Origin of the sequence: [Scytonema hofmanni] UTEX 2349 (assembly GCF_000582685.1) — a bacterium.
GTDB lineage: Bacteria > Cyanobacteriota > Cyanobacteriia > Cyanobacteriales > Nostocaceae > Hassallia > Hassallia hofmanni.
Genome location: NZ_KK073768.1, coordinates 2,306,483 through 2,364,153, shown reverse-complemented (window position 1 = coordinate 2,364,153; position 57,671 = coordinate 2,306,483). Strand labels below are relative to the sequence as shown.

Sequence of the window (57,671 nt, the reverse complement as noted above, 5' to 3'; positions counted from 1 at the left end):
ACGCGATTAATCGCGTCTGTATTAGTAGAGACGCGAAATTTCGCATCTCTATTCACATCGACCTTATGCAAATTCTCCAACGTCTGGTCTACAGCTTGCAGATTCTTCTGAACGACTTCTGCACCTTTTTTGCCGTAGGTTTTTTCAATTGCTTGCTTGATTTTGATTATCGCTTCTTCTTGTGGCAAGACACCCGCTAAAGCAAAGAAGCACACTTGCATAATAGTGTTAATTCTACCGCCCATGCCGCTGTTACGGGCAACTTCGGTAGCATTGATGACGTATAATTTAAGTTGCTTGGCGATAATTTGTTGCTGTACTTTTTCCGGGAGATGTTCCCAGACAATATCAGCATCATAAGGACTGTTGAGTAATAAAGTTGCCCCAAACGCAGCCGTTTTCAGTACATCTACCCGCTCTAAAAATTCCCAGTGATGGCAGCCAATAAAGTTGGCTTTATCAATTAGGTAGGTTGAGCGAATAAGTTGTTGACCAAAGCGCAAATGGGAAACGGTCATTGAGCCAGATTTTTTGGAATCGTAGACAAAATAGCCTTGAGCGTTGTTGTCTGTTTGTTCACCAATAATCTTGATTGAGTTTTTATTAGCACCAACTGTGCCATCAGAACCTAATCCGTAGAACATTGCCCGGACGACGCTATCCGGTTCGGTGGAGAAGTTAGCGTCAAAGTTTAGGGAAGTGTGGCTTACGTCGTCGTTGATACCGATGGTAAAGTGATTTTTCGGTTGTGGTTGGGCAAGGTTGTCGAAAACACCTTTAACCATCGCTGGGGTAAATTCTTTAGAAGAAAGACCGTAACGACCACCGATGATTTTGGGCATAGGTGTAGAGACGTTCCGGTGGAACGTCTCTACGGGTTGCCATTCTTCATAAATAGCAGTTACTACATCAAGATACAACGGTTCACCGGCGCTACCTGGTTCTTTGGTGCGGTCGAGAACTGCGATCGCTTTCACACTCTTGGGCAAAGCTGATACAAACCGTGTAGCATCAAAGGGGCGATATAATCTGACTTTGAGGACACCAACTTTTTCCCCACGGTTGTTCAGATAATCTACGGTTTCGTGGACTGTCTCGCAGCCGGAACCCATAAGTATAATGACACGTTCGGCATCAACTGCACCGTGATATTCAAAGATTTGGTAATGTCGTCCAGTGCGATCGCCTAATTTGTCCATGATTCGCTGAACAATATCTGGACAAGCGTTGTAATATAAGTTAGCGGCTTCGCGGGATTGAAAGTAGACATCGGGGTTTTGAGCCGTTCCTCGCAATACTGGACGGTCTGGGGTGAGAGAGCGATCGCGGTGAGCGAATATAAGATCGTCGTTAATAAGCGATCGCAAATCCTCCTCTTCCAGCAATTCGACTTTTTGCACTTCATGAGAGGTGCGGAAGCCGTCGAAGAAGTGCATAAAGGGTACTCGCGCTTCTAAGGTGGCAGCGTGAGCAATCAGGGCAAAATCTTGACTTTCCTGTACTGAGGCAGAACACAGCATCGCAAAGCCTGTAGCACGCGCTGCCATGACATCACTTTGGTCGCCAAAAATTGATAAAGCGTGGGTAGCCAAAGAACGTGCAGCGACGTGAATTACAGCACTAGTAAGTTCCCCAGCGATTTTGTAGAGGTTAGGAATCATCAACAATAATCCCTGAGATGCCGTGAAAGTGGTAGTCAGGGAACCTGTTTGTAATGCTCCATGTACGGCAGCAGCAGCTCCACCTTCACTTTGCATCTGAATTACACTCGGCACAGTACCCCACAAATTACGGCGGCTTTCAGAAGACCATGCATCTGCCCATTCACCCATTGCTGAAGAGGGGGTGATGGGATAAATAGCAATTACTTCATTTAATCGATAAGCAACACGGGCAACAGCCTCATTGCCGTCGATGGTTGCAAAGTTTTTCTTCATCATTTTCTCCTGCTAGATTGCCCGGATGCGAAGATATTTATATTACTTATTGTTAAATTTGACGATCTGACCTCTCTCCAAACCTCTCTCCTGTGAGGAGAGAGGCTTTGATATTCTCCCCTTCCCTCTCTTCTCCTATCGGAGACGCTGCGCGAACGAGACGCTTCTCTTCGAGAGGCTTCGCCAACGCGAACGTAGGGAAGGGGCTGGGGGTTAGGTCTGTATTTAAATCAACTGCAAATCGCTATATTTAGTGTTTCAATTCAAATAAGCAAATAATAAGTCTTTCAAAATATTATTTGAAAGTACTTATATAAATGTGTGATAAGTTTGACAATCAAAATAATTGAATTTGTGACACTGGCTACAAAAAACAAGCGATCGCCTGATTAACATGTACAGGCGATCGCTATGAAAGTTAGGTAGTGCACCCTAAAGCTATTTAGGAATGAAGAAATTGATTATTTTTTAGGTGCTGAAGTATTAGGGTTCGCATTTTGCTGACGCAAACGTGTTAGTTCTGCCTTTTGGTCAGAGGTCAAAACTGCTTCCATTTGTTGTTGCGACGATAGCATGATTTGCTGCAATTGAGTCTGCTGTTTTTGACTAAACGTTAGCCCTTGAAAAGCTTCACGTCCAGACTTACCTGACTGCATAGCGGTTTGAATTTGCGTCCGTTGCTCTTTTGTTAGCACTTGTTCAATTTGCTTACGAACATTACCACGAATTTGCTCAATTTGGGTTTGTTGTTGTGGTGTGAGTTGTATACCACCGCTTTGTTGAGCAGGTTTTGTTGGTTGTGTTTGTGTTTGTGCCAGTCTTACTGGTGCATTAGAAGTGGTTTCTGCCTTGACCGAGAAGGGAACTGCCGTTAAACTTAGGGCGAACGCTCCTGCTATGAGTGATAAGTTTTTGAAGTTCATTTATTGCCTCGTGGATTTCTCCAGTTTTTCTTCACTATTATAGAATCCCAAATTAATCATCACGTCCGGGAGAATGACAAATACTAGTATTTATAACTAAAGTTATACTTTTTTTGAGCGCTTGTCATCTAAATTTTTCTGTGTGGCGGATGAGACTTTCCGCCACAATCTAGTTAGGATCAGGGTTTGAGGTTAATGACTCTAAGAATTGGGTCTCTGACGACGCGATCGCATATTATCTTGAAATTCCTTGAGTTGTTGCTGCTGTTGGGGAGTCAGGATTGCTTGGATCTGATTTTTCTCTGATTCCTTAATTTCACGCATCTTGGTTTTCTGTTCTTCAGTTAGATTTAAAGAAGCCCAACCCTTCTTAGGACGATCACCTTGACCTCTTGCTTGCCGGGGCTGACCCTGACGTTCTTGTTTTGCAGCTTGTAGCTGTTGTTTTTGTTCTGGGGTGAGAATCGCATCCATTTGAGCGCGGCTATTGCGACGAATCTCTTTAATTTGGGTTTTTTGTGAATCCGTTAGTCCCAAGCGTTCAAATGGACCATTGCGGGCTGGTTTAACTTGAGTTGGTGTTTGCGCTATTTGTTGCGCGTTGACGATGAAAGGAGTTGCACTTAAACTCAGGGCGATCGCACCAGCTATCAGGTATAAATTTTTAAGTTTCATTTATTAGTTTTTGGCTTTCCTTGTCTGCTCCCACCATCATATGAATCTATCTGTTACAAGACATGCGGAAAAAGTCACGAATAAACCCATGACTAAAGTCATGATTAAAATTTGATAAATTTGACTCGTAATTTGTGTAAGTTAAAAATTAGATAGAGACTTTCATTTTTCGGAACGTCTCTACGGAGAGTTAGGAGCAATTTATTTCTCTTGACTCAAGACTATTGACTCTTAACTAATTACCAAAGTGTTTGGGTGAAAAGGGAAAGGAAAAAATGGGTGCATGTGAAGAAGTTATTTAAAAAAGCTTTAAACTTTTTATATGATTCTTTCACTCTTTGTAAGGGTTTGAAGCCCCTCCTTGTAGTCCGGTCACGCATAGCTCCGGGGTTACAATCCTATAGGAAAATTTCTTCCCCCCCTTTCCCCTTTCACCTTTCCCCTTTACCCCTCTTCATGAACAAGGTGTAGCAACTTATGAGCCGCCCAATTGAATTTAAAAATCATCCTTTTCGGTTTTTGCTTTATTTAGAGTGGATATTACTCGCATTTTCTGCTGTCAGCGCAGTTTTACCATTTCGCTCTGAGAAATTTCAGACCAACTTTCCGGAACTGACAATTGCTTGTCTGATTATTTTTGGTTTAATGGGCTTAAGATTGCCTACAAGTAATCAAAGAAATAAATTACTTTATACAGCTTTGGAAATAATCTTAATTTTAATAACTGCTTTTTTGGGGGGTGGACCAGCTAGATTATTTCCCTTTCTTAACATGATTATAGTAACTCGCAGTTGCTTAATTTTTCAGTTAAATGGTCGTTTAGTGGTTGCTAGTTTATCATTTTTCTTAATGTTAATCACACTTACACAGCGGTTTTCCAGATTTCCATTACCACCAAAAGCACAGGAACGATTTTGGTTTTTGACATTCAGCTTTATGATTTCGTTTGGATTAGCTTTAGTATTTGTGTTATTATTAATGAATGCGATATTATCTGAACGGCAAAGTCGAGAAAAACTAGCGATCGCTAACGAAAAGTTGCGAGAATATGCCCTGAAAATTGAAAATCAAGCTACTCTCGAAGAACGTAACCGCATCGCACGAGAAATTCATGATTCTTTAGGACATTCTTTAACTGCTTTGAATCTACAACTAGAAACTGCTTTAAAATTATGGCAATCTAATCCTAGCAAAGCTCAAAATTTCTTAGCTAGAGCAAAAGAATTAGGTTCAAAAGCATTGCAAGATGTGCGACAATCAGTTTCGACAATGCGCTCTCACCCTTTGCATTCAGAATCTTTAGAACAAGCGATCGCTATACTTGCAGAAGATTTTTTTCGCTCAACTGGTGTTGTGCCAATTTGTCAAATTAACCTCGCTTATCCCCTACCACCAGAAATTAGCACCGCTGTTTACAGGATTATTCAAGAATCATTAACAAACATTTCTAAATATGCAAATGCCACAGAAATTAAAATACAATTAACTACGACAACAAATATAAATTTAAGAGTTGAGGATAATGGTAGAGGATTTGATGTAGAGCAAAACACAACAGGTTTTGGATTGCAAAGTATGCGCGATCGCACTTTAGCACGAGGAGGTGAATTTCAGATTAACAGCGCTCCCGGTTTAGGTTGTAAGATTATAGTTGATATTCCTTTGCCCTCGTTATTAATATAGTAATCATATTTTAGTTAGATTTATGAACGAACCACCAAGTACGCCAAGATAAAGAAAAAGCAATTAGAGATAATATCAGGTTTCTCATGTAATCAGTAATATATAAAATTGATATGATTAAAGTTTTAATTGTAGATGACCAAAATTTAATTCGCCAAGGATTAAAAGCATTATTAGAATTAGAAGCAGATTTAGAAATTATTGGGGAAGCCGAAAACGGTGAACAAGCAATTAATTTTGTTGCCCAATTACAGCCAGATGTGGTATTAATGGATGTAAGAATGCCGATTATGGATGGAGTTGCAGCTACGCGAGAAATTAACAAGCGTTTTACCAAAGTCAAAGTTTTAGTGCTGACAACCTTTGATAATGATGAATATGTGTCAGCGGCATTGCAGAATGGAGCAATGGGTTATTTACTTAAAGATACACCTTCCGAAGAATTAGCTGTAGCGATTCGCGCCGTCCACAAAGGGTATACTCAACTAGGACCAGGAATAGTAAAAAAACTTTTGACTCAGTTTCCCGCAGTAACAGCATCTGAGTTACCAGCACTACCAGCTAGTTTAGCTGAACTTACCCCTAGAGAAAAAGACGTTTTGCAGTTAATTGCAACAGGTGCAAATAATAAAGAAATTGCTCAAAAATTATACATTTCTGAGGGAACGGTGAAAAATCACGTCACAAATATTTTGAATAGATTAAATTTACGCGATCGCACTCAAGCAGCGATTTTTGCCAACACATTTTCGGCTTATTTAAATAATTAAAAACTTGCTTACTCTGCGTCTAGTGCATAGGAGTGCGTGAATTATCATTAGATATCTCCAGAGTCATACGTAGAGACGTAGCAGTGCTACGTCTCTACAAGGGTTTCGGGCAACGCATAATTAATTTCTACACCTATGTCTATTTAAACTAATATCTTCCACTATTCTCAATTAGCGTCCAGAGTTAAAACTCTATCTCTAATAGCTCAAGTCTACTTAAGTAGACTAAAACTTTTATTTAGTCGTCTTTAGACGAGTGAGCGCTATTAGCCTTAGAATTAATTCTAAGGCGGTTGTTGGGATTGGTGCAAGATGTCTATTTAAACAAACTCAGAGATTTTCTAGCGCTAGGCACATAAAATCTTCAGGTTTCATCAATAATTAAAAATGGGACAGCTTTATATTTTTAAGTTAACGTAGAGTTGGCAATGCCTATTATTCGTAAAGTTATTTACAAGTAGTTTGTCAAAAATGTTACTTTTGCGAAAACAAACAGCATTCTACCTAACAGACTTAGAAACACCTCTAGGTAAAGCAATTAATCTCACAATCGCTGGATTAGTTCTACTGTCTTCAGTAATATTTGTAGCGGACACTTATACTATTCCCAATGCAGTTCGAGTTCAATTAAATATAGTAGATACCGTAATATCGATAATTTTTGCCGTGGAATATGCACTCCGATTGTGGAGTACAGACAACAAAATTAAGTATATCTTTAGTTTTTACTCGATTGTTGATTTAATGGCGATTTTGCCATTTTTTATGGGAATGGCTGATATCAGGTTTATTCGGTTGCTGCGATGGTTTAGAATTTTACGGTTAATCAGATTTCTCGATAAAAAATCTTTTTTTGGTAAAATTAACACCGAAGATGGTCTAATTTTGGGACGGATATTATTTACATTATTTACAATAATATTTGTTTATTCCGGTTTGATTTATCAAGTTGAGCATCCAGTTAACCCGAAAGTTTTTAGGACTTTTTTGGATGCCTTTTACTTTTCGATTGTCACCATGACAACTGTGGGATTTGGTGATGTTACACCAATTTCTGAATTAGGTCGTTTGCTGACAGTCTCGATGATTTTAACAGGTATTGCCTTGATTCCTTGGCAAGTGGGTGATTTAATTAAGCGATTGGTAAAAACTGTTAATCAAGTAGAAACGGTTTGTTCGGGTTGTGGTTTAGCTTTTCACGATGCAGATGCTCAATTTTGTAAAGCTTGTGGTACAAAGTTATCTGGTATAGAATGTGAAGTTTCAACTTATTCACTTGATAAATAAGACATCTCCAAAAAGTAATTATGCGTTGCCCGAAACCCTTGATGAGACGTAGCACTGCTACGTCTCTACGTCTTTTTGGGAGATGTCTAATAGAATTCGCGTTTATGTAAACTTTAGATAAACCTCATTTCAATACGGTTCGCTCGTCTGATTTTTCGTGGTATTTAGGGTATGTAGAGACGCGATATATCGCGTCTTTACAAAGTTTTTGGTTTATCGATTATTATTTTGACGAATGTCTGCAATCTACCACGACTGAGCGATCGCCCAGAAGCTTACTTAAGGGAAATCTCCTATAGACATCTCCAGAATTTAATTATGCGTTGCCTAACCCGCAAGCTGTTGGTACTGAGTTTCAATTGAGTGATGATGAAGCGCAACAACTCGCACAATCGGCACAGCAAAGCAATATATTCGCCAATTACCTTAAGTGGAAACGCTTAGGGGAATTACGGGAATTATTACCCCGCACGGCGAAAGTGTTGGGTAAAGATTTCACTGCTTTGTTTTGGCAATATGCAGAAACGTATTTACCACAGGGTATCAAGAAACATCGAGAAGATGCGATCGCTTTCGCTAATTTCCTCGAAAAAACAACTTCTGATTTAGTTGCCGATTTAGTGCGCTATGAAAAAACCTGGCTTTTAACTTATGAACGTGATCGCTGTTTCCAGATATCCTGGTTTCGTTATGCTGTTCATGGCGATTGTAAACCACAAATAGCGATCGCTATTTGGTATCGCTTCCCCCAAGGACAATTACAGCATATCGTGCGATCGCTATTTTGAGAATAGAAACCCAACAGACGTAGCACTGCTACGTCTCTACATTCTTTTTAACCACATCATTAACTTCCAACAAACCAGGCGGCGGTGTAATTTCAATCCGACGATTTTCTAAGTCTACCACCGGGGCGATCGCTTTCACAAAGGGAATTAAAACAGACTTCGGATGTTTAATCCCCCCCTTTTTAAGGGGGGATAAGGGGGGATCGGATTTGGGATTTGGGATTGAAGTTTCTTCTTCTCCCCCTTTCTCCTCTTCCTGATGCAACTCCACATCAAGCAAATCGTTCCCAGCAGGAATAATATCAACCACCGTTCCCACAAGTTTCCCTGATTCTTGCATAAAAACAGACAAACCAATCAAATCGATCACATGATATTCATCTTCTCCTAATTCTGGGCGATCGCTTTCAGGAACCAACAATTTACAATTGCGTAACTCTTCCGCAGACTCGCAATTATCCACACCAGCTAACTTGAGGACATACAAATTCTTCCCCTGAATATAACGTCCCGTCAACAATTCTATCGGTTGCGGTTCCGCTTCACCAGGACGTAATAACCAGCGTTTTCCAGGAACTTCAAAACGTTCTGGAAAATCCGACTCCGGATAAACCCGCACTTCTCCAGATAAACCTTGAGGTGCGACAATTTTACCAATTTCTAGCCAACCATCGGGGGTGGGAGAGGGGGAGGATGAGGGAGATGAGGAGGATGAGGGAGATAAGGGAGAATTAATTCCCTGCTTTCCCTTTTTCTCTGGCTTTCTCTTCGTGTCTTTGCCTTTCATTTAAGCACTCACCGCTGCACGCTGATAAACTTGTTGCGTAACATGAGCTAAACGCTGCATTCCGATCGCAATTTCTTCATCGCTACCAGTGAGACTGATTCGCAAACATTGGTGCTTGTGTAACCAATCTTCTCGCAAACCTGGGAAAAAGCTACTACCAGGAACAACAATTACACCAACTTGTTTGAGTTCCTGATAAAATTCCCAATCAGTAATCGGTAATTCATCTAACCACAACCAAGCAAAAATTGCACCCTCACCACGATGGAGGAACCAAGGTAAATCCTTGGGCATGGCAGCAAATAAACTATCTTCTAAAACAGTGAATTTATTTTGATAAAATGAGCGAATTACTTGTTCAGAGATTTCTGCAAGTTTACCAGAATTTATGGCACGAGCAGCGATCGCTTGTCCATACCGAGAAGGATGAATACACATATTTGTTTGGAAGCACTCCAGCACATGAATCCACTCTTCATCCCCAATCGCAATTCCGATGCGCTCTCCAGGTAATCCAGCTTTTGATAAACTCATGCAGTGTAAGATATTATCTCCAAACACTGGTGTCATTTCGGTAAAATTCAAAGCTGGGAAAGGAGGTGCATAAGCGGAGTCAATCAACACTGGTACATTAAAAGGTGCAGCCAAAGCAGCAATTTTTTTGACTTCATCATCGGTGAGAACATTACCGGTGGGGTTACAAGGACGAGAGAAGATGACGCAGCCGGTATTTTCTGTAATTTCTAATTGGCTGAAATCTGGACGATATTTGAATTTGTGTGCTGAGAAGTCAATATCCAAAGTTGGTTTGTAGGCGATTAAAGCTTCCGCACATAAAGTAACGCCACCATAACCTGTATAATCAGGACTGAGGGGCAAGATAATTTCTTTTAAATTGCCACTGCTAGTGTAACCACCGAAGACATTGGCAGCGTAGAAATAAAGGCTTTGACTGCCTGGAGTTAAAAGGATATTACGTTCAGTTAAGTTTAAACCATAGCGTTTGTTGAAGTCGTTAGCGATCGCTTCCACTAACGGTGCATAACCCTGACTCGAACCGTAGCGACAAACTACTTCACCATATTCGGAACTAGCCAGCAAGGAAGCCGTACAATCGCGCCACAACTGCTCAACCTCTGGTAAAATCAAGGGATTTCCAGCACTTAAATTAATAAATTGCTGCCCCGTACCGGCTCGTAATGTTTCGTTAATGTCCTTCATAATCGCTCTGACACCAGTCAGGTTGGACATTTGCTCGCCAATTTTACTAAGGGCAGGTTTCATAAGCAGTGCAATAAGATAAAATCAGGGGTTGACAAATTATATAGCGGTTGGATGCTGGCAGGTCGATATTACCTGGAAGCTTTACCGCCTGTAACTAATGTAGCAGGCGTTGAATTATTAGAAATTTATCTCCCCATAGTGCATTTTAGCGGCGATACTCCGAAGGAGTCGCTCCGCGATCGCCTGCTTCAATAAATCGCTCTGTGCGATCGCTTTTTATACTTTCTCTTTTGTCTTTAACATCCATTCTGCAACGCTGATATACTTGCAATGATTTGTCCTGCTCTCCGGAAATTGTGTGTACTTTGTCCGCCTATAACTGTTAAACTAGAAATATGGGAACTCAATACAGGAGAAAAAGTTATGTCAGAAACCTCACCAGCTAAAGATAGCCGTATTGACTTGAGAGTAACCCAAGAACAAAAGGAACTCCTCGAAAAAGCTGCCTCTCTCAGAGGAATTTCCTTAAGTGCCTATACTCTCTTTTACCTCTTACCAGTTGCCAAACAAGAGATAGAGAATCAGGAAAGACTGGTTCTTTCAGATTGCGATCGCGACTTATTTATGTCCATTATGGAAAATCCCCCAGAACTTCAAGGAAACCTGAAAACAGCCATCAAAAAATATCGAGATAAATATGGACAATGAGCCTGAAAGAAGATGGAATTTTGTCCCTATTCATAAAAAGTATCAACGAGAGCATTTTGACTGTGGTTATCCCGTCTTAAATGATTATCTCAAAAAATACGCTCGGCAAAATCATGAAAAAGGAATTGCTAAAACCTTTGTTGCTATTTCTCAATCTAATGCTTTAAAAATAGATGGTTTTTATACAGTCAGTGCTAGTGTCATTGAGTTTGCATCTCTACCAGAATCTTATCAAAAAGGAATGCCGACCTATCCAATTCCAGCAATACTAATTGGCAAGTTAGCTGTAGATAAGTCAGTCAAAGGACAAGGATTAGGAGGAGAATTACTAGTAGATGCAATTTTTAGAGCCGTAAAAGCTGCTCAGGAAATTGGCATTTTTGCAGTTAGAGTTGATGCTATAGATTTGCAGGCAAAAGAATTTTATCTTAAATATGAATTTATTCCTTTTCAAGATAAAGCCCTTTCACTCTTTTTACCAATGAAAACTATCCTCCAAGAATTTATCTAATTTTTATCGTAAAATATAGGTTAAAATCATCAGATTAAGTACCTGTGCAAAATTAGTTTCCCATTCCTGTTCTATGTTTCATTGTCAACACCTGTAAAAAGTAAAAAGATAATCCCCCATCCGAATAGATGAACGGACTAATAACCTGTTTATCTTAGCGGGACATCAGGAAAACATCGAAATTGAAATTGCGCTCGATGGAGAGATATTCTAATAAATAATGTTGACTACACCAAAATGAGCGATCAAGAACTGAAGCAATATTTTCTCAATCACAAGGATGATCGAGACGCATTTTATGCTTACCTAAATCGAAAACATCAACATCCCAAGCAAACGATCTTAAGTGTCAATGAACTAGAAACCCTTACCAGTGAGGAACAAATTGAATTAATTACGCAACGTCTCCAAGCAAAATTTAGCACTTAGTTGATTTCATTAGCATTTTGTGCAACACAATCCACTGTGTCAGCACTCCCCAGGCTGTAAAAACTTCTCTACATTGTTGATCTACACTCAAATTAGCTGATTCACAAAATCTACATAGGAAGGCACAGGAGTGGAAGTTAAAGCAGCGATCGCTTACGGTGCAGGAAAGCCATTAAGTATTGAAACCGTGCAACTTGAGTCACCACGCGAGTTAGAAGTTTTGGTTGAAATTAAAGCCAGTGGGGTTTGTCATACCGATGCTTACACCCTTTCGGGAAAAGACGCTGAAGGCTTATTTCCGGCAATTTTGGGACATGAAGGTGCTGGGGTTGTGGTGGAAATTGGTAAAGGTGTCACCAGTTTAAAGCCGGGGGATCATGTAATTCCTTTATACATTCCCGAATGTCGTCAGTGTGAATATTGCCTAAGCTTAAAAACCAATCTTTGTCAAGCTATTCGCACTACTCAAGGACGCGGTGTCATGCCTAATGGTAGTAGTCGTTTTTCTATCGACGGGCGGATGATTCATCATTATATGGGTACATCTACCTTTGCTAATTATACAGTATTGCCAGAAATTGCTCTAGCTAAAATTCGCCCTGACGCACCTTTTGATAAAGTTTGTTACATCGGCTGCGGCGTCACTACGGGTATCGGTGCAGTTATCAATACAGCGAAAGTTGAACCGGGTGCGAATGTCGTAGTTTTCGGTTTGGGTGGTATTGGTTTGAATGTCATCCAAGCAGCGCGGATGGTAGGAGCTAATATGATTGTCGGGGTGGATATTAATCCCAATAAACGCGCTTTGGCAGAAAAGTTTGGAATGACGCACTTTGTGAATCCGGAGGAAGTTGAAGGTGATTTGGTTGCGTATTTGGTGGATTTAACTAAAGGTGGTGCTGATTATTCTTTTGAGTGTATTGGTAATGTAAATATTATGCGCCAAGCTTTAGAATGCTGTCATAAAGGTTGGGGTGTCAGCGTGATTCTTGGTGTTGCGGCTGCGGGTGAAGTAATTAAAACTCGTCCTTTTCAATTAGTAACTGGACGTGTTTGGAAAGGTTCGGCTTTTGGTGGTGCGAGGGGACGTACAGATGTCCCGAAAATTGTTGATTGGTATATGGATGGGAAGATTAATATTGATGATTTGATTACTCATGTTATGCCGATTGAAAAGATTAATTATGCTTTTGATTTGATGCATAAGGGTGAGTCGATTCGCAGTGTGGTGACGTTTGATTGAACGAACCGCAGAGGCACAGAGAACGCAGAGGAAGAGTTTGAGAGAGTTCCAAAAAAGACGTAGAGACGTTCCAGTGGAACGTCTTTACAAGGGTTTCGGGCAACGCATAATTAATTTCTACCAGATGTCTTTTGAGAGAGTAATGACTAATATCAATCTGATTTCTGAATATAAATCTTTCGGTGGTAAAGTCGGCTTTTACTCGCACCTTTCTTCTAGCTGTAATGGGGAAATGCGCTTTGCTGTGTATCAACCACCGCAAGCAAAAATGCAAGCTGTTCCGGTTCTTTATTTCCTCTCCGGTTTGACTAGCACGGAAGAGAATTTTATGGTGAAGGCGGGGGCGCAACGCTTTGCCGCAGAGTATGGTTTAATGTTAGTTACACCAGATACTAGCCCGCGCAATACGGGAATTGCGGGTGAGGATGATGAGTGGGATTTTGGTACGGGTGCTGGATTTTATGTTGATGCTACTTCTCAACCGTGGCGATCGCACTATCAAATGTACACCTATGTCGTCTCTGAATTACCCGCTTTAATTAACAAACATTTCCCCGCACAACCAGATAAACAAAGCATTTTCGGTCATTCGATGGGGGGACACGGTGCGCTTATTTGTGCGTTGAGAAACCCGAATTTATATAAATCGGTATCCGCTTTCGCTCCCATTGTCGCACCTATGCGTAGTCCTTGGGGAGAAAAGGTTCTCAGCCGCTATTTGGGTGATAATAAGGAAAGTTGGGCTGCTTACGATGCTAGCGAATTGGTGCAAAAGGAAAGATATCACAGTTTGATTTTAATTGACCAAGGTACTGACGATCAATATTTAACTGAACAATTAAAGCCGGAGTTATTTGAACAAGCTTGCGCTACCGTGAAACAACCTTTAAACTTGCGTTATCAAGAAGGCTACGATCACGGTTATTATTTTATCGCTACTTTTATTGAAGACCACATTCGTCATCATGCGATCGCTCTTTCAAAGTCTTGAATCATGAGGTGATTATGGTAGATTCTTACCTAGATCGTTTACCAACGAGTTTGGAACTTCCTTTGGAAGTTTATAAATTAGTAGATGGCTTTTATCAGTTACAAATTGGTGAACCATTTTGGATGCAAGAAGTCGGTTTAGGAATTGGTAGAGGCATCAATTCAGATGGAGGTTTAGAGCGTGAGGTTTTGTATTGGTATAATCAACAGAGTTCTCGCTATCAAACTGCTGAACAATTATTGAGTGAATATCGTCAGCAATTTGGTGAATTATCTGGATTATAAATATTAATTGTAGAACCTTGATCTATAACTCTTGGAAACACAAGGGTTTCGTTTTATTGTAATTGATCGCCCTGCGATCGCTTACAATGAGGTGAATACACCCTGATGCATATCTATTGATAGGGAGATAACGGGTATTTACTATCTACAGATTTAGTTTTTAGTGTGGTTATCGATTATCTTGGCTAAACCTGGTATTGCGTCTTCGACGTGTTTCTTCGCTGAGTTGCGGAGTTTACTATACGCTCCTCGCACAATCGTGTTATTGCTTTTCTCGATCTTAGCGTCGGTGATGGCTAGTAATGCGTTTGCCGCGCGATCGCGGTTTTGAGTTAGGTGTCCGACTGGATCGCCGATTTGTATCCCCTCACTCCAAATAGGATCGAGTGCATTCAAAGATTGTGGCAAAAGCCCCTCGATCGCATCGTTGCAATAAGTGGGTCTAATTCCCTTGACAACAGAGTAGGCTGCTTTCAAACCCAGACCCGAAACCCCTCCCATGTTAGCAACTTGTGTATCGAGTAACTTTGTGCAGTCATCTACAATTATATTCTTTTTATTTGGGTTTAAGAGATTATCGCTAAGTGCCATTTTAATTCTCCTTAATGCAAATGTGCTTAATCGATTTCTATTATAGGACAAAGTTTTGGTTTGTCAGTATTAGTTCTTTCCAGTAAGTGGTTAGGCAAAAATATTTATGTCCGAAGCGTTCCGTTATGAAGCTCGCACCCTACGTAAAGTTTATATTTATCCATATAAGTTTAATTATTCTCACCGACTTCTATCAAATCCGGGTAAATTGCCCATACTTTAAAAATACCGAAAGCATTGTGGATTAAAAGTAAGAGTGTGTGAGAACTGGGTGCAATCAACCGGTTTTGATATTACTTAGTCAGGGTTTTAATGATGAGCGGTAAACCGCTCACTACGAAAATAAATATTATGACTCGTCGTTTAATGTTTCAATTAATAAGTTTACCTGCTGCTGTCGCTGTTGGAGGAAAGTTTCACACTGACGTAGATATTCTACTGCTGCGGCAAATTGTTCAAAGACTTCTTCTAACTGCAATTCACCTGCTTCTATGCGAATGATAATTCTTTCGATTTCAGCAACTTTCGCTTCATAATTTCCCCCATCCATTTCGGAAGTAGAAGTAGTTTTACGTTTAACCATTAACTTCGGTAATTTTCACTTTAACTTTTCCTTGCGCTAACTGAATCGATAATTCTTGTCCTACTTCTAACTCAGTTGCAGAACGACTTATCGCACCATTTTCTTTTTTTACCACAGCGTAACCACGCTGTAAAACTGCCTGGGGGTCGAGAGTTGTTAACTTTTGTCGCAACAATTCTGCGTGTTGGGTTGCTTGCTGCAATCTGCCTGTAGTAACTTGGATTAATTGCCGACGCTTCCAACTAAGCTTGTCTCCCTCTTGCTGCACTTGTCGATCTAAGCGCAAATGATGCAAGCGATCGCGCATTCCTTGCAATTTATTTCCCGCAGTTTGCATTCTAATTCGCATCGTGTCGTGTAAAACAGCAATTCGCTCTTGATGTTCAGCATACAACTGGGCGAGTGCCGGCACAACCAATTCTGCCGCTGCTGTGGGAGTATGTACGCAAGCATCCGCTGTTAAATCTACCAAAGATTCATCTCTTTGATGACCAATCCCAGTAATTACCGGAATTGGACAATCAGCAACTGCACGCACTACCCTTTCATCATTAAAGCAGGCTAATTCCTCAACTGCGCCACCTCCTCGCGATAAAATTAACACTTGGGCGCGATTATCTCGCTCTACGCGGGCGATCGCCTTTACAATAGATGCTGGTGCTTGTTCACCTTGCACTGTTGCCGGCGAAAATAAAACGTGTAAACCGGGATATCGTTGTTTGAGTGTTTTTTGAATATCACCCCAAGCAGCAGCAGTGGGGGAAGTGACGACGGCAATAATTTGGGGATGAATTGGAAGCGATCGCTTTCTTTCTAAATCAAACAAACCTTCTTCTTGTAAGCGATTTTTTAATTGTTGATAGCGCAACGCTTGTAAACCTAAACCAGCAGGCAAAATTTGCCAAACTGTAAGTTGATATTCTCCTCTTTGCGGATAAACTCGAATATTACCCAAAATAATTATCTGTTCACCACGAATCGGTATCTGAGCCAATTTTGTTAATTGACTATTCCACACCACACATTTAATTGCTGCGCTGCCATCTGGATCTTGTAAAGTGAAAAATAACCCACTCCGATGTTGATTTGCGCTGGAAACTTCACCAGTTACCCAAACTTGCCGCAGTTGATTATCTTGTTCTAACAATAGCTGAATATAATTAGTTAACCCAGCTATTGAAAGTGCTGTATCCGGAATTAAAGAACTCATGCTCAGTAAATGAAACGTAAAATGCTCTCCTGATTCATAATAAGCGCTGAAGCCTCTCTTACCCTTCGTAAACAATAAAATGAGTTGGTTTATAAGTGCGAATAAAGTTCGTCATCGTGTCTCTTTCCTCAACGGTTGGTGTGGCAAAACAGCCTGCTGTACCACTGTTAGCATTTTGTAGTAAAGCTGAGGGGTCGTAGTGAATACCTATTTCCGAGCGTCCTGTGTTAAAAGCAGGTGTCACTGGAGACCAGACACCACCAAATTCTCCTCCTTTAAATTCTACTGTTCCAGGATAGTTGAAAGTGTAAATTCCAAAAGGCAGAGGTGTTTGAGAATTAGCAATATGAGATGGAGTTTGGTTGTTTGCTCGACCAGAAACACCTCGCACTGTCTTAACAACCTTACCAGTACCATCAATTAGTCGAGTCTCATACACTCTCAAACCCCCACTGATGGTTTTTGAGGAGCGACTAGCAACCACCCTCGCTGCTTTAATGACTGTAAGAAACTCCTTCGCTACCCAACGATTAGCTCCAATTTGTACCCAATTCCTGTTTCCTGCATATACAGGTTCGCTGTTTACGGAAACTTCAGTACCATTGGTAAGAAAACCTATTTTTTCCCCATTAGGTGTAGAACGAACCGCAAGGGAATCACCGTCTTTTGTTGAAATGTAAGCAATGTAATTCATTAATGTATACCTCAGACTTATGAGTTGTTTTTGCTCTCCTCTTAAACTTCAACCCGTCCCAACAAGATTACGGATAACCTCAAATTTAAATATATATACAGCAGATTTCACTCCTTAGGAAGTACATCTATAAAACCCCTCTTCTTGTAGAGACGTAGCAGTGCTACGTCTTTGTGTGTATTCGATTAGATCGATAGGCTGCTGTATGTGACACTTGCGTAAGTCCTATTAATCCAATTATTATTCCACATTAAATATTCTACAATCCACCAGATACGGCGAATTAAATGCAGTCATTTCTCCAGCATTTTTCCCAGGAATCGGAAACAACCTTGCGGAAAGTGGTTTATCTAATTTTATCGCCAAAGTCGCCATATCAATTAATATTGCCGTAATCTTTTCTATTGTTATATTACCAGGAATTGGAACTGTATCAAGTCCGCAACCACACACGGCAGAATAAGCTAATAAATTTGTGATATTGTAAGTTTGTTCGTTAGCTCTTGCTGCTAAACCGACATCTTCACAAACCGGAAGCATTAACCCAGAATAGCCACAAGTTTTTACAGATACGCTTTTCAAAACACGAGTCAGCATTCCTGATATTGCCAATGTTCCTTGATTGCCAAACTTCCCATCCAGGATTTTTTCATAAGCAAAAGCGATACTTTCTTTTTTGCCTAATGATGGTGCAAGAGAAGTGTCAATTCCTTGATATTTGATAGCATATTTAGCGGATATTTTTTGAGCGATCGCCTCAATTTTACTTAATTCTTTATCTAAAATCAACTTCAGCTTTTCTTCCGCATCAAGAAGATCATCAGCATCAGAAAAAGCTTGCATTACCAAGTCACATAATTCTAATCCGATAGCGAAACACGTTTCACCTTCATGATACGAAGCTGGAAAAAACGGGATTCCTGATTGACAATTTGCCCAAGCGCAAAAATGAAAGTTACCAAAACCATCTTGAGTTTCTTGAGAAATTCGCTGAATAACTTTTGCCGATTCTCTCGCATTTTCAAAGTTTATCCCAGAAATGCGATCGCCGATTTTACTAGAAGTATATAAAATCGATGTATTTTTGATAATATCTGGAATTAATGCGATGGTTGACCGTTGACTTGCGTAACCAAGACTGAAAAAGCTGATATTTAAGTTTTGGCAAATTTCTTCAATTACTTTAACTTGATTGATAATTTCACTTTTTGATAACCCATCTAGATATTCTTCCCAGGAATTAGTTGCTATTCTCGTTGTTTGGACTTCATATCCCTGCTCTTCAATTATCAGCTTTGCTTGCTGATTAAACTCAGTCGCTTGTTTAATTTTTTCTATTTCTTTAAGAGAATCAAGCGATATACCAGTTGTGATAGTTCTAATTTTCATTTTGATAAAATATTGAAAAAAATCGTAGTGAGCACTTCAGTGCTCAAAATAAGCACTATCCCAATACGGTTCGGTTAAGATGCACAGTCCTTAAAGATCCCCCATTATCCCCCTTAAAAAGGCAGGGCTGTTTCATTCCACAAGGGCAAGAAGTTTGTCAATATCATTAGAGATAAATCTTTGAGCAGTTGTGATGGAAGCATGACCATTTCGGCGGAGTATATTGAGTGCGATCGTTCGCATCACCGACAGATTCGCAGGAGCATTACCCATACGTATGGTGGAATGGTCTTCATCAAAAATGACATCCTTTACCCAATGAAGACAATTCTCAATCCCCCAATGTCCGCGAATCCCTTTAGCAAAATCAGTTGCTGAACGAACTAGACTACTAATGTAGTAAGCAACTTGGTGATATGGTTTGCCTGCACGAGTACCCATTCTTTCAACCTTAATTAAGGACTCCAACCCAGCCCATTCTGGACTGATGTCAGTTAAATCATGAAAAACTTCTATAGTACGTGTTGTAACTCGGTTTCGAGTTTTTTCGGCTGTGATGTACCGACTTGTGGGCTTGGAATTCTCCGTATTGTGTCGAATTTGATGATACAAGTTTTTTTGATTTGCCTTGACTGCGATCGCATAGTCATTGCCACCATCAATAATTAACTTGCAAGTTTTTTTTGGCAATGTAGAGCATCTAAGCTGAAAACAACACCCTCGATATCCAATACCGCAATTAAATTTTGAACCGTGCTAATTTCACTACCTTTCTTGTTCTCCAATTTGGTCAGACCTAAAACAAGCCCTCTTTTTTCAGCAAATACGGACACGATACTGACAAAATTTTGATACTCACTTTCGTAGTTTTGCACAGTTCCTTTGATACTTTTACCATCAATTCCAAACCAGTCTGATGTATCCACATGAACATAGTTTTGTGCCCACTGATTAAACGTTGCAGCAAGATTGTCAAAATCTACTCCCATCAGTATTCGTCGAATAGTCGAGTACGATGGAACACCATGTTTTTCGATTCTAAATTTCTCAATTAATACAAGACGATGCCGTTTGACAAAGTCCCCCCATGCACGATACCCTACGTACCCGCTCATTGTCCCCATAATGACAAACAGTAATACCAACCACAGTTGATGTCTTTGTCCATCTTTGACTCGAAAATCTTTAACTTCCCGCAGTTGTTCAATCAGATTTGCACTCATTGTTTTCATCCCCAGGACGCTTGTCATTTTACACCTTTTAGGGAATGAAACAGCCCTGCTTTTTAAGGGGGGTTGGGGGGATCGAGTCTTATCCGAACCGTATTGAGCGCTATGCACGCTTACTACAATTAAATAAGTGAGTAAAGTAAATAAACGCCATGAATAATGAATTTTACAATAAAGGATTAGAACTAGCTCGGCAAAAAGACTACACGAAAGCAATTGAGGAATTTACCCGTGCTTTGCAAGAAGATCCTTACTTTGCCGAAGCTTACAGACAACGGGGATTAGCATATTATGACTCAGGAGCAATTCTCCAAGCTGTCTCAGATTATACTGAAACTTTGAAACACGATCCTGAAAATGTAGAAGCATATTATTATCGGGCATTAGCACGGTTGACGCTAAAAAATTTACCTGGTGCCCTTGCGGATGTCGATAAAGCGATCGCACTGGAAGTAAATTATGCCGCAGCTTATGATTTAAGGGGAATTGTGCGGCGCAAAGAAGGGTATATTCATGATGCGATCGCTAACTTCAAAAAAGCCGCAGAATTATATCTCAAGAAAAACGACAAAGAAAAATGTCGTCAATGCTTAGAAAGCATTAAACAGCTACAACCCAAAGAATATCCTGCTGAAAAGCCATCAATTTCTACCCCCGCACCGATAATTTCCCAAAAGGAATATTTTCGCACCTTATTAGAAAAGGCAGAAAAAGGAGACACACAGCAAGCCATTGATGATTTAAACTGGGTATTGCAAGTCGATCCCCAAGATGGTATCGCTTATTGCTGTCGGGGGGTAGTGCGTTGCAAACAAGGAAATTATCGCGATGCTATTTCTGATTTTAACTCAGCACTGCGCCTAAATTTCAAATCTGGCATTGTCTATCGCAATCGAGGAAAAGCACGTTCACAATTAGGAGATCATCAAGGTGCGATCGCTGACTATAATTCGGCGCTGGAAATGCAGCCAGAAGACGCTTTAATATATATTGCCAGAGGAAATACTCATCGAGCAATGGGCAATTATTACGCTGCAATTAAAGATTACACCCAAGCCTTACAAATTAATTCATCGGATGCCCAAGCGTATTATAATCGTGGTATCGCCTATACTCATTTAGAAGAAATGCAACACGCCATTGAAGATTATCAGCGTGCGGCAAGTATATTTTGTGAAAAAGAAGATTGGCACAATTATCAACAAGTTTTAAATAGCTTGAAAAAAATTCAATCCTCTACCCCGGAAGTAAAAAACGCCAAAGACGATTTACTACGTCAACGTTTGTTGAGAATGGTAGGGGGATATTGGGAAATTGCCCAACGACTAATTGAGCAGAAAAAGGATTATTATCCAGGGATGTCAGAAGAGTGGTATTTGCAAACAGTTATTGATGATTTGGAAAGCGATCGCGGAAAATAAAACTAAAAGTTACTTTTTATGAAACGCACAAACCGCTTTTTCATAATATTATACAATCCTGTGTGACCCTTTGTATCCTCTTATTTTTCTTCCTATCCCCTATTTCTTGAGCGGATACTGAATTTATGAACTTATAAACTCTATTTCATCCGGCAATTCGCTTTCTAGTTTTCTTAACGGTTCATATTGGTATGCTATTAAATTGGAAAACAATGTAAGTAATCCTATTAAAATGAACAAAAGAGCAATTCCTCGACCAGGACCTGAGCCGATAATTTGACCAATTCCTTGAGACCAAGGTCCATTAAAGTCCATTAAAGGTTCTAAAATTTTATCTGCAATAGGTCCAATGGCAATTGCTACCAATGGTGGAAAGAGCATAGAGATTGTATGATTAAGTGAGAAAATTCTACCTTGAATGTGAGGGGCAACTTTTTTTTGCAATATGATTTGAACACATCCGTTAACCAAGGGAATGCCTAAAGCAAAAAAGAAACCAGAAATGGTAAATAATATCAAAGAAGGACGCAAACCCCCTGTAACTAAAGCAGTAGAACTTAAGAGGATCGATATAAATATCACTCTTACTAAATTTTCTTCTTGGCGATCGCCTACAATACCTAAATAGATAATTCCTATAAGCATACCACTTCCTGCCAGGGAAAGAAGAAAACCTAAACTTCCCGGTGTGGTTAAGATCAATAAAAGTGGTGTGGCTAGAATTAGTGCTGCCCCTATAGCTGCATTATAAATGGTTCGGATAAGTATCAACGTTAGTATTCCTGGTCTATTGATTAAATAATCCCATCCCTGTTTTATTCCTGAAAGAATAGATGTATTCTGGGCATCAATTAGCAAATTATCCTTGTGTGAAAGTTCCGGGATATCTACAAGAACAAGAGGAATAATAGCCAGGATAAAAGTAATAAAATCCAGTAAAACTACACCTTTCAATTTGAAAATTCCTAAGATAATACCCCCTAAAGCTGGACACACTAAGCGGGCTATTGAATCTGTAGCTTGAGTGAATCCACTAGCACGCCCTAGTTTGTTTGTAGGAACCATTAACACAATAGATGCACGAAAAGCTGTTGAGCTAAATGTTGAGAAAATTGACTTTCCAGCGACTGCAAGATAAATATGCCAAACTTCTAGATGTCCCAGTATCAATAGAATACCAACAGTTAGAATACATAAGCTAGAACAGATTGTACTAATCAACATTATCCAGCGACGATTCCAACGATCAACAACACTACCAGCAATCGGAAAAATGCAAAAACCGGGAAGAGTAATAGCAAGGGTTAGGAAAGCAAATTGAGTGATAGAATTAGTATGCTGGTAAACCCAGACATCAAAAGCAAAGCTAGTCATACCAGAACCTATCCTAGATATGATTTGACCTAGCCAAATCATAATAAAAACTTTCATTTCACTCAAAGCAGGAGTTTGTGTAACACTTGAGGGTTGGTTAGTCATAAATATTAAAGCATAATTGCAGGGTTAGCGCGTCTCAAAGCCTATTGACGAATGGCACTAAGATAAGCCCAAACATTTATCGCATAAGAGTTTGAACGATTTACATGTCTTGGATAGGGGAGTGAAAATTAAAATGGCTAATTCGCGGATTTACAAGGTTTTGGATTTACTTTCATCCCTAACATCAGCAACGCCCACTTTTTATTGTTTGTTTAGCTGATTTAGTCCTACTCTTGTGCGTTCCGATACAAAAATACGCTGTTCTGATGGCAATTTACTGATAAGTTCACTGGACTTTTCCAGGTAAGACAAAATTTCTTCTAAATTAGAAAATAGCTTATTCTCTACATTGGCACGTAATGATATACTTACCTCTAGTGCTTCGATTTCATGCCACCAGTTTGAGGGGATAAAGAGCATATCCCCTGGTTCAAGTATGGTTTCCATAGCCTCTAATTCTACTACTCTAGGATGAGCATTCAAATCTGGAGAGCGAAGATTAACCAAAGAACGTCGGTCCTCACCTGTAGCTAAGTCATGGACTGGGTAAATTTGTTGGAAGTATTTGGGTGATAAAATTAAAGCGTGTTTTCTCCCATATATATGCATTAAAAAGCCTGCGTGTCTATCATAATGTGCCTTTGTTAGCACGCCAGTAGCAGTAATGTACATGGATCTATCCTTTGTCATGGCTTCATTTGGCCAACGGACTTGATCTATCAGTTTTGCGGGTGCGAGGTTGCCAAAAATGTAATATCGCTCACCTTCTCCTAATATAAATTTGTGATTTCCAATTCCTGATATCCGTTCAAAAATTTCCGTGAGGCTCATTTCTACAATTAAATTGTTTCCAGCCTTTCCAGCACGAGCAGTTACAACCGGATTATCTGGGGAAATAACTGTTACCTGTCCGGTTATTCCATTCCAAATTTCCTCATGAGGTGCCAACTTTTCTACATTATCAACATAGTTGCGAAGAACTACAGGTTGGGTCTGCTCAAAAAAATTGACAGCTAAAGCTTCTTCTCCTCTTAATTCTGGAACATCGGAAACCGGGAAAATCCAATTTTTCATGATTGTTATTTTTTCTGACTACAGGTGATAACTAAAATTTTTGATCATAATTTTTGTATCTTGGGTAAACAACTAAATTTTTTAGGCAATAGTATCCATCAAAATTTCTTTGTAGCCAAACAATTGCTCTGCAAAAATTCCCTGACTGTTACATTCATCAATTAATTTATTCGACTCTGCCATCGGACCTTCATAGTCAGGAACCATCATATAACTGAGCCAAGGTTCATACCCCATTGCATAAACGTACACAGATTTAGGTTGTAATTGTTCAACCATACTCTTAGCAATATCAAAGTTAGCTCCTCCTACTTGTCTATCGTGGTCTATTTTGCGGCTCAAAGGTTTACATAACAATGAACCGTAAGCCCAACTTAAGGGAGCTCCATCAGATTGCAATCCTAAAAATAAAGCATCAATCTTATTGACTGAATGGTGAATATTTTTACAAATGTGAGGATCACAAATTCTAGAATCTGCTGAAACCATCACCGAGCGACCTAACAAGGTGATCAAGTAAGCAATTTTGCTTCTAATGTTTAAATCTCCATGTTCACCTAAGAATGGCAACCCAGTAATGCTACCTCCTGGAATCTCTATCTGTTCCATCTCATCAATTTCTCGAACCTCCTTAAATCCAATACTTTGTAAAACCAGTTTCATCCCAGGGTCAGCAAGACTTCCGCCGTTGTTTTTGGGAACAATCACGGTTTTAACTCGATGCCTTAGCTGTAACAATGTTTCGATCACACAATGGTCATGGTGATGATGTGTAATAACAATATAGTCAATAATGGCAGGTAAATCAGCATAAGTGTAGCGATCGCTTGCACTTGGATAATCATAACTGATGAGTGGATCGCAAAGAATATTCACGTCTTTTGATTCTATCAGCAGACAAGCATGACCAAAATAACGTATTCTCACCCCATCTTGATCATACTGAATAGGTTGCTTGTGGGGAGCATCTTGAGTAAAGAAGCTGGAGAAGAGTCCTTCATCTTGAGCATCAATATTTAATTTCTCTTTTATTTCCTGTACATCACCCGGAACATATTTCATTTTTGCCAGTTGGTCTAAAATCTTGTCTTTAAAGGGAATTTGCAGGTGTAAATTATCAGCTTGCTTGAGTCTAGGAGTGCTAAAAATAAAAGATCGTTGGTCTTGGTCAACAACGTACATCGCCACACTTTGAGCGACTTCATTGCCATAAATACTATGATATAGTAGCCCCTCCATAAAACGTATTGCCGGGTGATTATTTAAATCATAATTGAGCTCCACAAATCCTTGTAGGGGTTGAGGAATTTGGGAGTACATTCCTTCTAAAGAAAAACCACTAGCCTCTGTTTCTAAACATTGATTGAGAGTTTTAATGGCTTCCGCCAGTTCTAGCATATATGCTTGATCTTGCATGAAATGTTCAATCAAATTTTTAATATCACCAACAGCACTTTCATCATGATTGACAAAAGGACCAGCCATCATTTTCGGAGATTTGAGAGCCGAAATATGTACCTTGGGTGCAGATACAAAAGACTGCATAATCTTTAAGTGTGAGTTAGCAATATACATGGCTGCCGTGGAAGGAGCCAACAAATAAGACCAGGCGTGCCACTGATTAACTAACGGTTCTAAAACTACGTTCTGTTTGAGGTATAGCTTATCACCTGACATAAATTTATCTCCCATGATTTATCTGGAAAGGCAGAGGGCAGGAGGCACTTATACACTTATAGAATTCTGATTCCACACCGACGCTACGACTCCTTGGGAGTAAGGGTTTAAGACCCCGACCAAATTGAAAATTTGGTGGCTCTTGTTGGCTGTGGGGTCTGAATCCTATAAGTGAACAAAACATAAGTGCCCTCTGCCCTCTGCATAAGTGCCTTCTTCAATTATAAGTAACCCTGTAAATGTGCTGCTAATTCTTTGACATAAGGGTTAGCCATAATAGAATAATGGCTACCTGGAATTACATGACAGATAACAGGTTGTGTTGAAACTCGATCCCAACCCAGTTTAGGCTCATTCAGTAATAAGTTACTTTCAAACATGATTGTATTTGTTTGTTCAGCCGACTTAAAGAGTATAATTGGCAATGCTAATTGTTCAGAACATTGATAATTAACTGCACTTGTGTGGTGAATTTTTGTCAATTGAATTAGTTTCTTTAACTGGGTTTCACTGTCTTGGGGAGCTAAAATTCCATTTTGCACAAACTGGCTTTGTAAGTATTTAAACTGCTCTTCTGGTGATAAGCCATACAATAATTCCTGGGAAATATCCAGCGTGATACCTAATGCTTGCCCAGCTGCCTCGGCAATAGCATATAACCATTGAGCATTACTCCAAGTTGAGGGTGAGGAAACCTGCTGGACTGGTAGGGGTGCTGTAGCATCAACTATGGCTAGAAGTCGAATCTCTTGTCCTCGTTTGAGCAGTTGTCTGGCTATTTCAAAGGCAACTTTACCCCCTAAAGAGTGACCACCTAAAAGGTAGGGACCTTGGGGCTGGATGGTTTGAATCGCGACTAAGTACTGAGATGCCATGTCTTCAACCCGATGTAAAGGTTGAGATTCATGATCCCATTCTTGGGGTTGTAAACCATAGAAGGGTTGATCTAATCCTAAACAACGTGAAAATTCATAGAATTGAATCACGTTACCCCCTGAGCCGGGAATGAAAAACAGGGGCAGTTTTGAGCCTTGGAGTTGAATGGGTACTAAACAGGATGAGTGCTGTTTACTGTCTGCATTAACTATTTGCCGAGCTAAATTTTCAATGGTTGGTGCTTGGAAAAGACTAGCTAGGGGTAATTGTTGACCAAATACTTTTTGAATGCGCGATATTAATTGTACTGCTAGTAGAGAGCGTCCACCCAGTTCAAAGAAATTATCCCGAATGCCTATCCAATCTAAATTTAAAACCTCAGACCAAATTTGAGCTAGTTGACGTTCTACAGGAGTGCGGGGGGGGAGATATTTGGGTGAGGGGCTTCGTTGTGAGGGGGTTGGTAATGCACGACGGTTAATTTTGCCGTTGGGGGTTAAGGGCATTTGGTCAAGCTGGACAAAAATGCTCGGCACCATGTAATCTGGTAGTTTCTTCGACAGACATTGATTTAACTCAGTGGATGTGGGTGCAGATACTGGGGAATGGGGGACAATGTAAGCGACAAGGCGCTGATTTTCCTGTGTTCCGTCTAGGACTACCACAGCTTGCTGAATTTGGGGATGTTGACTCAGTGCTGTTTCAATTTCTCCTAGTTCAATGCGGAATCCTCGCAGTTTGACTTGATAATCAACGCGACCCAGAAATTCAATATTTCCATCAGGTAGGTAGCGAGCTAAATCACCGGTTTTGTAGAGGCGATCGCCTTCCCTAAAAGGACTCTGTATAAATCTTGCTGCTGTCAACTCAGGACGCTGGAAATATCCTCTAGCTAAACCCGTACCCCCAATATGCAGTTCCCCTGGAACTCCCACAGGTACAGGATTTAACTGTTGATCTAAAATATAAAACTGGGTGTTAGCTATAGGTTTACCGATGGTAATCGTGGTTTCACTATCTTTACCATCCACAATGGCTGTAGATGACCAAATTGTGGCTTCAGTTGGTCCATACATATTGTAAATATGGGCATCAATGGATATTCCCAACTGTTTCACTAAATTTAGTGGTAATGCTTCTCCACCTAACATTAAATATTGCAAACAATTTAAGCTCTCAATCCCATGAGGCATTAATGTCAGCATTCTGGCTAAAGAAGGCGTACATTGGAGATGGGATACTTGATGTCGCTGAATTTGGCTCAAAATAGTGTAATCTTCAGCATTAATATTATTACTAAGTTCTCTAACTTGATTGAGTTTGTCTAAGCTAGATAATACAGCGTCAACATCTACCCCAAAGTCAATTAAACATCCTACTTCATCAACGCCGATCGCTTTGAGATCGTCAATCATCTGTAAGCATTTGGCAGTAGTTCCCAATAAGCCACTACTGTTAAAGTAACGCTCAAAGGCAAAGGATAGCAGGGTATTTCGGTCTTCTTGGGCAAATTCATTAACTTGGCTTTCAAATTTCGTCCCTTTGAGCATCTTTTGAATCAGCCCCATTGATTGCTCTAAATAATTATACATAGGTAGACGCACTTGCTCCCGCACTGTATCTTCGTCATCACCGACAAAGGTATGCAGCATCAAAGTAATATGACCATTACCCGGATGTCCTTTTTGTTGCCAAGCCTGACGATAAATTTTGATTTTCGCGGATATTTCTTCTATGCTTTGTCCTAAAAGATGGGTGAGAACATTTAAACCCAACTCTCCTGCTAACCGAAAGGTTTCGGGACTACCTGCTGCGGTTAACCAAGTGGGTAATTCTGCTTGAATTGGTTTAGGGAAAGTTCTAATTTCTGTGGGAATGCCATTGCCATTTTTGAGGGTGATAAATTCCCCGCGCCAAAGTTTGCGGACGGTTTCTATTTGTTCTACCAGTAGGGATTTACGACGGTGATAATTTTCGGGGGATAGGACAAAATCATTAGGTTGCCAACCACTGGCAAAAGAAACACCCACTCGACCATTAGATAAATTATCAACAAAAGCCCATTCTTCAGCCACACGAATTTCTTGATGTAGTGGTAAAACCACGCTACCAGCCCGGATTTGCACCTGTTTAGTGACTGCGGCGATCGCTGCACTGGCTACGGCAGGATTAGGATAAATTCCCCCAAATTCATGAAAATGCCGTTCTGGAGTCCAAACTGCTGTAAATCCATGTTGATCGGCAAACTTAGCCCCTTCAATCAACAATTTATACAGGTTTTCCCCTTGATGATTACCAGTGTTATTTTCATTGGCAAAATAGAACAGACTAAACTGCATTTGTTTTTCTGGCATCCGGGAAGTTGGCACTGTAGCAGCAATGGTTTTCTGTTGTTCCTGTTGAATAATTACCTTAAAGCCCCGTGCCAGAGTCCAGAATAATTCTAGAATCGAAATATCAAAGGAAATAGTTGTAACAGCTAACCATGTTTTTGTGGTATCATAATCATCTTCTACGTTAAGACGCTGATCCATGCCTACAAAAAAGTTAGCCACTTGTCTATGTTCAATCATCACCCCTTTAGGTTGACCTGTAGAACCAGAGGTGTAGATAATATAAGCTAAATTTTCACCTTTGACTGATATACCCAGATTGGCTTGATTTTCCTGAGCGATATCAGTCCAATTAGTATCTAAACAGATGACCTTAGCGCCATGAGTCGGTAACTTTGTTTGTAACCTTTCCTGGGTCAATAATATTGGCATTTGGGTATCTGATAAGATAAAAGCTAGGCGTTCTTGGGGGTGATGGGGGTCTAAAGGAATGTATGCAGCACCGGCTTTGAGGATACCCAATAACCCGATCATCATTTCTAGCGATCGCTCTACACAAATACCTACTAACGTTTCTGAACTTACACCTTGACGCTGTAAATAATTTGCTAACTGATTTGCTCGTTGATTTAATTCTCGGTAAGTTAATTGTTGGTTTTGGAAAACCAGAGCGATCGCATCGGGTGTTTTTTCTACTTGCTGTTCAAACTGTTGATGCAGACAATGATCCTGAGAATAACTCACCTGTGTATCATTCCAGGCTACCAATAACTGCTTCTCTTCCTCTGGTGTCAGTAGGGGCAATTTGCTGATCCGCTCTTGCACATTAGCCACAACTCCCGTCAGCAATACTTGGTAATGTGCAATCATCCGGGTAATAGTTTCTGCTTTAAACAAATCAGTGTTATACTCGCAAACCCCCGACACTCCAGACTCAGTTTCTACCATTGACAAAGTTAAATCAAACTTAGCTGTCAAAATTTCCGGCTTGAGAGGGGTAGAAATCACATCAGCCAAACTCAAAGAAGCACTAGAAGCATTTTGCAAGGAAAACATCACCTGGAACAGTGGAGAATGACTAAGATTGCGTTCCGGCTGCAATACTTCCACAATCTTCTCAAAAGGTACATCTTGATTTGTGTATCCCGTCAGTAATCCTTGCTGTACTTGCTTGAGGATATCCACAAAAGTACAATCTGCCTCAAACTGAGTTCGTAACACTAAAGTATTTACAAATAAACCAATTAAAGGCTCAATCTCAGTTCGATTGCGATTAGCCATTACAGTACCCAAAACGATATCATCCTGACTACTGTAGCGATGAAGTAACACCAAGAACGCGCTACACAGCAACATGAACAAAGTTGTATCTGTGGACTGAGTAAGTTGTTGCAGTTGGGAAATCAACTCAGTAGACAGAGTAAAAGATTGCTGTGCGCCTCTAAATGTCTGCACCCCAGGACGTGGATAATCAGTAGGCAACTCTAGTAACGGTGGTGCGCCCAATAGGTATGTTTTCCAGTACGATAGCTGCCGTTCTAAAATCTCACCTTGTAACCATTGACGTTGCCAGTGAACAAAATCTGCGTACTGGATAGCTAGAGGTGGTAAAAAAGAAGGCAAACCTTGGACAAAGGCATCATAAAGTACAGATAGCTCTTGCACCATCACTCTCACAGACCAGCCATCAGCAATGATGTGGTGCATGGTGACAAGGAGAATATAGTCATTATCGGCGATTTGTAGCAGTGTCGCCCGAATTAAAGGAGAATGGGTTAAATCAAAGGGTTTTTGAGCTTCTTGAGTCAGTCGTTTTTTGACCTCAACCTCTAATTTATCAGTAGAAATTAATTGCAGATTATCCCGGAATAAGTTAAATTTTGATTTTGTTTCAATTACTTGTACAGGATTGCCATCAACAGTATCAAAACGAGTTCTTAGCACTTGATGACGCTGCACAATTTCTTTAAATGCCTGTTCTAAAGCATCAACATTCAGCTTCCCTTGTAGCTGAACTGCCATAGAAATATTGTAAGCTGCACTGCTTCCTTCTAACTGGTCTAAAAACCATAATCTTTCTTGTCCCCAACTCAGAGGTAAAACAGTATTATCTTCCCGTGGCACGGCAACGACAGCAGGTAAAGGCTGAGTTAAAGGCGAATCTGTGGCAGAATTATTTTGTAACCATTGCTGAATTATCACATCCAACTCAGCAACAGTTGGCGATTTAAATAGGGTTTCTAAAGGTAGTTCAATTTCAAAAGCTTCTCTAAATCGAGAAATAACTTGAGTTGCTAAAAGAGAATGTCCCCCCAGTTCAAAGAAATTATTATAAATACCCACCTGTTCTATTTTCAGAACAGCCGCAAATATATCAGCAATTTTTTGTTCTGTTGGTGTTCGGGGCGCAAGAAAATTGTTTTGTTCTGTTAAATCTTGTTCAGGTGAAGGCAGGTTGCGATGGTCAATTTTACCATTTGGTGTTAATGGCATCGCATCCAACATGACAAAGATACTTGGAACCATGTAATCTGGTAGTCTTTCTTTGAGAAACTGCCGCAGTTCTGATGGTGTTAAGTCTTGATTTTTAGATACCAAATAAGCTACTAATCTTTGATTTCCAGAGGGGTCTTCACGAGTGATAACTGTGGCTTCTTGTACTTGAGGATGTTGACTTAGCCGTGCTTCTATTTCTCCTAGTTCAATTCTAAAGCCGCGAATTTTTATTTGACGATCAATGCGACCTAAAAATTCAATGTTGCCATTTGGTAAATATCTGGCTAGGTCGCCGGTTTTATATAATCTTCCTTCTCTAAAGGGATTTTCGATGAACTTGGCTGCTGTTAGTTGTGGTTGGTTTAAATATCCCCTAGCTAAACCCACACCACTAATATATATTTCTCCTGGGACTCCCACACTCACAGGTTGGAGAGAGTTGTCAAGAATATAAATTTGCGTGTTAGCAATGGGGCTACCAATGGCAACTATAGATTTAGTATCTGTTTCTGGTTTGAGATCAACTTCAGCAACGGTGGCACAAACGGTAGCTTCACTCGGACCATAGGCGTTGAAAAAGTGCCTATCCTTACTCCAAATCCGTGCTAGAGGCTCAGGACAGGCTTCTCCAGCGACGATGACTTGTTTTAAGGTTGGCATTTGCCCTGGTGGCAGAATGGCTAAGGCTGAAGGAGGTAAGGTAACGTGAGTAATACCGTAATGAGCGATCGCCTGTTGCAAATCTAAACCAGGCATCAGTTTTTGAGCAGGTGCTAACACCAGTCGCGCACCACACACCAAGGACATGAAGATTTCGGACACGGAAGCATCAAAGCCAAAGGAGGCAAACTGAAGGACTCGACTGTTATTTTCTACTTTAAATAATTTTTGTTGTGCTAGGGCAAGATTGCCAATACCCTGATGAGTGACTAACACACCCTTGGGTTGACCAGTAGACCCAGAGGTATAAATTACATAAGCTAAGTTATGGGATTGAACCTCAGATATAATATTTTCACAACTTTGGGTAGCTATTTCTTCCCAATCACGATCTAAATAAACTACTAAAGCATAGGATGGGGGTAAGTTCTCTTCTAACGATTCCTGAATCAATAACACAGAAACCGCAGCATCTTCTATGATGTATGCTAAACGTTCTTCTGGATAATTGGGATCTAGGGGAACATAAGCGCCACCTGCTTTGAGGATAGCTAACAAACCCACAATCATATCAAAAGAACGATTAACACATAATCCCACTAACACTTCTGAACCCACACCCATATTTTGTAAATGGTGTGCCAGTTGGTTAGCGCGATTGTTAAGCTGTTGGTAAGTTAGTTGTTCTTCCCCAAATACCAAAGCTACAGCATCCGGTGTGAGTTTTACTTGTTCTTCAAATATTTGATGAATGCAAAGATGTTGGGGATAGGATATAGCTGTATTATTCCACTCATTTAAAATTTTTTGTCGTTCTTTTTCTGTTAACAGTGGTAAGAGGTTAATTTTTTCTTGGGGATGGGATGCGATCGCCTCTAGTAAAACTTGAAAATGCTCTACCATCCTCGCTATAGTAGCAGCATCAAATAAATCTGTACTATATTGCCACACTCCCCTTAACCCTGATTTTGTTTCTGACATTGATAAAGTCAAATCAAACTTAGCTACCTGAGTCTCAAAAGGCAAGGGTGTTAAAGTGATATCTGGCAGTTGCAACGTTTCAGTCGGGGTATTTTGCAACACAAACCACACCTGAAAAATGGGGGTATGGCTTAAATTCCTTTCTGGTTGTAATTCTTCAACAATTTTTTCAAAAGGTACATCTTGATGGGCATAATTTTCTAAAACCCCTTGTCTAACTTGTTCTAAAATTTCTGTAAAATTTAATTCTTGATCAAACTTCGCATCTACAACCAAAGTATTAACAAAAAAGCCAATTAATGATTCTAATTCTGGCTGACTACGATTACCTACAGGTGTTCCAACAACAATATCTTCCTGACCACTGTAACGATAGAGCAACGTAGCAAAAGCAGCCAACAAAACCATAAATAAAGTGCAGCCATTTTCCTTTGCCAATTTTTTCAGAGCTACACTTAAATCAGCCCCAATTTCAAAACGCTGGTTTTGTCCTTGGAATGTTTGCACAGGTGGACGTGGATAATCTGTAGGTAATTCTAAAACAGGTGGTACACCAGCTAAATAATTCTTCCAATAAATTAATTGTTGATTTAATCGATCTCCTTGCAGCCATTCCCGTTGCCACTCGGCAAAATCTGCATATTGAATTTCTAACTCTGGTAATGTATGTTCTTGACCTTGAATCAAAGCTTTATATATCACAGATATCTCTTTAATGACAATACCTACAGACCAAGCATCTGAGATAATATGGTGCATTGTCACCAACAGAAAATACTCTTGAATATCAGTTTGTAAAAGTGTAGCTCTCATCAGAGGAGCTTGGGAAAGATCAAAAGGTGTATTAGCTTCCTTTGTAATCCATTCTTGAACAGTTATTTCTCTTTCATTATCAGATAAATTCTGTAAATCAACACAGCGTAACTGAAAATTTACCTCTGGATTAATTATTTGTACCCCTTGCCCATCAACAGTCTGAAAACTTGTTCGCAACACCTCATGACGTTGGACAATTTCATTTAAAGCTTGCTCTAAAACCTGAACATTCAAATTACCATTTAAACCAATGGCAGCAAACATATTATAAGTAGCCTTGCTTCCCTCTAGTTGGTTAAGAAACCACAATCTTTCTTGAGCAAAAGACAAAGGGAAAACAAAAGTTTCTTGTGAATTTAAAAGCATATTATTATCAGTTATATCTAGAAGGTAACAGAGAATAGTATCTGTAGGGTTTGTTAGGACTTTAGTCCGTAACGTACCAAGATGCTGTATATTAAATTAGGAATAAACAGGAGAAAAAAATATATCGTTATCACATAAAAATTTTTCTAATCTAGTGGCAACAATCATTAAAGGATCTAAAAAAATATCATTGGTGATATCTCCTTGATTTTTATACTTTTGATAATGAATATATCGGTTAAGTAAATGTATTTCTGTACAACCAGACATAACATAACTAACATTATACTTATTCATTAAATTGTTCAAGAAAATGATAGCAGAATCAAAACTCTGTTTATTCACCTTAATTTGATATATCATATTGTGGATAGCAATTTGTTCTTTTTCATCAGGAAAAATAATATAATCTGCTGCCATGCCCCATAAATCACTGGTTTGGAATACATTTAGTTGCCGAGTTCCATTAGTACACAGCAACAGATGACAGCTTTGTGAATGCCAAACTTCCTGCAAACAAACATCAACTAAAGAAATTATTTTCTCTTTTATTTTCTGAGGAAAGTAGGGCAATAAATAATGGGATGTGACACAACAAATGATAATTTTAGACACCTGTAAATCATCCAATTGTTGGGCAGATTCTATTAATTTTAGTAACAATAAATCATAATCACCTTTCAACAGAAAACTGGTTCTATCTGGAATTGTGGGATTAGAATTTAAGATTACTCTTGGTGCATCTTGTTCCTTGTTGCCAAAAACATTGTAATCATAAATCGTTTTGACAAATTCTGCTGATGCTAATGGTCCCATTCCTCCCAATATTCCTAACATATTTTCCTGCCAATTTTACTAAATTTATTCAAAAGATTCTCAAGTAAATTAAAATCTATATTATTCATTAGATTTGAATATTTCTTGTTTTAATTCTTCGGGAACTTCTATTTTTCCCGTATCAGAAACTTTGGCTTGATAACGTTTTCGAGAAACTTTGGTGATTTTAGGAGCTACTAAGGCAGCATTAGTATCTGACTGGAGCTTTTCAATCAGGGTTGCTAGTTGAGCAGGAGTAGGCATTTCAAACAAAGATTTCAGGGGAATCTTTACTTGAAATTCTTGTTGTAGTCGTGAAATAACTTGAGCAGCTAATAAAGAATGTCCTCCTAATTCAAAGAAATTATCATCAATACCTATTTGCTCTAATTTTAGAACTTGAGCAATAATTTCTACAATTTTAACTTCTATGGGTGTGCGGGGTTTTCTGTGTTCAGAAATTGGCTCGATGTTGTGATGGGGTTCGGGTAATAATTGACGATTTACTTTACCTGTAGCAGTTAAAGGTAAACTATCCAACTGCACAAAAGAGAAAGGAATCATGTATTCTGGCAGTTGCTTTTTGAGGAATTGTCGTAACTCTTGATTTGTTACGGTTTGTCCTGATTTCAAAACTGTATAAGCAACAAGATCATAGTCTCCAGAACTCTTTTGTTTAGCAATTATAACCCCTTTGCTAACGGCTGGATGTTGGTTTAAGATGGCTTCAATTTCTCCTGTTTGAACACGAACTCCCCGAATTTTAATTTGATTATCTAAACGTCCTAAAACTTCAATTGATCCATCGGGACGATAGCGCCCATTATCACCTGTGTAGTATACCCAATCTTGCGGATCTTGGCGGAATGGATTGAGGACAAAGGGAGAAGGAATTGGTTTAATATAACCCAAGGTGCGGAAGGGAGTACGCACGACTATTTCCCCAATTTCTCCAATTCCACACAGTTGATTTTTGCTATTTAAAATCAAAATTTGAGTTTCAGGTAAAGACCAACCTCCAGGCATAACTCCTGCGGGAATTTCTGGGGGTACTGGATAGAAGCATTTTACCATTGTGGTTTCGGTAGCACCGTAAAGATTGACAATATTTCCTGCTTGTGCAAAGGTTTGTCGCCATTGTTGAACTAAAGATTGAGTTAAGGGTTCTCCTGATAAGAATACCCAACGTAATGAACTCAATGTTACTTTTTCTGGGATGTTTTGTAACCAAGATTGAGCTAGGGCTGGAACGGTGTGAAAAACAGAAATTTGCTCTTCATCTAACCAAGTTAAAATTTGCGGTGAACCGGGTATGTAGTATTGATCTGGTAAACAAAGGGTTGCACCACTGGTTAAGGGTAGAAAAATATCTCTGAGGATTGCATCAAATGAAAGTTCAATTAATTGTGCAATGCGATCGCCTGCTTTAATCTCAAAAGTTTGACGTTGCCAATGAATAAAGTGTGCAACACCTTGATGATTTCCTAATACTCCTTTTGGTGTTCCCGTGCTACCAGAGGTAAAAAAGATGTAGGCTGGATCTTTGGCTGCAAGAGTCGGTAACGCTATGTCACTCTTAACCATTTCTTCCCCAGTTGCAGCAGTATCAGGATTAACTGCAATCATCTTTAATTGTTTTTCCACAACTTGAGCAACCTGAGATGGTTCACCAATGCTAATTAAATAACGCGCTTGGGTTTGCTCTAACATCAGGTTTTGCCTTTGTGGTGGCAGGTTAGAATCAATAATTAACAGCACTCCCCCAGCCAGGAAAATCCCTAATACACCTGCAATTAAACCAAAACTACGTTCTCCCCATAATGCCACTACATCTTTTTGTTTTAACCCCTGACTCATCAAAACTTGGGCTATGTTTTCGGCTGCTGTTGCTAATTCTCCATAAGTCCATTTTTTACCATTTTGACGGATTGCTATTTGTTCAGGACTTTGTTTAGCCCAGTTAATAAATGATGTTGTTACCAGTTCATAGTCTGGTTCTGGCAAAGGTAAAGAGGGATCAGGTATTAAAGCCGCAGTTTGAGGAGATAAGAGGGAATAAGATTGAATTGTCTCGTGAGGATGTTCTACTACTTGTGTTAATAAAACCACAAATTGCTCTAATAAAGCTTTCATCCTTTCAGATGTGAACAAACTTTGACGATAAACTAATTCAATATTTAACGCTTCACCAACTTGGCGAATATAAAATGTTAGCCAGAATTTGGAATAGGGTTCGGGTTGGGGTAAACGTTCAAAAGTCAAATCCCCCATGTTTAGAACTGCTTCTGGTGTGTTGACAAAGTTGAACAACACATCAAATAGAGGATGACGGTTTAATACTCGTTCTGTGCGTAATTCTTCTACTAACTTTTCAAAGGGAATATCTTGATAAGTATAAGCTCCTAATGTCACTTCCCCGACACGCTTTAATAATTGTTGGAAACTGGGATTTTCTGCCAGATTAGTACGTAGGGGTAAGGTGTTAATAAAGAAGCCAACTAAATCTTCACTACCTAAATGATTACGTCCTGCTATTGGTGAACCAATAATGATATCTTCCTGTCCTGTATGACGGGACAACAACACATTGAATGCCGCAAACAGGGTCATAAACAATGTCACCCCTTCTTGGTCACTCAATGCTTTCAAAGCTTTAGTTAGGGTTGGTTTAATGGATATGTTCTGTTGCGCTCCCTGATAGTCTTGCTTTGCAGATAAGGGATAATCTAAGGGTAAATTCAAAATTGGTAAATTACCTGCTAACTGATTTTGCCAGTAATTTAATTGGGTTTGTAATACTTCTCCTGTCAACCATTGACGTTGCCAGATGGTAAAATCTGCATATTGAATATTCCGGTCTGGCAGTGGAGAAGGACGGTTTTGGGCAAAGGCTTGATATAAAGTTGACAACTCTCGCACTACAATACTTACTGACCAACCATCAGAAACAATATGGTGCATTGTGATTAATATCACGTAAGATTGAGGGTTAAGCTGTAACAGGGTAGCCCGCATTAAGGCAGGTTGGGACAAATCAAAGGGGGTTTTCGCTTCCTCAATGATGTGTTTTTGTACACTGTTTTCCTGTTCTGAGCTAGTTAAATTCTGTAGGTCTATTGTTTGTAAGCTCAGTGTAGCCTCTGGGAAAATCACTTGTACTGCTTTACCATCTTCTGATTTAAAAGCAGTTCTTAGCACTTCATGACGTTTGGCAATTTCCCCTAGTGCTTGTTCTAAGGCTGAAATATTGAGATTACCTTGTAGACGAACTGCGGCGGGCATATTATAGGTAGCATTTGCCCCTTCTAATTGTTCAATAAACCACAGTCGCTCTTGTGACCAACTTAAAGGTAATTGTGTGTTTGAAGTACGGGGTACAGCTGTGATAGGAGGGGCAGTTTTGACTATACCCTGTTGCATTTGCTGATGAATAATTAAGTCAATTCCCGCGACGGTAGGCGATGTAAACAAACTAACTAAAGGTAGGTCAATTTGGAAGGTTTCCCGTAGTCGTGAGATGACCTGAGTTGCTAAGAGGGAATGACCGCCTAATTCAAAGAAGTTATTGTTAATACCTACTGATTCTAACCGTAAAACAGTGGCAAAGATATCTGCGATCGCCTGTTCTGTGGGTGTGCGAGGAGCAATAAAATCTACTTCTTGACTTAAATCTTGTTCTGGTAAGGGCAACGCTCGACGATCTATTTTACCATTTGCCGTTAAGGGAATATTCTCTAACCTGATCAAACTACTCGGTATCATGTAATCAGGTACTTTTGCTTGTAAAAACTGACGTAATTCTTGGGAGGAAACACTAACACCTGCTGTTTTTACCGCCACCCAATAAGCTACTAAACGTTTTTCTCCTGTTTGTTCTTGTTCCCAAGCCAAAACTACAGCTTGTTGCACACCTGGATGCTGATTTAACACAGATTCTACTTCACCTAATTCCAGGCGATAACCCCGTATTTTTACTTGATTATCAATTCTGCCCAGGAACTCAATATTACCATCTGGGAGATAGCGGGCTAAATCTCCAGTTTTGTAAAGGCGATCGCCTTCGCCAGTTTCTGTAGAATAAGGATTAAGGATAAATTTCTCGGTTGTTAATTCTGCCCGATTTAGGTATCCTGGCGCTACACTTGCACCCCCAATATATAATTCTCCGGGAACTCCAATCGGGACGGGTTGCTGATACTGATCCAAAATATAAACGCAGACATGAGGCAGGGGACGACCTATAGGAACAGTAGCAGATGATTTTGGCGAATGCTGATCATCTATCAGGAAAGTTAAAACCCCTACCGTCGTTTCACTAGGTCCGTAGTGATTAAAAATCCGACATTGCGGTGCTAAAGTTTGAATTTTCCCCACCAACTCCCAAGCAAGGGTATCTCCTCCTAAAACCAGAGTATGTCGGGGTAATACTTGTGATGATTTTTCACCTTCTAACAAAGCGTTGAGGTGAGCAGGTACAATCTTCAAACAATCAATTTGATGTTGGCTAAAGTATGTAGCTAAGGCTTGAGGGTCAGTAGCCGTTTCCTGAGTAATGATGTGTAATGTTCCACCTGTACACAATGTGGGGAAAATCGCGGTATAACCCAAATCAGCCGCAAAAGTGGATACTGTCGCAAAACTCATACCAGACTGCAAACCTAGACGCTGAGTCATGCTGGTAGTATAAGCAGCTAGATGACGATGTTTAATGGCTACTCCCTTGGGCTGACCTGTAGAACCAGAGGTAAAGATAATATATGCTAAGTCATCGGGTGTTACCTGGGGAAAATTAGGGTCGAGAATTTCTGGTGATTGATTTTCTGAGTTATCATTCCCTTCTTTGTCCAAAAATACCACCGGACAAGAGAGAGAAGCCAGTAAATTTGATTTGTAGGATGTTTGAGTTAACAGTGCAGTTGGTTGAATATCCTCTAGCAGTAGCGCCAAACGCTGAGGGGGTGTGTTAGCAGCATCAATAGGAACATAAACCCCTCCTGCTTTCCAGATTCCCAATATAGCCACCAAAGCCACCAAAGAACGTTCAGCATAAACAACTATTCGTCCAGCTGATGGAATATTTAAGTTGCGTAAATGTACAGCCAGTTGATTTGCTCTTGTGTTTAACTCCTGGTATGTCAAATTTTGTTTTGCAAATACCACTGCTAAAGCATCAGGATTTTGACTAACCTGCTTTTCAAAACGTTGATAAACACATTCTGTTTCTAAATGTGCTGAGGAATATTGTGTTAACCCAGAATTCCAGTCTATTAACAATTGTTGACGTTCTAGCTGAGTTAATAATGGTAAAGTAGCAATCTCTTGATTTGGTTGGGTAATGATTTCCTCTAACAAAGTTTGGAAATGACCTAACCAACGCTCAATGGTAGCATCATTAAACAAATCTGTATTATATTTTGCCTCCAAAATCAGGCGATCGCCCATGTCAATCACTACAAAATGCAAGTCAAAGTGAGTAAAGCTAACAGGTCGTGACATCATTGCCGTGTCTAAATTCTTCAACGACACTGTAGGTACAGGCGGTTCTAAATTAAATGTCACAGATACCAAAGGAGTACGGCTACTATCAGTTTTTAGATTGAGTTGCTTTAATAACTGGGCAAAAGGATAATCTTGATGTTCATAAGCTGCCAATAATCTGCTGCGAATTTCCGCCAAATAAGCTGAGAAAGACAGGTTTGCTTGAAAACAACTGCGGATAGGTAATAAATGCGTTGCATATCCCACCATTGTTTCGCTACTAGCAAGAAATCGTCCAGCCGTAGGAATACCTACAACTATTTCTGCTTGTCTACTAAGACGATGCAGCAACACAAAATGGGCAGCCAGCAAAGTCATAAATAATGTACATCCTTGACCCTGACTAAACTGCCGTAACTGCTCCCGCAGATGGGGTGGAGTGATACGGGTTTGACGGTTGCCATGATAAGTTTTGCGGAGGGGACGAGTCCGATCTGTAGGCAGTTCTAGCACCGGAATAGAATCAGCAAACTGCTCTAACCAAAAGGACTCATGGCTTAACATTTCCGAACTTTGGCTGCGGTTGGTTTGCCAGTGGAGAAATTCCCGAAATTGTAAGGGAGTATCTAATTTAACATCTGCCCCCTCACAAAGCGCAGAATAAATCAGAGCAATTTCTTTGAGGATATTTTCTATAGACCAACCATCAGAAATAATGTGATGAACAGTGATTACTAGAACATGATGCTGTTGTCCTAGTTTCAACACTTCCACTTGAAATAAAGGATCTGTGGTTAGATTTAAGGGCTTTTGACTGCGTTGAATCAACCAATCTTGTAAACATTGCTCCTGTTCATCCTTGGTACTGGAAAGGTCAACCAAGGGAATATCTACTTTGAGAGTTGGTAGAATTTCTTGCCATTCTCCTTGAGGATCAATAATCGTGCGGAGGGCTTCCTGTCGTTCCACAACAGTGTGTATAGATTCTTTTAAAATCTCTAAGTGTAAATCACCACATAATTCTAAGTTTACGTTGTCATTATAGACAATTGACCCTTCTTCCACAATTTGCGCTAATAGCCACAGTTGCTTTTGAGCTTCACTTAAGGGAATCCTAATAGGGGAAGTGCTTGTTGATGTTGTTTCCGGTTGGGTTAAATAGAGTAGTAAAGGTTTTTGTTCAACCCCCAGAGACTCACAGAACTTAGACCAATCAATGGGAAATACCCCAACTTGTACAGGAGGTTGATTGAGTAGTTGTTCCAGAGCGTGTAAACCGGCTTTAGGGGCGATCGCCTCCATACCATAACTACGCCAAAGTTTATCAAAATATTCTTGCCAGCGTTGTTGTTGCGATCCTTCTAATCTGGTTACTTTCCCGATTTCTGTCCAAGAACCCCAATTTATACTCACAGCAGGCAAGCCATTAGCTTGACGATAATGAGCTAAAGCATCAATAAAAGCATTAGCTGCCGCATGATTACTTTGTCCGGGAGACCCCAATAAAGAAGCGATGGAAGAAAACAGAACAAAATGTTTAAGTGGCAGTTCTTGAGTTAAAACATGAAGATTCCAAGTACCTAAAATCTTAGGAGCAAATACAGCATCAAACCGTTTCCAAGTTTGCTGGAATAATGCCCCATCATCTAACAACCCAGCTAAGTGGAAAATCCCTTGCAGTGGCGGACAGTTGTCTTGATTTTTACCTTGAATTTGTTGTAACAACTCAGATAAATCATTAAATTTAGATATATCTACCTGAGCCACTATCACTTGTATACCCTGTTGCTGTAACTGAGTGATGGTTTTTTGAATTTTAGCCGCAGGAGCAGAACGCCCACACAAAACTAAATGATGCACTCCTCGATCAACTAACCACTGTGCTAACCGAATACCCAAAGCACCCAAACCACCTGTAATTAAATAAGTGCCTTTTAGATCTAAATTAACAGAGGAATTATTAATATCAGAATTACCAACAGTTTGACGGACTAAACGGGCAACATAACGTTTTTCTTGGTGTAATAAAACCTGATCTTCAGCTTGTGATTTTTTCCCCAGTTGCGCTCTAATTTCTAGCCATATTTGCTCTACTTGTGCTGTGGTATTATCCCTATCAATATCGATCAGACCACCCCACAATTCTGGATATTCTAGGGCTATAACTCGACCGAATCCCCATAGGGATGCTTGAGCAATGCCTGTTGGTGCGGTATTGTCTGATGCAACCGCTTGTTGTGTAATTAGCCACATTTGCGAACAAGCATTTTTTAACTCTGGTTGTTGGTCTAAAGCTTGAACTAAATGCAATACACCACCGCAAACCGTTTGTTGAGTTTGCTGGAGTAAATCAACTGTCAATTGCTGAGATAATGGGCTGTTGAGACTCCAAAGATAAATAACTCCACTTAGGGGAAGTTCACTAGCTGTAAGTTGATTTTGTAAAAGTTGGTTAAAAGCTTTTGGGTCAGTAGGATCTATTTCCAAAGCCCCGTTAGGTAATGAAATACTGCTACCTTGGGGATAAATCAGCGTACAGGTTTGACCATCTACCTGTAATTGTTGCGCTAAAGCTGTGCCTACACCTTGGACATCCGCAAAAATTAACCAATGTCCAGATTTTGGAGATGGTTGTAAAGGAAGATCGCGGGGCTGTTGTTGCCAATCTAAGCGATAAAACCAATCATCGGTTTTAACTTTATTTATCCGTTCCTTCAAAGTCTTAACGTGGGGTAAGCTGGCTAATACAGCTTCTTCTTCCACCCCAAAATCAATTAAACAAGCAATTTCATCAACTCCAATAGTTAGGAGTTTTTCCACAATTTCAATACAAGAATCTGGTGTGCCAATTAAAGCACTGGTTTGTACATAACGGTCATAAGCTGCGGACAGAATATAATCTTTATCATCCTCGCTCATCTTTTCAAAATCAGCCATCTGTAAACCTTGGCTTTTCACTAAACTTTGAAATAGACCAATAGAGGAGGTGAGATAATTTTGGAATGGTTTGCGGGCTTTTTCTCGTACTTGTTGAATATCCGTACCAATATAAGTATGTAACAATAATGTCACTCGTCCAACATGGGGATCAAAACCATGACGTGCCAGTGATTCTCGATAAATGGCAATATTACGGGCTAAATCTTCTACAGTTTGCCCCATCAGGTTAGTCAAAACCCCGATTCCCATTGCCCCGGCTCTCATGTAAGTATCTGGGTTATTAACTATTGTTACCCAAACAGGTAACTCTTTTTGCTGAGGCATGGGGAAGGTACGGATTTCAGCCATGTTACCAGAACCACTAAGTAGCTGAATTGACTCTCCGCGCCAGAGTTTTTGTACTGTTTCGATGCCCTCAAACATAATTTCTCGACGGTCATCATAAGCTTCTGGGGCAAAGACAAAATCATGGGGATGCCAACCGGAAGCAAAGGAAATTCCTACTCGTCCTTGAGAAATATTATCAATAATTGCCCAATCTTCGGCTACTCGCACAGGATGATGTAGGGGTAAAACTACACTACCAGCCCGCAGTTGTATATTTTTGGTAACTTTAGCCAGAGAAGCACAGAGAATAGAAGGGTTAGGAGAAAAACCACCAAAAGCATGAAAGTGACGCTCAGGTAGCCATACAGAGGTAAAGCCATTTTGGTCTGCGTATTCTACTCCCCCAAACAGAAGGCTATATTTATCTTGAGTAAATTCTGCATCGTAACTGCCAAAATAATAAAGACTAAATTGCATTTCTTTATTAGTTGGTACAGTTAGCGGAAAATTAGCAGCTTGGTCTTGAATATCGCTTAATGTGGGTTTATATTCGCGTCGTTCCCAAAATTCCTGACGTTTAGTGTTTTTAATTGTTGTCTGTGGTGAGTTAACAGGATTCTGGTTAGGAATAAACTGTGGTGGTGTGGTGGTAGTTTCTCCTCTTAAAACTGCTAACTGTTCGGACATGAGTTGAGACATAGTTTGTAATTGCTGACTCATGATCCGCTCTAAAGCAGTAGTACCAACTGGTTCTGCTGTGGGAGGAATTTGACTAAGTGCAGATTCTACTGCTTTGTTCTCAGTCTGGGGATCTGGAGATTCTGAAGTTACAGGTGGCGATACAGGTTGATTGTCAGTAAAATTATCAGTAAACTTAAATTCGGCTGGTAGATTTTCGCCAATGTAAGTACCTAAAGCATTTAACGTAGATAAGTCTTCAAATAATCTGCGGATAGGAATGCGTACCCCAAAGTCCAATTCTAACTGCTGTCCTGTTTTCATAAACACGATAGAATCTGCACCCATTTCCACTAATGGGGTATGAATATCTACTGTGTCTGGAGATGTTTGCAGTGCTTCAGCAATCAGAGATTGTAAGAGTTTGATAATTTGTTCTTGTTTTGAGGATGCAGAGGTATGGGGTTTTGGTTCTGGAATTGGTTCTGGAACCTCTCCGTTCATGGGTGCAGTTGCAATGGCTTTTTGGGACGACATATCTGCATTTGGTATTTTCAACCAGTAACGCTGACGTTGAAAAGGATAATTAGGTAAAATAAATCTTTGGCGTGGGTAATCTTGATCAAATCCTGACCAATTCACCTCTGCACCACGCACATATAATTGAGCTAGACTATTGAATAATGTTGCCCAGTTTGATTGTCCTGCTACTAGGGAAGAAAGCCACAAGAGGTTATCACCTAATTTACATCTCTGCCCCATTTTAGACAAGGCGGGCTTTGCTCCAATTTCTAAAAAGGTTTCATAGCCTTTTTCTACTAATGTTGCTAATCCTGTGGTAAACTTTACGGCTTCTCGGCTATGCTGTCGCCAGTATTTTCCGTTTAAGGGTTGATTGATTGATAATGTTTCTCCTGTTAAGTTGGAAACAATGGGAATGCGGGGAGGATGGATTTCTATTTGATTGGCAATTTGTTCTAACTGCTCTAAAATCGGGTCTACTAGAGGTGAATGAAAGGCGTGAGAGGTGTTCAGGGGGCGGCTTTCAATTCCTTCTGCCTCTAGGGTGGTTTTAATGGCTGCTATTGCCTGATTTTCCCCAGATATGACAATATTTTGCGCTCCATTGTAGGCAGCGATGCCTACGGCGGGCTTCGCCAACGCAACTCTATTTTGATAAGGAGCAATAATTTCTGCTACCCGTTTTGCATCTGCAAATACAGCCAACATCGCCCCATTTTGGGGTAATGACTGCATGAGACGACCACGAGCAGCAATTAATTTTAACCCATCTTCTAAACTAAAGACTCCGGCTATACAAGCGGCTACGTATTCTCCCACACTATGACCCATCACCACCGCAGGCTTAATTCCCCAGGAAATCCATAGTTGAGCTAAGGCATATTCTAAGGCAAATAAGGCAGGTTGAGTATAATTTGTTTGGTCAATTAGGGAAAATGGAGATTGATTTGTATTTTGGGGGTAAAGAATTTCTAATAGGGGTTTTTCTAACTCGGAACGTAGAATTTGATCGCATTGCTCTAAAATCCGCCGGAACAGGGGTTGAGTTTGATAAAGTTCCCGTCCCATATCAATATACTGAGAACCTTGACCGGTAAACAGAAAAGCAACATTAGGTACACTACTATTAGCAGCAAGTTGTCCCTGAAACATTCCGGCAATGCTAGAACTTTCTTCAGTATTTTGCTCTTGTGACAGACTAATGGTTAAATTTTGGAGTTTTGCGGCTAATTCTTGAGGTTCAGCCACAAGTAAAGCTAAACGATGCTTAAAGTGAGAGCGACCTGTGTTAGCACTATAGCAAATATCAGCTATTTTTAAATCTGTATTTTGTTTAAACCAATTTTGATAAAGGGTTACTAAATCTTTTAATGCTGGTTCTGTTTTGGTAGAAAGAGTTAATAAATGGAGCGATCGCTCTAATAAACCAGAATTTTCCGGTTTTAATGGTGTTCGTGCTTCTGCTAAAACAATATGAGCGTTAGTTCCTGTAGCCCCAAATGAGTTTACCACACCGATGCGGCTACCAGATTGTACGCGCCAGGGTGTAATTTGGGTGGGAACAACTAAAGGAAAATCTTCCCAGTTAAAGTGATTTGTGGGATTTTTTAAATGTAAATGGGGGGCAATCTGTTGATGTTGTAATTGTAAAATAACTTTAATTACTCCTGCTACCCCGGCAGCCGTTTCTACGTGACTAATATTAGTTTTTGCCGAACCAACGAATAAGGGGTTATCGTGAGTACGATGAGAACCATAGATTTTTGCTAATGAACGCAGTTCTATGGGATCTCCTAAAGGTGTTCCTGTACCATGAGCTTCTACATAACTAACTTCAGCAGGTTCTATTTGCGCCATTTTCAAGGCTTGACGCATGACTTGTTGCTGAGAAGCACAATTAGGCACTGTAAACCCACTACTAGGACCGTCCTGATTGACTCCTGAACCGCGAATTACAGCTAAAATATTATCACCATTAGCTTGTGCATCTGACAGACGTTTAAGAACTAATATTCCGCATCCTTCCCCACGTCCAATACCATCAGCAGTAGCATCAAAGGTTTTACAACGACCATCACTAGACAGCATACCAGCCTTAGCGGTGGCAATCATGCTATCAGGGAGTAAGATTAGGTTCACTCCTCCAGCGATCGCCATTTGACATTCTTGTTGTCTAAGACTTTGACAAGCTTGATGAATGGCTACTAGGGAAGATGAACAAGCGGTATCAATAGCCATACAAGGACCCGTAAAGCCAAAAGTATAGGAAATCCGTCCTGCTGCTGCATAGGAGGGTGAACCTGTGACTCCGTAAGCTTCTTGACTGACATCGGATCTGGTTTGTTTAGCGATCGAACCATAGTCATTCAGGGTAATACCGACAAAAACTCCTGTAGGACTGCCTTGGTTTCGTTGGGGGATACATCCAGCATTTTCTAATGCTTCCCAAGTTACTTCTAATAGTAAGCGGTGTTGGGGGTCTATATTAACGGCTTCTCTGGCAGAAATCCCAAAAAAAAGAGGATCAAATTGATCTACATCTGATAAAAATCCCCCTGATTTTGTATAAAATTTCCCAGGAGTATGCGGATTTTCATCATAATAATCTGCTATGTTCCAACGATTTGCAGGAACTTCTGTTACCGCATCAATACCTGAGTGTAAAATTTTCCAAAACTGTTGAGGATTATCAGCACCTCCCGGAAAACGGCAGGACATACCAATAATAGCAATTGGTTCTGTCCTAGCAGACTCTAAGCGCTTAATCTTCGCTTCCAATTTTTCAATCAGCAAAACTGAACGCTGTAAAGAGGACAGATTCTGCACGTTATTTGACTCCCCACTCATTAGTCGTCCTCCAAAGCTCTAGCTAATTTTTGATTAATTAAATCTTCTAGTGTTTGTTCAGATAATTGTTCTATGGTTTGCGAAAGTTCGGCTTCTAAACTTAGTTCTTCTGCTTTTGGTTTGTTGTGATCATAATCTGCTGAAATTTGCCAATTGAAGACCTCGGTAATAATGTACTCTGTCAAACTAGTAACATTCGGTCGTTCAAAAATCAATACAGTGGGTAAAGAAGAACCCAAACTAGTTTCTAGCTTATTTTTGAAAGCAACAGCTAGTAAAGAATCCATCCCTAAATCAAAGAAGCCAACCTCTGGGTTAAACAGGGGTTGATTAGCAGAGTAACCGAGAATTTGTGCTACTTCTTGTTGTAAATAAGCTACTATTTGGTGATAACGTTCACTTTCTGGTAATGTCTCCAACTGTTGCCAAAAGATATCTCGTTCTCCTGGTTTTCCCTGAGCAACACTGCTTTGTGCCTCTATTTGTGCGAGTAGTAGTTTGCCTGTAGTTCCTTCATAAAGAGGTTTGAAGATTGACCAATCCATATCGGCGATAACGATATTTGCTACACCGTCTGATGTGAAAAAGCCTCCAGCCACATCTAATAAATCAGCAGGATGGGTTAAATTCAAACCTATCTGGGTAGTATATTTTTCCCCTTCCGGTGAAGCTAAAGCCATTCCTCCACCTGCTAGAGCGCCAACATTCACGGTTAAGGCTGGTAAACCTATACTGTGACGATACTCAGCAAAAATATCTAGGAAGTAGTTAGCGGCTGCATAGTGTCCTAGTTTTTGAGAACCAAATACTGGGGACATGGAAGAGGTACTGAAGAAGAAGTCCAGGTTTAGTTCTAGGGTGAGTTGGTGTAAGTTCCATGTGCCAAAAACTTTAGGACGCAACATGTCCTGTAAATCGTCGGTGGTGATATCTGATAATAGGCTTTGTTGGCTGAAACCTGCGATGTGGAAAATTCCTTTTAGGGGTGGACAGTGGGATTTAATGGTGGCGATCGCCTCTGTCATGTCTACTGGATCAGATACATCCCCTTGGAAAACCAGAACTTGAACTCCTGTTTTTTCTAAGGTATTAATGACTTCCTGTGCTTGACTAGATGGGTTTTTGCGTCCGATTAAAACTAGGTGTTTTGCTCCTTTTTGGGCTAACCATTGGGCGCTTTGTAGTCCAAAATGTCCAAATCCCCCGGTAATCAAATATGTCGCATCGGGTTGGATGGTTGGGGATGAAGTTGGTGTTTTTTGACTACGCACTAAGCGGAGAATATGGCGTTGTCCTTGACGTAAAACTATTTGATCTTCTTGACTATCTGCTTGTAATATTTGCAGTAATTGTTTAGCGGATGTTTCTGGTGTAGATTCTCCGTCTAAATCTACTAATCCTCCCCACAGTTTGGGATGTTCTGTGGCTATAACTCGTCCTAAACCCCAAATTGGAGCTTGTGCAGGAGAACGGGGGGTGGTTTGGGCTCCGACTTTCTGCACATCTTGAGTTACAACCCACAAGGGTAGAGTTTGAGTTGTGGTAGTTTGGATAATTGCTTGTGTTAAGTGTAAAAGACTTGTGGTAGTTAGGACTTGATCCTGTTGTAGAGATGCTAAAGTTGTTTCTTGACTGGGAGTAACATCTAAACTCCATAGATGCACAATTCCGCGACAGGGGGGAACTCCTGGGGCTAAGATGTTAGTGATGAGTTGTTGGATCTGGGTTTGATTTCCAGGTGTAATGACTATTTGGTTTGGGGTTTGGTTTTGGGAGTTTTCACTATGTTGGATTAGCCAACAAGTATCACCTTGAGCTTCTAATAACTGTACTAGATTTTGACTGATACCAGAGCGATCGCCAAAAATTAACCATAAACCCGGCTCTGTTGTGCTTGATACTGCTTCTTTTTCTGGTTGGGGTTGCCATTGTAATTCATACAACCAATTTGCCCCTTTTTGTTGCTGACTGGTAGACTTACTGGAACTGGTGCTTTGCATCTGCAATCCAGTGACTTTAACTACCAATTTACCGTTGTGATTGAAGATGTAAATATCTCCTTCAATCTCATGATGAGCAGCTATACCATCAATACCTCGATGTTGTCGCAGTACCGCATGACTCCAAACTTCTGTTCCTAAAGATTCATAAATTTGAAAACTCTTGATCCCTGTAGGTAAATACAAGGACATTTCCGGGGTATTAGTCTGTGTATCGGTGGTTGTTCCCCCAGATAGGATTTTACCTAATAATGTAGCTCCTAATACTTGGTGACAAGCATCTAATACTGCGGCTCGGACTTGAAAACTATTACCAAAGTTAACAGCATGAGGTAACTTCACTTCCGCTAATGCTTCACTTTCACCTAACCATAGATTTTGGATACCTTGATAAGTTTCCTGTAGCTGTAAGCCGTTTTTCTGTAATAATTGATAAAATTCGCGGGCGTTTCTTTGGTCTTGACAGCGCAACCGGATGGTTTCTAATGATTCTAGAGGAGTAGTAGGGGATGTGGTTGAAATTGCCAGCGACTTTTGAGAACCATTGTTGAGGGTAGTGGGAAAAATTGCTCGCTGGGGAATACCAGTAGTTTGTGTATGATGATTGTAATTTTCTCGTAGTTGATTCAGGTCTAGTAAATGTTGGAGAATAAGTTCTTTACTTAAACCAAAATCTAATAAACAAGCTACTTCATCAATTCCAATGCCGTCTAGCTGTTCTAGTAACTTTTGACAAGTTTCAGGAGTACCGATTAAGCCTCTAGAGATAGCAAAGCGGTCATATAAAAAGTTAACAAATTCCTTTAAGTCTCGCTCAGGTAATTTAGTAATATCTACATCATGCCCCCGACTTTGAGCTAGTCCTTTGAGCAGTTCAATGTTAGCTTTGAGATAATTACAGTAAGGGATTCTGGCTTGTTCTCGTACTTGCTCGAAGTCTTGACCGACAAAGGTATGTAACATGAGTGAAACTATACCCGCTTCTGGATCGTGACCATACTTAGCTCTAGCTTGACGGTAGAGAGATATTTTCTCTGCGAGGGTTTCTACTTCTTGATCCAGTAGGTGTGTTAACAGGTTTGCCCCGATTTCTCCGGCTTTGATGTATGTTTGAGGATTACCTGCTGCGGTGATCCAAATGGGAAGTTGAGGCTGTATAGGGGTAGGATAAATACGAATTTCTGCTGGTTGTCCTTTGCCGTCGGTAATTTTCAGAGATTCCCCTTGCCAGAGTTTTTGCAGTATTTCTAAATTGGTAAAAACGGTTTGCTGGCGATCGCTATACTTTTGGGGACAAGTAGCAAAATCGCTGGGATTCCAACCAGATGCTAAGGATATTCCCACCCTGCCATTTGACAAATTATCTACTAAAGCCCATGCTTCGGCTATTTCCAGGGGATGATGCAAAGGCATCACCACACTACCTGCTTGCAAGCGAATCTGTTGAGTTTCCCTGGCTAGTGCCGCATTTAATACCGCCGGATTAGGGTAGAGGCTACCAAATTGAGTATAATGTCGTTCTGGTGTCCAAATACTAGAAAAGCCATGTTGATCAGCAAATTTAGCACTTTCAATCACCAGACTATATTTATCACCCACTAAAGCATCTTCGCTACTAGCAAAGAACATTAAACCAAATTTCATATTTTTGTTAATATCGGTAAATTTGCTGTTGGTTCTGGATGGGTTGCTGAAGATGAAACTTGTGCATCTGCGTATAAAGTCCACTCTGATGCAGAGGAGGACTTACTCAGCCGACAGCCATACACCTGAAGCAACATTTTACTATCTGATAGTGGCGAGAGAATCACCTGTATTTTTTGTTCCTCTTGTGTGGACAAGAACAGAGGATAGTACAGTTTTAAATTACTAATGTTATTCCAGGGTTGATTAAAAGCTTCCTGAGTAGCTTCAAAAGCTATTTGCAAATATCCTGTATGGGGCATAATCACGGTATCCCAGACCTGATGGTCTTTTAACCAAGAAAGGTAAAATTCATCTATTGGTGTTTCCCAAATGTAAGTATGGGGTAGGACGGCTAAATCAGTCAAACGATAACCTAAAATTGGATGCCGTTTTTTACCTTGATAGGATAAGGAATTGCTGGATTGATTTTTTACTTCTGAATTACTATTAATCCAGTAGCGTTGTCTTTGAAATGGATAGGTAGGTAAGGGAATTTTCTGACAGTTGGGGTTAACTTTGTGAAAATCCTGCCAATGAATTGCTACACTATATACATATAGTGTAGCTAAAGTTCTCAATAATTGTAGTGAGTCTGGCAGTTTGGGATATAAACTTGGTAGGGTTAAATGCTCTGTTTCGGGAATCTGTTGACGTGCCATTCCTAACAATACTGGCTGAGAGCCAATTTCTAACCAAATTTTATAACCCAGTTGATGTAATGTGTGGACACTCTCAGCAAATTTCACTGGTTGGGTGACATGATTTACCCAGTATTGTCCAGTTGCTATTTCTGCTGTGGCTGGTTGTCCTGTGAGGTTGGAAATTAAGGGAATTTGCGGTTGATGGTATGTAATTTTTGCTGCTATTTCGGCAAATTCTGCCAACATTGGCTGCATCAAAGGGGAGTGGAAAGCGTGAGATACTTGTAAAGGTTTGGTTTTGATTCCCTGTTGTGTTAATTGTTGACAAACATCTTTGATGGCTGCGGTTGTACCGGAAATTACTACGCTGTTGGGTGTGTTGTAGGCAGCGACTGCTATTTGGTTTTTGTAGTTGTCAATAATTGCTTGTACTTGTGCGGCTGATGCCATTACTGCTACCATTTCCCCACCTGGTAACTGTTGCATTAACCGTCCCCGTTGTGTAATCAGTTTGAGTCCGTCTTCTAAGGTAAAAATACCGACTACACAAGCAGCAACGTATTCACCGACACTGTGACCCATAACTATATCTGGTTGCACTCCCCAAGAAATCCAGAGTTGAGCTAGGGCATATTCTAAAGCAAATAAGGCAGGTTGGGTATAGGCTGTTTGATGAATCAGGGGATTTTCAGTTGTGTCTGCATACAAGATTTCCAATAGGGGATAATCTAGCTCAGAACTGAGAATTTGAGCGCATTGGTCTAAGCATTGGCGGAAAACTGGTTGAGTTTGGTATAGTTCTTTGCCCATCCCCACATATTGCGAACCTTGTCCGGTGAAGAGAAAGGCAATTTTTGGGCGTTTTTTGCTCGTCAGTTGACCGCTAATTACTTCTGTAGCTGGTGTTTGTTGAATGAATGAATTTAATTGTTGTTGTAAATGCTGATGTGATTGGGCAATAATCGCTAATCGGTGGTCAAAGTGCGATCGCCCTGTGTTAGCAGTAAAACATACATCGGCAATAGAGGCTGAGGGATGCTTAGTTAAAAAATCTTGATACTTTTGGGCTAAATCTTGCAAAGCTGATTCTGTTTTAGCTGAGAGTGTCAATAGATGCAGTTGTGAATCTTGATGATTTTCAATTTGAACTTGATTTGCTGCTGCTTCGACAATTAGATGTACATTTGTGCCACTCATGCCAAAGCAACTAACTCCGGCTAAATGTGGACTATCTTGTGCTGATAAAGCAGTTAACTGAGTAGGAATAGCGATCGCTAATTTATCCCAAGGTATATAAGGATTAGGATTTTGAAAGTGCAAATGGGGTGGAATTTGTTTGTTTTGCAAACATAAAACCACTTTAATTAAACTGGCTATACCCGCAGCTGCTTCCAAGTGACCAAAGTTAGTTTTGAGTGAACCAATCATTAATGGTTCTTGTTTGGAGCGATTTTGACACAAAACTTGTCCTAATGCCAAAACTTCTATCGGATCTCCCAAGGGTGTACCCGTCCCATGTACCTCTACATATTGAATTTGTTCTGGTGTAACCCTAGCATTAGCTAAAGCTTGCTTAATTACTACTTCTTGAGCAGCACCATTAGGGGCGGTTAATCCATTACTTTTACCGTCATGGTTAGCAGCAGACCCGCGAATTAAAGCTAGAATGTTGTCACCATCAGCTATAGCATCAGACAACCGTTTAAGTACGACTATGCCACCACCTTCTCCTCTGACATAACCATCAGCCCCAGCATCAAAAGTTTTACAACGTCCATCAACTGATAAAGCCCGAAGTTTACAGCCTAAAATGGTATTAATGGGAGAAAGCATCAAATTTACACCACCTGCTAAAGCTAGATTGCATTCACCAGAACGCAAGCTTTGACAGGCTAAATGAATCCCTAGTAAGGAAGATGAACAGGATGTATCTAGTTGCAGCACCAAGCCCTGTAAATCTAGGATATGAGCCAAACGACCAACGGCAATACTACGTGCGCTCCCTAAACCTCTATAAGCATCTAAGCTATTTAAATCATCAAAATTTAAACTGAGTTGGGAATAATCATCTGAACTCATGCCCACAAACAAGCCTGTTTGAGTACCTTTGAGGCGTTCTGGTGCTATGGCAGCGTTTTCTAGGGCTTCCCAGGTAATTTCTAACAGTAGTCGGTGTTGTGGGTCCATGTCCATTGCTTCACGGGGAGCAATGCCGAAAAATTGGGGATCAAACTGGTCTACCTGATCCAAAAACCCACCATAACGAGTGTATATTTTCCCGGAAGCGTCAGGATTGGGATCATAGTAGCGATCAACATCCCAGCGATTTTGGGGAATTTCTGTAATAGCATCTACACCATGATGTAATAGTTGCCAAAATGTCTCTTGGTCTTTAACACCACCTGGAAAACGAAACCCCATGCCAATAATAGCTATTGGTTCAGTCTTTTGACGTTCCGTATTTTCAATTTGAGTACGAGCTTGTTTAAGGGCATTAAGTAAACGTTGTAATGAAACTGATTTTTCTTGATTAGATTCATAAATATTGTTCATTGCCCTTTCTCCAATATTTTTTCTAATGCTGATATTTCTTGATTAATTAATGACTCAATTTCTGTTTGAGAAATTTGATTGAGTGCTGATAAAGTTTCCTGTTGAGGCTGGGATTGTAGCTGTGAAGAAGAGGGTTTGGTAAATTGTAATTCAGTAATTAAATATTTTCCTAAAGATTCAATTGTGGAGAATTTCCAAAGTATAGCTGCCTCTATCGGAATTTCTAACCAATCTCCTAATGCTTGAGAAAATTCCACAGACATAACTGAATCCATACCAAAATCTGCAAAAGATTGACTAGTATCTATTTGATGAGGATGTATTTTAAATTTTTTAGCTAACCATGTTTCAATCCAATTCAAGATAGAATCCAAATTGTATTTAGAACTACCAGTTAGAGGTTGTGATGTCAAATTAGATTGAGATTTTTTTAAAGTATGAGCCGAGTTTGATGCAGATGTGGTTGATAATGTTTGGTCTTCTAATAACTCATCTTCTAACTTCCACAGACCTACCACACTCAAAGTATTGTTTAAAAATGAAGTTCGACAAGCTTGACGTTGAATTTTCCCACTGGAAGTTTTGAGGATACTTCCTGTTTTCAACAATACCACAGCGTATAACTGTAATTCATGTTCCTGCGATACTGCTCTACGAATGGTTGTAGCTACTTCATTGACATCGAGGTTTCGTAAATAATTACGTTTTACTTCTTGAGCAATAACTAACCTTTCTTCACCGTTAATTTCTACACTAAAAGCTGCACCGCTACCGGGGTTCAGTGCTGGATGACTTTTCTCTACTGTCAGTTCAATATCTTGGGGATAATGGTTACGACCTCGGATGATAATTACATCTTTGATGCGTCCTGTAACAAACAATTCTTCATCATGCAAAAATCCCAAGTCACCAGTGCGGAGAAATGGACCTTCTTGAGTATCTGTTGTGTAGGCATTAAAGGTTTTTTCTGTCTGTGTAGACCGATTCCAATAACCTTGAGCTACATGAGGACCTGCCACCCAAATTTCACCGACTTGGCAATCTAAACAAGTCACTAATGTTTCTGGGTTCACAATCCGTATAGTTTCCTCCTCCCAAGAGTGTCCACACCCTACTACTAATTGTGTTGTTTGTTCTTCTTGCGGATTTGGAGTAGCGATCGCCACTCCTCGTCTCAAAGCATCTCGATCTAATGAATAAACAACTGGCACATCCTCCTTCTCTCCTCCTGATACTAACAGGGTAGTTTCTGCCATACCATAACAAGGATAGAAGGCGGTTCTACGAAACCCACAGGGTTCAAAAGCTTCTGTAAATGCCTTTAAAGTATCTGCTCTAATTGCTTCTGCTCCATTAAAGGCTAATTCCCAGCTACTGAGGTCTAAGCTTAAACGCTGCTCTAAAGTAACTTTGCGTACACATAAATCATAAGCAAAGTTAGGTCCACCACTAGTAGTAGCTCTATAATCAGAAATAGCTTTCAACCAATAATAAGGTTGTTGTAGAAAGTCTACTGGAGACATCAAAATTGAGGTAATACCTAAAAACAATGGTTGCAATACATTACCTACTAAACCCATATCATGGTAAAGGGGTAGCCAACCCACAAAACGAGTTTCCTTACTATGTCCAAAAGCTTTTTGAATCATTTGTTCATTATGAACTAGGTTACTATGGCTGACCATAACAGCTTTTGGATCTCCAGTTGAACCAGAGGTATACTGCAAAAACGCTATAGATTCGGGTTTTACTAGGGGTATAGCTTCTTGTTGTACACTACAAGAATTATTGGACTCTAGGTCATCTACTACCAGCCATTGCAAAGCCTCTATATCTGATGTATCTATCAGCAAATCCTGTAAGTTTTTTAACAATGATTTGCTGGTTAAACCAATACGTGCTCCTGAATCTGCTACTATCGAATGAATTCGTTTTAAACTTTGATTGCGTCTGGGTGGATTAGCTGGGACTGCAATCATCCCTGCATAGAGACATCCAAAAAAAGCCTTGATAAAATCTAATCCTGGAGGAAAAACTAATAGTACAGGTAAATTACTATTTTTATTTTCCTGAAGCAAAATATTAGCTATTTTTCGAGATACTTGATCGAGTTCTTTATAGTTTAATCTTGTTTCTTCATGGGATTTATCGTTAATAGAATGCTTAATAAAGATGAAAACTTCTTTGTCAGAGTGTTGTATAGCGTGCTGCTGTAAAATATCTATTATCGTAGTAGATTTTGTTAGAATTGGAAAGTATGGAGAAAAAATATCTTGCATAAATTTTAGATAAGTTGAATGATTTTTTGTAATCTTAAATACTTCGGTAATACTTTTAATTACTCGGAATTGCCGAGTGTCGTATTCTCAAACTTTTGCTACATTTTAAGCAACAACCTAGCATTTTCATCAGGGTAAGCGCATCTATTATTGTAGCTATTGATACATATAAAAAACTTAAAACTCTATCTAAATATCAATTTTTCATTCAAAATAGGAAAAATTGTGGTAAATGATTGAAAAAACATAGGTCAATCAAATAGCTTTTTATGTTTTTACCATATAAAGACGAAAATGTCAATCCCACCCCTTGGCTCAATGTAGTAATTTTGAACTTATTTGGGGTTTATTCAAAGCACAAAACTGCCGTGTCAATAGGGTTTGAGATGCGCTTACCCTGACGTTTTTATATACCTTATCTAGCTATTTTGACTGATTAAAAAAGGTTTTAAAGCATAATTTATAGTAAGTAATCTGGTTGATTTTAAGTCATTACCGATTGTGACACCCCTGGGTGCGGAATGTCGGCTAGTGCGATTCGTTGATTAGGGAATCACGGTGTAAGTCCGTACATAACTAATCCAGTGAAACTTAGATAAAACTAAGCACTGAACTCTCAGGTTGATGAAGGTTTCAGAAGGCAGAAGGCAGGAGGCAGAAGGCAGAAGGCAACCCACCCTTACTCATAGTGGGATTGAAACAAGGACGTTTTATACCGTCCGTGCAAGCCATCTTCAGTATAATTATTTGTTTCAACTGGGCTTTAAACCCACAAAGTAAGTTTTAATT

The 57,671-nt window shown here is 40.0% G+C and carries 30 protein-coding genes and 2 pseudogenes (1 of these 32 cut by a window edge); 12 read left to right on the top strand and 20 right to left on the bottom strand.

What is annotated here, in order from left to right:
- The 3 genes from nifJ to TOL9009_RS0115480 all read right to left on the bottom strand — a co-directional run.
- Positions 1–1,937, bottom strand: the 5' portion of a protein-coding gene (gene nifJ / locus TOL9009_RS0115490; protein ID WP_029633601.1) for a pyruvate:ferredoxin (flavodoxin) oxidoreductase. 1,726 nt of this gene lie to the left of the window's left edge; the window shows 1,937 of its 3,663 coding nt (coding positions 1–1,937); its start codon is at positions 1,935–1,937; the stop codon falls past the left edge of the window.
- Between the two features lie 461 nt (positions 1,938–2,398).
- Positions 2,399–2,860: a hypothetical protein gene (locus TOL9009_RS0115485; RefSeq protein ID WP_029633600.1), complete on the bottom strand. Its 462-nt coding sequence runs from the start codon at positions 2,858–2,860 to the stop codon at positions 2,399–2,401.
- A 201-nt stretch (positions 2,861–3,061) separates the two neighbouring features.
- On the bottom strand, positions 3,062–3,535 hold the full coding sequence (locus TOL9009_RS0115480) for a hypothetical protein (RefSeq protein ID WP_029633599.1): 474 nt from the start codon (positions 3,533–3,535) through the stop codon (positions 3,062–3,064).
- 477 nt (positions 3,536–4,012) lie between these two features.
- Here TOL9009_RS0115480 and TOL9009_RS0115475 point away from each other — a divergent pair, with 477 nt between their 5' ends.
- From TOL9009_RS0115475 to TOL9009_RS39310, 4 genes are all read left to right on the top strand, one after another.
- A complete protein-coding gene (locus TOL9009_RS0115475) occupies positions 4,013–5,218 on the top strand; it encodes a sensor histidine kinase (RefSeq protein ID WP_029633598.1) in 1,206 nt (401 codons plus the stop codon).
- A gap of 113 nt (positions 5,219–5,331) precedes the next feature.
- Positions 5,332–5,988 carry a response regulator gene (locus TOL9009_RS0115470; RefSeq protein WP_029633597.1) on the top strand — a complete coding sequence of 219 codons (657 nt, stop codon included), beginning with the start codon at positions 5,332–5,334 and terminating at the stop codon, positions 5,986–5,988.
- Positions 5,989–6,459: 471 nt separating this feature from the next.
- Positions 6,460–7,275 carry an ion transporter gene (locus TOL9009_RS39315; RefSeq protein ID WP_051502919.1) on the top strand — a complete coding sequence of 272 codons (816 nt, stop codon included), beginning with the start codon at positions 6,460–6,462 and terminating at the stop codon, positions 7,273–7,275.
- Positions 7,276–7,598: 323 nt separating this feature from the next.
- A complete protein-coding gene (locus TOL9009_RS39310) occupies positions 7,599–8,063 on the top strand; it encodes a hypothetical protein (protein ID WP_051502918.1) in 465 nt (154 codons plus the stop codon).
- A gap of 28 nt (positions 8,064–8,091) precedes the next feature.
- Here the strand turns inward: TOL9009_RS39310 and rimM are convergent, their stop codons facing one another.
- Both rimM and TOL9009_RS0115450 read right to left on the bottom strand, forming a co-directional pair.
- Complete coding sequence (rimM, locus tag TOL9009_RS0115455; protein ID WP_029633596.1) at positions 8,092–8,850, bottom strand: ribosome maturation factor RimM; 759 nt, start codon at positions 8,848–8,850, stop codon at positions 8,092–8,094.
- Positions 8,851–10,134, bottom strand: a complete 1,284-nt coding sequence (locus TOL9009_RS0115450; RefSeq protein WP_029633595.1) for a valine--pyruvate transaminase — start codon at positions 10,132–10,134, stop codon at positions 8,851–8,853.
- A gap of 363 nt (positions 10,135–10,497) precedes the next feature.
- Between TOL9009_RS0115450 and TOL9009_RS0115440 the strand changes: the two genes are divergently transcribed.
- From TOL9009_RS0115440 to TOL9009_RS0115415, 7 genes are all read left to right on the top strand, one after another.
- A complete protein-coding gene (locus TOL9009_RS0115440) occupies positions 10,498–10,782 on the top strand; it encodes a type II toxin-antitoxin system TacA family antitoxin (RefSeq protein ID WP_029633594.1) in 285 nt (94 codons plus the stop codon).
- Positions 10,772–11,293, top strand: coding sequence for a GNAT family N-acetyltransferase (locus tag TOL9009_RS0115435; RefSeq protein WP_051502917.1), 522 nt, complete (start codon positions 10,772–10,774; stop codon positions 11,291–11,293). Before TOL9009_RS0115440 ends, TOL9009_RS0115435 begins: the two co-directional genes overlap by 11 nt.
- A 118-nt stretch (positions 11,294–11,411) precedes the next feature.
- Entirely contained in the window at positions 11,412–11,507 is a 96-nt protein-coding gene (locus TOL9009_RS50530; RefSeq protein WP_398344926.1) for a DUF6888 family protein, read from the top strand.
- A complete protein-coding gene (locus TOL9009_RS0115430) occupies positions 11,501–11,722 on the top strand; it encodes a DUF6887 family protein (RefSeq protein ID WP_398344925.1) in 222 nt (73 codons plus the stop codon). The genes TOL9009_RS50530 and TOL9009_RS0115430 overlap by 7 nt, the downstream gene beginning before the upstream one ends.
- 130 nt (positions 11,723–11,852) lie before the next feature.
- Entirely contained in the window at positions 11,853–12,965 is a 1,113-nt protein-coding gene (locus tag TOL9009_RS0115425) for an S-(hydroxymethyl)glutathione dehydrogenase/class III alcohol dehydrogenase (protein WP_029633591.1), read from the top strand.
- A 142-nt stretch (positions 12,966–13,107) separates the two neighbouring features.
- Positions 13,108–13,956, top strand: coding sequence for an S-formylglutathione hydrolase (fghA, locus tag TOL9009_RS0115420; RefSeq protein WP_029633590.1), 849 nt, complete (start codon positions 13,108–13,110; stop codon positions 13,954–13,956).
- 14 nt (positions 13,957–13,970) lie between these two features.
- Positions 13,971–14,240 carry a hypothetical protein gene (locus TOL9009_RS0115415; RefSeq protein WP_029633589.1) on the top strand — a complete coding sequence of 90 codons (270 nt, stop codon included), beginning with the start codon at positions 13,971–13,973 and terminating at the stop codon, positions 14,238–14,240.
- Positions 14,241–14,393: 153 nt separating this feature from the next.
- Here TOL9009_RS0115415 and TOL9009_RS0115410 read toward each other — a convergent pair whose 3' ends face one another.
- The 6 genes and pseudogenes from TOL9009_RS0115410 to TOL9009_RS50525 form a co-directional block, all read right to left on the bottom strand.
- Positions 14,394–14,831: a DUF6918 family protein gene (locus TOL9009_RS0115410; protein ID WP_029633588.1), complete on the bottom strand. Its 438-nt coding sequence runs from the start codon at positions 14,829–14,831 to the stop codon at positions 14,394–14,396.
- 349 nt (positions 14,832–15,180) lie between these two features.
- Positions 15,181–15,414 carry an exodeoxyribonuclease VII small subunit gene (xseB, locus tag TOL9009_RS0115405; protein WP_029633587.1) on the bottom strand — a complete coding sequence of 78 codons (234 nt, stop codon included), beginning with the start codon at positions 15,412–15,414 and terminating at the stop codon, positions 15,181–15,183.
- A complete protein-coding gene (xseA, locus tag TOL9009_RS0115400; RefSeq protein WP_029633586.1) occupies positions 15,407–16,624 on the bottom strand; it encodes an exodeoxyribonuclease VII large subunit in 1,218 nt (405 codons plus the stop codon). The genes xseB and xseA overlap by 8 nt, the downstream gene beginning before the upstream one ends.
- A 58-nt stretch (positions 16,625–16,682) precedes the next feature.
- Entirely contained in the window at positions 16,683–17,318 is a 636-nt protein-coding gene (locus tag TOL9009_RS0115395) for an SH3 domain-containing protein (RefSeq protein WP_029633585.1), read from the bottom strand.
- Positions 17,319–17,558: 240 nt separating this feature from the next.
- Positions 17,559–18,707 (bottom strand): DUF711 family protein, encoded by a 1,149-nt coding sequence (locus tag TOL9009_RS0115390; protein WP_029633584.1) that lies wholly within the window; start codon positions 18,705–18,707, stop codon positions 17,559–17,561.
- Between the two features lie 135 nt (positions 18,708–18,842).
- A pseudogene (locus TOL9009_RS50525) lies at positions 18,843–19,900 on the bottom strand (ISAs1 family transposase); the annotation flags it as partial.
- Positions 19,901–20,088: 188 nt separating this feature from the next.
- On the opposite strand from TOL9009_RS50525, the gene TOL9009_RS0115375 reads away from it, so the two are divergent.
- Complete coding sequence (locus TOL9009_RS0115375; protein ID WP_029633581.1) at positions 20,089–21,357, top strand: tetratricopeptide repeat protein; 1,269 nt, start codon at positions 20,089–20,091, stop codon at positions 21,355–21,357.
- 123 nt (positions 21,358–21,480) lie between these two features.
- Here TOL9009_RS0115375 and TOL9009_RS0115370 read toward each other — a convergent pair whose 3' ends face one another.
- The 9 genes and pseudogenes from TOL9009_RS0115370 to TOL9009_RS39275 all read right to left on the bottom strand — a co-directional run bounded on the left by TOL9009_RS0115370 (position 21,481) and on the right by TOL9009_RS39275 (position 56,882).
- A complete protein-coding gene (locus TOL9009_RS0115370) occupies positions 21,481–22,836 on the bottom strand; it encodes an MFS transporter (RefSeq protein WP_051502916.1) in 1,356 nt (451 codons plus the stop codon).
- Between the two features lie 201 nt (positions 22,837–23,037).
- Positions 23,038–23,910, bottom strand: coding sequence for a cupin-like domain-containing protein (locus TOL9009_RS42180; protein ID WP_029633579.1), 873 nt, complete (start codon positions 23,908–23,910; stop codon positions 23,038–23,040).
- Positions 23,911–23,991: 81 nt separating this feature from the next.
- A complete protein-coding gene (locus TOL9009_RS39300; protein WP_038296371.1) occupies positions 23,992–25,587 on the bottom strand; it encodes an MBL fold metallo-hydrolase in 1,596 nt (531 codons plus the stop codon).
- 248 nt (positions 25,588–25,835) lie between these two features.
- A pseudogene (locus TOL9009_RS42175) lies at positions 25,836–34,115 on the bottom strand (amino acid adenylation domain-containing protein); the annotation flags it as partial.
- Between the two features lie 96 nt (positions 34,116–34,211).
- A complete protein-coding gene (locus TOL9009_RS0115350) occupies positions 34,212–34,952 on the bottom strand; it encodes an aspartate/glutamate racemase family protein (protein WP_029633578.1) in 741 nt (246 codons plus the stop codon).
- A 60-nt stretch (positions 34,953–35,012) separates the two neighbouring features.
- Positions 35,013–47,723, bottom strand: coding sequence for a hybrid non-ribosomal peptide synthetase/type I polyketide synthase (locus tag TOL9009_RS39290; protein WP_038296370.1), 12,711 nt, complete (start codon positions 47,721–47,723; stop codon positions 35,013–35,015).
- Complete coding sequence (locus tag TOL9009_RS39285; protein ID WP_051502914.1) at positions 47,723–51,367, bottom strand: type I polyketide synthase; 3,645 nt, start codon at positions 51,365–51,367, stop codon at positions 47,723–47,725. Before TOL9009_RS39285 ends, TOL9009_RS39290 begins: the two co-directional genes overlap by 1 nt.
- Positions 51,364–54,603: a type I polyketide synthase gene (locus TOL9009_RS39280; protein WP_051502913.1), complete on the bottom strand. Its 3,240-nt coding sequence runs from the start codon at positions 54,601–54,603 to the stop codon at positions 51,364–51,366. The genes TOL9009_RS39285 and TOL9009_RS39280 overlap by 4 nt, the downstream gene beginning before the upstream one ends.
- The gene (locus tag TOL9009_RS39275; protein WP_063628691.1) at positions 54,600–56,882 is read right to left on the bottom strand and encodes an AMP-binding protein; all 2,283 of its coding nucleotides are present in this window, start codon (positions 56,880–56,882) and stop codon (positions 54,600–54,602) included. Before TOL9009_RS39275 ends, TOL9009_RS39280 begins: the two co-directional genes overlap by 4 nt.
- Positions 56,883–57,671: the final 789 nt, after the last annotated feature.

What these genes read in the sequence shown, in the direction of transcription:
- TOL9009_RS0115485 (WP_029633600.1), bottom strand. Translation starts at nt 2,860, where the DNA reads ATGAACTTCAAAAACTTATCACTCATAGCAGGAGCGTTCGCCCTAAGT.
- TOL9009_RS0115480 (WP_029633599.1), bottom strand. Translation starts at nt 3,535, where the DNA reads ATGAAACTTAAAAATTTATACCTGATAGCTGGTGCGATCGCCCTGAGT.
- TOL9009_RS0115475 (WP_029633598.1), top strand. Translation starts at nt 4,013, where the DNA reads ATGAGCCGCCCAATTGAATTTAAAAATCATCCTTTTCGGTTTTTGCTT.
- TOL9009_RS0115470 (WP_029633597.1), top strand. Translation starts at nt 5,332, where the DNA reads ATGATTAAAGTTTTAATTGTAGATGACCAAAATTTAATTCGCCAAGGA.
- TOL9009_RS39315 (WP_051502919.1), top strand. Translation starts at nt 6,460, where the DNA reads ATGTTACTTTTGCGAAAACAAACAGCATTCTACCTAACAGACTTAGAA.
- rimM (WP_029633596.1), bottom strand. Translation starts at nt 8,850, where the DNA reads ATGAAAGGCAAAGACACGAAGAGAAAGCCAGAGAAAAAGGGAAAGCAG.
- TOL9009_RS0115450 (WP_029633595.1), bottom strand. Translation starts at nt 10,134, where the DNA reads ATGAAACCTGCCCTTAGTAAAATTGGCGAGCAAATGTCCAACCTGACT.
- TOL9009_RS0115440 (WP_029633594.1), top strand. Translation starts at nt 10,498, where the DNA reads ATGTCAGAAACCTCACCAGCTAAAGATAGCCGTATTGACTTGAGAGTA.
- TOL9009_RS0115435 (WP_051502917.1), top strand. Translation starts at nt 10,772, where the DNA reads ATGGACAATGAGCCTGAAAGAAGATGGAATTTTGTCCCTATTCATAAA.
- fghA (WP_029633590.1), top strand. Translation starts at nt 13,108, where the DNA reads ATGACTAATATCAATCTGATTTCTGAATATAAATCTTTCGGTGGTAAA.
- TOL9009_RS0115415 (WP_029633589.1), top strand. Translation starts at nt 13,971, where the DNA reads ATGGTAGATTCTTACCTAGATCGTTTACCAACGAGTTTGGAACTTCCT.
- TOL9009_RS0115410 (WP_029633588.1), bottom strand. Translation starts at nt 14,831, where the DNA reads ATGGCACTTAGCGATAATCTCTTAAACCCAAATAAAAAGAATATAATT.
- xseB (WP_029633587.1), bottom strand. Translation starts at nt 15,414, where the DNA reads ATGGTTAAACGTAAAACTACTTCTACTTCCGAAATGGATGGGGGAAAT.
- xseA (WP_029633586.1), bottom strand. Translation starts at nt 16,624, where the DNA reads ATGAGTTCTTTAATTCCGGATACAGCACTTTCAATAGCTGGGTTAACT.
- TOL9009_RS0115395 (WP_029633585.1), bottom strand. Translation starts at nt 17,318, where the DNA reads ATGAATTACATTGCTTACATTTCAACAAAAGACGGTGATTCCCTTGCG.
- TOL9009_RS0115390 (WP_029633584.1), bottom strand. Translation starts at nt 18,707, where the DNA reads ATGAAAATTAGAACTATCACAACTGGTATATCGCTTGATTCTCTTAAA.
- TOL9009_RS0115375 (WP_029633581.1), top strand. Translation starts at nt 20,089, where the DNA reads ATGAATAATGAATTTTACAATAAAGGATTAGAACTAGCTCGGCAAAAA.
- TOL9009_RS0115370 (WP_051502916.1), bottom strand. Translation starts at nt 22,836, where the DNA reads ATGACTAACCAACCCTCAAGTGTTACACAAACTCCTGCTTTGAGTGAA.
- TOL9009_RS42180 (WP_029633579.1), bottom strand. Translation starts at nt 23,910, where the DNA reads ATGAAAAATTGGATTTTCCCGGTTTCCGATGTTCCAGAATTAAGAGGA.
- TOL9009_RS39300 (WP_038296371.1), bottom strand. Translation starts at nt 25,587, where the DNA reads ATGTCAGGTGATAAGCTATACCTCAAACAGAACGTAGTTTTAGAACCG.
- TOL9009_RS0115350 (WP_029633578.1), bottom strand. Translation starts at nt 34,952, where the DNA reads ATGTTAGGAATATTGGGAGGAATGGGACCATTAGCATCAGCAGAATTT.
- TOL9009_RS39290 (WP_038296370.1), bottom strand. Translation starts at nt 47,723, where the DNA reads ATGAGTGGGGAGTCAAATAACGTGCAGAATCTGTCCTCTTTACAGCGT.
- TOL9009_RS39285 (WP_051502914.1), bottom strand. Translation starts at nt 51,367, where the DNA reads ATGAAATTTGGTTTAATGTTCTTTGCTAGTAGCGAAGATGCTTTAGTG.
- TOL9009_RS39280 (WP_051502913.1), bottom strand. Translation starts at nt 54,603, where the DNA reads ATGAACAATATTTATGAATCTAATCAAGAAAAATCAGTTTCATTACAA.
- TOL9009_RS39275 (WP_063628691.1), bottom strand. Translation starts at nt 56,882, where the DNA reads ATGCAAGATATTTTTTCTCCATACTTTCCAATTCTAACAAAATCTACT.